This is a genomic window from Pseudomonas sp. FW507-12TSA (genome assembly GCF_058781435.1).
This window is the reverse complement of the sequence record NZ_JBYSWT010000025.1, coordinates 1-57,115: the sequence shown is the minus strand read 5'-3', so window position 1 is coordinate 57,115 and position 57,115 is coordinate 1. Positions and strand designations below refer to the sequence as shown.

The window sequence follows — 57,115 nt, the reverse complement described above, 5'->3', positions numbered from 1 at the left end:
TACTTCATCGAGATGAACACTCGCGTGCAGGTAGAGCACCCGGTATCGGAGATGGTCACCGGTGTCGACATCGTCAAGGAGATGCTCAGCATCGCCGCTGGCAACAAGTTGTCCATCCGCCAGGAAGACGTGGTGATCCGCGGTCACTCCCTGGAGTGCCGGATCAACGCCGAAGACCCGAAAACCTTCATGCCAAGCCCAGGCACGGTCAAGCACTTCCACGCCCCGGGCGGCAACGGCGTGCGCGTCGACTCGCACCTGTACAGCGGCTACGCGGTTCCTCCGAACTACGACTCGTTGATCGGCAAGCTGATCACCTACGGGGCAACCCGTGACGAAGCCATGGCGCGCATGCGCAATGCGCTGGACGAAATCGTCGTCGACGGGATCAAGACCAACATCCCGCTGCACCGCGACCTGACCCGTGACGAAGGCTTCTGCAAAGGGGGAGTGAACATTCACTACCTGGAGCACAAGCTGGCCGAGCAACACTGATCGGCATTCGCCACACCACCAAGGCCGCTTTCGAGCGGCCTTGGTGCTTCTGCAGGAGCAAGGCTCCTGCAAATGCCTGCCGCCTTGCCGCTGTCGTCTTCTGCCTCCTGCTCGCGTAAACTTGCGCGCTTCTCGCGGCCCACTAGGCTGCACATCACATATTTTCAAAGGTGCCCGCCATGCCTTGGCTGCAAGTCCGTCTCGCCATCAGCCCAGAACAAGCCGAAACCTATGAAGACGCTTTTCTTGAAGTCGGCGCCGTTTCGGTGACCTTCATGGATGCCGAGGATCAACCGATCTTCGAACCCGAGCTGAACACCACCCCGCTGTGGTCCCACACCCACTTGCTGGCCCTGTTCGAGGGTGGCACCGAGGCCGCCAGCGTGCTGGCCCACCTCGAGTTGCTGACCGGCAGCCCGCTGCCCGAACATCACATCGAAGTCATCGAGGACCAGGATTGGGAGCGCAGCTGGATGGACAACTTCCAGCCGATGCGTTTCGGCCAGCGCCTGTGGATCGTCCCCAGCTGGCATGCCGCTCCGGAACCGGATGCGGTCAACCTGCTGCTGGACCCGGGCCTGGCTTTCGGCACCGGCACCCACCCGACCACCGCCCTGTGCCTGGAGTGGCTCGACGGCCAGGACCTGAAGGACTGCAACGTCCTGGACTTCGGTTGCGGCTCGGGGATCCTGGCCATCGCCGCCCTGCTGCTGGGAGCCAAGCGCGCCGTGGGCACCGATATCGACGTGCAGGCCCTGGAAGCCTCCCGCGACAACGCCGGGCGCAACAACATCGCCGAGGAACTGTTCCCGTTGTACCTGCCGGAGCAGATGCCCCAGGAACAAGCCGACGTGCTGGTGGCCAACATCCTGGCCGGTCCGCTGGTGTCCCTGGCGCCGCAATTGTCCGGCCTGGTCAAGCCAGGTGGGCGCCTGGCGCTTTCGGGCATCCTTGCCGAGCAGGGTGACGAGGTCGCTGCGGCCTATGCCCAGGACTTCGATCTGGACCCGATCGCCAACCTCGATGGCTGGGTGCGCATCACCGGCCGTCGGCGCTAGAATGGCCGCCTGCATAATCCGGATGGCCGCATGACCGACAGTTTCGTCACCCAGTGCCCGCATTGCCAAACCAGGTTCCGTGTCAGCCACGCCCAATTGAGCGTGGCTCGCGGAGTGGTTCGTTGCGGCTCCTGCCTGCAGGTGTTCAACGCTGCGCGACAACTGCTCGAGCAGCGCGCGGCCAAGGAAGGCGCGGCAGCCAAGCCGCTCGCCAAGCCGACCGCACCCGCACCGGTGACGACACCCACGACCACTCCACCGCCCCCTGCGGCGGCAGAACCGGAACAGCCGACGCCGCAGCCCGCTGCCGAGCCGGAACCGGCTCCAGCCCAGCGCGCCATCAGCCAGAAACAATGGTCAGCGGCGGAAATGGACCTGGACCATCTGGACCTCGACGAGGAACTGGCCAAGCTCGAGCAACGGGAAATCCAGCCGGCCAAGACCTTCGGCCAGGAACGCGCCCCCCGGGAAAACGGCCTCAGCGCCCGGCGTGACCAGCAGGACAACGACGAAGCCAACTGGCCCGACGGCCTGTTCGGCAGCGCCGGCGAGCAGGACGAACCGGCCAGCCTCAAGGCCCCGGCCAAGGACGACGCCGAGCCCGAGCCGGCCAAGGCCGCCCGCACCGAACCCTCGCTGTCCTTCAACCTGGCAGACCTTGACGACGAACCACCGTCCCCCAAGTTGCGCCTGGACGCCGACCTGGAATCCTTCGACGCAAAGCCCCCTGCGCCTGCCCTCGAGGACGAAGACGAAACCCCAGTCCCGGCACCGGGCAAGAAAAGCCGCGAACGCAGCGAACCGGGAGTCCAGGACGAAGTGTTGCTGGACCTGGTCGACGACCCGCTGCACCTGGATTGGCAAAAGCGTCGCTCGCCCTGGGGCCGGCGCCTGCTCTGGCTGTTGCTGATCCTGCTGGCCGCCGGTGGCCTGGCAGGCCAGTACATCGCCTATCACTTCGACGAGCTGGCCCGCCAGGACCAGTACCGCCCCTGGTTCCAGCGACTGTGCCCGGAATTCGGATGTACGGTCCCCTCGCGCGTGGACATCGGCCGGATCAAGAGCAGCAACCTGGTGGTGCGCAGCCACCCGGAATTCAGCGGGGCCCTGGTAGTGGACGCCATCATCTACAACCGTGCGCCCTTCTCCCAACCGTTCCCGTTGCTGGAACTGCGCTTCGCCGACCTCAACGGCCACCTGATCGCCAGCCGTAGCTTCAAGCCCGGTGAATACCTGGGCGGCGACCTGCAGGACGCGGCGGAAATGCCGCCGCAAACCCCGATCCACATCGCCCTCGATATTCTCGACCCCGGACCCAAAGCCGTGAACTACAGTCTGAGTTTCCACTCGCCAGAGTGAAACGGCTGGAAGAGTTAACAGACGACTCTGGATTGACGACAGATTTATGACAGCTCCCCGCGTATCGCTCGCGGGAGCCGGCAGAAGAACTGTTCAGATTTTATCCAATTCAGCCTTTATCCGGTCATCGAGAGCGGGTATCATGCCAACCCTTTTTCGAACTCTCATGATCCGGCCCCACAACAGGGAAGTCCTATGTCGGCGGTACGCATCGGCCCATACACACTGCAAAACGGCTTGGTTCTCGCCCCGATGGCGGGAGTTACCGACCAGCCCTTTCGTCAGCTTTGCAAGCAATTGGGTGCCGGCCTTGTAGTCTCGGAAATGGTCACCAGCGACATGAGCTTGTGGAACAGCCGCAAATCGCGACTGCGCATGATCCACGAAGGCGATCCCGAGCCGCGCTCGGTACAGATTGCCGGTGGCGATGCACAGATGCTGGCGGACGCCGCCCGCGCCAACGTCGAGTTGGGTGCACAGATTATTGATATCAACATGGGTTGCCCGGCGAAGAAGGTTTGCAACAAGGCCGCCGGCTCCGCATTGCTGAAAGACGAAGTCCTGGTCAACGAGATTCTCCAGGCGGTGGTGGCCGCGGTGGACGTACCGGTCACCCTGAAGATCCGCACCGGCTGGGACCGGCAGAACAAGAATGGCCTGACCGTGGCGAGAATCGCCGAACAGGCTGGCATCACGGCGCTGGCGGTCCACGGTCGGACCCGCGCCGACCTGTACACCGGTGAAGCCGAGTACGACACCATCGCTGCGATCAAGCAGGCGGTGTCGATCCCGGTCTTCGCCAACGGCGATATCGACTCGCCCGAGAAAGCCCGGCAGGTATTGAATGCCACCGGCGCCGACGGGCTGTTGATCGGCCGGGCTGCCCAGGGGCGGCCATGGATTTTTCGTGAGATCGAACACTTCCTGCGCACCGGTGAAACCCTCCCGGCACCGCAGCTGTTCGAAGTGGAGCGGATTCTGCTGGAGCACCTGGCCGCGCTGCATGCCTTCTATGGGGATGTCATGGGCGTACGCATTGCGCGCAAGCATGTGGGCTGGTATCTCGCAACCCTGCCAGGCGCCAGGGAGTTTCGCGCCCACTTCAATCGTTTGGAAGATACGGAAGCACAGTGCGCCAACGTCCGTGAGTTCTTCGCCGGACGTTACAAGAGCCTGGAGACAGGGGACGGAGAGGGGGTGGCCGCATGACGATGATGACCGAGACTTTAGTGAGTGGAACAACACCCGTGAGCGACAACGTGAATTTGAAACAGCACCTCAATACCCCGAGCGAAGAAGGCCAGACCCTTCGCGGGAGTGTCGAGAAGGCGCTGCACAATTATTTCGCCCACCTTGAGGGCGCTGCCGTCACGGACGTGTACAACCTGGTGCTCTCCGAAGTCGAGGCCCCGTTGCTCGAAAGCGTGATGAACTACGTCAAGGGCAACCAGACCAAGGCCAGCGAACTCCTGGGTCTGAATCGCGGAACCCTGCGCAAGAAACTCAAGCAGTACGATTTGCTGTAAGCATTCAACCAAACCAGAAAGGCGCCCGCGTAAAAAACGGTCGCCTTTTTTGCTGACCCCCTAGCTTGTTGATGGAAATTGAGATGACCGACCAGACTACCCGCCTGCCGATCCGCCGCGCCTTGATCAGTGTTTCCGACAAGACCGGGATCCTCGAATTCGCCAAGGAGCTGGAAGCCCTCGGTGTCGAGATCCTCTCTACCGGCGGGACCTTCAAGCTGCTGCGGGACAATGGCGTGTCCGCAGTGGAAGTCGCCGATTACACCGGTTTCGCGGAAATGATGGACGGCCGGGTCAAGACCCTGCATCCGAAGATCCACGGCGGCATCCTGGGTCGTCGCGGCATCGACGACGCCATCATGAACGAGCACGGCATCAAGCCGATCGACCTGGTGGCGGTCAACCTCTATCCCTTCGAAGCCACCATCTCCAAGCCCGGCTGCGACCTGCCGACCGCTATCGAGAACATCGACATCGGCGGCCCGACCATGGTTCGCTCGGCAGCCAAGAACCACAAGGACGTGGCCATCGTGGTCAACGCCAGCGACTACGCCAGCGTCCTGGACAACCTCAAGGCCGGCGGCCTGACCTACGCCCAGCGCTTCGACCTGATGCTCAAGGCCTTCGAACACACAGCAGCCTACGACGGCATGATCGCCAACTACATGGGCACCATCGACCAGGCCCGGGACACACTGTCCACCGAAGGCCGCAGCGGATTCCCGCGCACCTTCAACAGCCAGTTCGTCAAGGCCCAGGAAATGCGCTACGGCGAGAACCCGCACCAGAGCGCGGCCTTCTACGTCGAGGCCAAGAAAGGCGAAGCCAGCATCTCCACCGCCCTGCAGTTGCAAGGCAAGGAACTGTCGTTCAACAACGTGGCCGACACCGACGCCGCGCTGGAATGCGTGAAGAGCTTCGTCAAGCCGGCCTGCGTCATCGTCAAGCACGCCAACCCCTGCGGCGTGGCCGTGGTGCCCGAGGACGAGGGCGGCATCCGCAAGGCCTACGACCTGGCCTACGCCACCGACACCGAGTCGGCGTTCGGCGGCATCATCGCCTTCAACCGCGAGCTGGACGGCGAAACCGCCAAGGCCATCGTCGAGCGCCAGTTCGTCGAAGTGATCATCGCCCCGAAAATCTCCCAGGCTGCCCGCGAAGTCGTAGCGGCCAAGCAGAATGTACGCCTGCTCGAATGCGGCGAGTGGCCGGCCGAACGCGCCGCCGGTTGGGACTTCAAGCGGGTCAACGGCGGCCTGCTGGTGCAGAGCCGCGATATTGGCATGATCAGCGCCGATGACCTGAAGATCGTCACCCAGCGCGCGCCGACCGAACAGGAAATCCACGACCTGGTATTCGCCTGGAAAGTGGCCAAGTTCGTCAAGTCCAACGCCATCGTCTACGCCAAGAACCGCCAGACCATCGGTGTCGGCGCCGGCCAGATGAGTCGCGTCAACTCCGCCCGCATCGCCGCCATCAAGGCCGAGCACGCCGGCCTGCAAGTGCAGGGCGCGGTCATGGCTTCCGACGCCTTCTTCCCGTTCCGCGACGGCATCGACAATGCCGCCAAGGTCGGTATCCGCGCCGTGATCCAGCCTGGCGGCTCGATGCGTGACGCCGAGGTGATCGCCGCTGCCGATGAAGCCGGCATCGCGATGGTATTCACCGGCATGCGCCACTTCCGTCACTGATTTACGGCAATCGGCCGCACTGAAGCAGGCATCTGCTGCGTTGAGGCCGGTTCCACTGATGCTCATTGCCAGAAGGCAACTCCGCTCATCGGAACCGGCCCCGCCTTGCATCTACCTGTTTCATTGCGACCTCGTACAACGTGAGGCTTCGCCTCCCGTCCGAAAGAATTCGAGGTTTTGACATGAAAGTTTTGATCATTGGTAGCGGCGGTCGTGAACACGCCCTGGCCTGGAAAGTCGCTCAGGACCCACGGGTCGAGAAAGTATTCGTCGCTCCCGGCAACGCCGGTACCGCCATCGAGGCCAAGTGCGAGAACGTGGCCATCGACGTGCTGGCCCTGGAGCAGCTTGCCGACTTCGCCGAGAAGAACGTTGCCCTGACCATCGTCGGTCCGGAAGTGCCGCTGGTAGCCGGTGTGGTCGACCTGTTCCGTGCCCGCGGCCTGGACTGCTTCGGCCCGACCCAGGGCGCCGCCCAACTGGAAGGCTCGAAGGCCTTCACCAAGGACTTCCTGGCGCGCCACAAGATTCCGACCGCCGACTACCACAACTTCACCGAGATCGAGCCGGCCCTGGCCTACCTGCGGGAAAAAGGCGCGCCGATCGTGATCAAGGCCGACGGCCTGGCCGCCGGCAAGGGCGTGATCGTCGCCATGACCCTGGCCGAGGCCGAGGAAGCCGTGCGCGACATGCTCGCCGGCAACGCTTTCGGTGACGCCGGTTCGCGCGTGGTGATCGAGGAGTTCCTCGATGGCGAGGAAGCCAGCTTCATCGTCATGGTCGACGGCAAGAACGTGCTGCCCATGGCCACCAGCCAGGACCACAAGCGCGTCGGCGATGGTGACACTGGCCCGAATACCGGTGGCATGGGCGCCTACTCGCCTGCCCCGGTGGTCACCGCCGACGTGCACCAGCGCGTGATGGACCAGGTCATCTGGCCGACCGTGCGCGGCATGGCCGAGGAAGGCAACGTCTATACCGGCTTCCTCTACGCGGGCCTGATGATCGACAAGGCCGGCAACCCGAAAGTCATCGAGTTCAACTGCCGTTTCGGCGACCCGGAAACCCAGCCTGTCATGCTGCGCCTGCAATCGAGCCTGGTGCTGCTGGTGGAAGCGGCCCTGGCCCAGGCCCTGGACAAGGTCGAGGCCCAGTGGGATCCGCGTCCGAGCCTGGGCATCGTCCTGGCGGCCGGCGGCTATCCTGGTGACTATGCCAAGGGCGCGGCCATCACCGGCCTGGACGCCGCAGCCGCGCTGGAAGGCAAGGTCTTCCATGCCGGCACCGCGCTCAAGGACGGCCAGATCGTCACCGCCGGTGGCCGGGTGCTGTGCGCCACTGCCATGGGCGCCAGCGTCGACCAGGCGCAGCAGCAAGCCTACCGCCTGGCGGCCGAGATCGACTGGCAGGGCTGCTTCTACCGCAAGGACATCGGCTACCGTGCCATTGCCCGCGAGCGCGGCGAGCAATAAGGCTCGCACGAAACCCCGGCAAGGGCTTCCAGGCCCTTGCCGGGCGCTCATTGCGCCGCGCATAGTTATAATCAGGCATCAACCAACGAAGGGATTTCGCCGTGCGCTGGCTCAGGATTGCCCTAGGCTTCACCGTCACATTGCTGACCCTGCTCTGCATGAATCCGGCCCTGGCCGCTCAAGGCAGTGGCTGGGCGGTGCTGCTCGACGATCAGGGCGACCTGCAACTCAGTGACATCCGCTCCCCGCGCTACACCAACCAGTTCAGCCCCATCGAGCTGGACAAGCTCACCGCCGCCGAGCCCAACGGCGCCCTGTGGCTACGCTTCAAGCTCCAGCCGGGCACCCATGAGCAGATCCTGCGGATCTTCGCTCCCGACCTGTCCCACCTGAATCTCTACGTGCTCGACGGCGACCAGCTGATCGAGCAAGTGAACACCGGCTCCAGCCAGCCCCAGACGGAAAAACCGCTGCCCAGCAGCGACTTCGCACTGCCGCTGCCACAGAGCGACAAGACGCTGGACGTCTACGTACGCCTGGTGTCCGAACACGAACTGCGCCCCTATATCACCCTGCAATCGGCGGTGATGGCCGCCGCCAGCCAGGGCCAGACCCTGGTCTACGGCCTGCTGTTCGGCTGCCTGGCGATGCTGATCCTGCACAACCTCACGCGCTTCGCCTACACCCGCTCGCGCAGCAGCCTGTGGCTGGCGGTCTGCGAGGCCCTGCTGACCCTCAGCCTGATGATGCTGCTGAACCTGTTCGGCCCCTGGCTGCCGGACTGGCAGTCCCTGCAGACTCCCGGCGCCTACCTGGCGCTGCTGCTGACCGCCCCTGCCGGCATGATGTTCGCCTATCGGTTCTTCTCCCCGGTGGGGCCGCATCCGCTGAACCGCCTGCTACTGGGCAACATCCTGCTGATCGCCCTGTCCGGCCTGTTGCTGTTGATCATCAGCAGCCTGCCATTGAACATCGTCACCTATGCCCTGGTAGCCCTGGCCGGTTTGAGCATGCTGTTCATCGGCGGCTACCACTGGCACAAGGGCTACCGCCCGGCCCGTTGTTTCGTCGCCGCCATGGCGATCTTCAACTTCGGCACCCTGGTGATCATGCCCGCCCTGCTCGGCCTGACACTGGTGCCCCCGCAAGGGCTGATCGTGACCTTGATGAGCGTGGTCTGCGTGGCCGGCCTGCTGATGAGCGTCGCCCTGGGCGAGCGCCAGCGCCACATCACCGAGAACCGCTTCAGCGCCAGCCGCGACCTGGCCGCCAGCACCGCCGAGGTCAATGCCAAGGCCGAGTTCCTGGCCAAGATCAGCCACGAGATCCGCACCCCGATGAACGGCGTGCTGGGCATGACCGAGCTGCTGCTGGGCACGCCGCTGTCGGTCAAGCAGCGCGACTACGTGCAGACCATCCACAGCGCCGGCAACGAACTGCTGACCCTGATCAACGAGATCCTCGACATCTCCAAGCTCGAATCCGGGCAGATCGAACTGGACGACGTACAGTTCGATCTCAATGCCCTGATCGAAGACTGCCTGAGCATCTTCCGGGCCAAGGCCGAGCAGCAGAACGTCGAGCTGATCAGCTTCATCCAGCCCCAGGTGCCACGGGTCATCAGCGGCGATCCGACACGGTTGCGCCAGGCCCTGTTGAGCTTGCTGGAAAACGCCCTGAAGAAGACCGACGAAGGCGAAGTGCTGATCGTCGTCGCCCTCGACGAGCGCAGCAGCAAGCCGCGCCTGCGTATTGCCGTGCAAGATAGCGGGCAGCCCATGGAGCCCGAGGAACGCGACGCGCTGCTGCATACCGAGCTGCACAGCAAGAATTTCCTGGCCACCACCCGCCTGGGCGGCAATCTGGGCCTGGTGATCGCTCGCCAGCTGATCCTGCTGATGCATGGCGAATTCGGCATCAAGAGCGGCAACCAGCAAGGCAGCACCCTGTGGCTGACCCTGCCGCTGGATGCCGACCGCCTGGAGCATCCCACCGCCGACCTCGACGGCCCGCTGCAAGGGGCCCGGGTGCTGGTGGTGGACGACAACGACACCTGCCGCAAGGTCCTGGTGCAGCAATGCAGTGCCTGGGGCCTGAACGTCAGCGCCGTGCCTTCGGGCAAGGAAGCCCTGGCCCTGCTGCGAACCAAGGCACACCTGCGCGACTACTTCGACGTGGTCCTGCTGGACCAGAACATGCCCGGCATGACCGGCATGCAGTTGGCGGCGAAGATCAAGGAAGACCCGAGCCTGAACCACGACATCCTGCTGATCATGCTCACCGGCATCAGCAACGCGCCGAGCAAGGTGATCGCACGCAATGCCGGGATCAAGCGCATCCTCGCCAAGCCAGTGGCCGGCTACACCCTCAAGACCACCCTGGCCGACGAGCTCAGCCACCGCGACAAGGCGCCCACCACGCCCTACAACCAGCCCCTGGCCCAGGTCCTGGGTCCGGAGCCGATCACCGTGCCCAGCGACTTCCGCATCCTGGTGGCCGAGGACAACAGCATCTCCACCAAGGTGATCCGCGGCATGCTCGGCAAACTCAACCTGCAGCCCGATACCGCCAGCAACGGCGAGGAAGCCCTGCAGGCGATGAAAGCCAAGCGCTACGACCTGGTGCTGATGGACTGCGAGATGCCGGTGCTCGACGGGTTTTCCGCCACCCAGCAACTGCGGGCCTGGGAAGTGGGCAACCAGCGAGTGCGCACGCCGGTGGTGGCCCTCACCGCCCATATCCTGGCCGAGCACAAGGAGCGCGCGCGCCAGGCCGGCATGGACGGGCACATGGCCAAGCCGGTGGAGCTCTCGCAACTGCGTGAACTGGTGGAGCACTGGGTCACCCAGCGCGACTTGCGCGAACGCAGCGCCGCCCACACCAGCTGAGTTAAACTCTGGCTCGCCCTCCCTAGTCGTGAGCTCCCACCATGCTCCACGTGCTGTTCAGCGTTTACCTGAAGATGCTGGTGCTCTACAGCCCCTTCTTCGTCCTCTCGTGCTTCATCAGCCTGACCCGTGGCTACTCCCTCAAGGAGCGTCGGCGCCTGGCCTGGAAAGTCGCCCTGGCGACCCTGGTCTCCAGCGTGCTGCTGTACCTGTTCGGGCGGGTGATCTTCGGCGTGTTCGGCATCACCGTGGATGCGTTCCGCATCGGCGCGGGCTCGGTGCTGTTCATCTCCGCCCTGGGCATGGCCCAGGGCAAGTCGGCGGTGCAGACCGACAACGTGCAGCAGGACGTGACCATAGTCCCGCTGACCATTCCCCTGACTGTCGGCCCCGGCACCATCGGCGCCCTGCTGGTCATGGGCGTCAGCCAGCCGCACTGGGACGACAAGCTCACCGCCATCCTCAGCATCGCCCTGGCCAGCCTCACGGTGGGCGTGGTGCTGTACCTGTCCAACCGCATCGAGCGCATCCTCGGCGACCAGGGCCTGCAGATCGTCAGCCGGTTGATGGGCCTGTTCGTCTGTGCCCTGGCGGCGCAGATCATCTTCACCGGGGTCAGGGGTTATCTAGTCCCCTAGACCCCTTCGGCAAACAGCCGGGCACCACAAAAATCAAGTAATAGGCAACGGAATGCAGACTCTTCCCCCCACCGGCCCGGGCGCCGCTCCGGCACGCGCCCAACGCCTCGCGCGGATCGGGCGCGGCCTCGGCTGCTTGCTGGCCGCAGTGTTCATGTCTCTCCCGGCGCTGGCTGCCGAATCCCCTCAAGCCAAGCTTGTGGCCTGGCTGGACAAGACCAGTGAATCCAGTGAGCGCTTTGGCGATTTCCAGGTGTATCACCGCCGGGATGGCAGCAACCCCCGGGAAATCACCTATAAGGGCCAGCTCTATCGACCGCTGAACGCCTGGCAGATCACCGAGGTAAAACCCACCGGGGCGATTCAGGGCGGGCAACCCGTGCTGCTGGCTACCACCATCGAATGGATGGGCGTCGGCACCGTGCTGATCGCGGTGCAGAACGACACCCCGCTGGCTCGTATCCTCAGCCCGGTGAAGAGCCGCGAGGAGCCCGACTGGGGCCAGCCACAGCCCGGGCGCAGCGATCTGCTGCTGTTTCCCGAAGGCGCGCGGGCGCTGGTGCCCTCCACCGGGCAAGTCCTGTGGTTCGATGAGCGGCTGTCCGGCTGGGGTTTCTCCCACTACGCCATGCTAGTGTCGGTGTCGCCGGATAACCGCAGCGCCGCCTTCCTGGGCAAGGAAGGGTTGCTGCTCAGCTCGGCGGATCAGGGCGTCTACGCCCAGCTACCGATCAGCAAGGAGATGAACCTGAGCCAGCTGTGGCCATTGTTCAACCAAGCCAGCGACCGCGCGCGAAAGGCCCTGAACGAAGGTCGGCGCATCGACCAGAATCGCCTGCATCATGCCTTGCAAGTGGATTGGGTCGGTCGCCAGTTCAACTGGCAGCAGGTGCAGGGAAGCTGGCAACTCAAGGGCCTGGGACTGACCTCCAGCCCGCTGAAGAAGGAGCACTGAGGGATGAGCGTTCTACGCCCATGGCCCGTTCAATACCTGCTGCAACTGACCTCGGCCATTGTGCTGGCCGGCTGCGCCAGCCACGGCAGCGAGCAGCCCAGCGACATCCGCACCGAAGACGCCAAGGCAGCAGACGCGGTACTGGAGCTTGAGGTCAGCTTCGCCCGGGCACCGGACTACCAGCCCGAAACCAGCGGCCCCTATGCATCCAGCCAGTACGTGAAGATCGAGGGCGCCCCGACCCTGCAGATTCCGTTCTATCAGAAGGGTATCGGCTTCGAACTCGGCGTGATCGGTGACCCGCGGGCGTTGCTCGCCCTGCCTTACCCCTCGCCCAAGGCTGATTCTTCCAGCAAAAACCTGCGGGTCATCGGCCAACGCCTGGACGACACCCACTACCGCTTTGTAGTGCTGCCGCTGTCGGGCTGGAACAGCCTCGACAGCTTCGAAGTGGCCTTCGCCCACAACGGTCGCCGCGAGGCCATGACCTTCACCTACAGCACGCAAGTGGCCTGCAACAGCAGCTTTGCGGTGACGACGCCGACCTACGGTTTCGCGATGTCGGTGGCGGCGCGCTTTCCCAAGGATGCCCAGGGCTGCCTGAAAGCCTGCGATGCGCGCCCGGGGTACGCCGGTCAATGCGCCTACAACTCCGGTTTCCGCCAGGTCTCGAACCTGTAGAAACCCCCTCCCAGCCAGAGCCCACCCAATGCCCTACAGCGCCGATGCTGCTTTCATTCAGGAACAATGGCTGGACGGGTGTTTCCCCCGGGAAAACACCCTGGTCCTCAGCAGCGGTTTCTATTGCCTGTTCGACCTGCCCTACGAACATCCAAGGCTGATCAACAAAGCCTGGATGCCAGCCCTGGATTTCCCAGGCCGGGACGAACCTGATTTCGTCACTGCCCTGGGGTTTGCCGCCGAAGGCCCGCAGTCTTTTCATGCCCAATGCGGGGAAACCGCCGGGCACGGTGGTGACGGCTTCCTGGCCTTGCTGGAAAAGGGCTCGGATGCGCTGATCTGGCTGATTGTCCTCAGCCAGACCAACCCCTTCGACCGGGTACAGATCCTCGGCCAGCAGCTCCACGCCGAGTCGACCTCCGGGGTCAGGGTGCAAGTCCCCCTCCTGCGCCCCGACCAGTTGACCCTGACCTGGCCCTGACTCCTGCCCTCAACAAGCCGAGCCCCATGGAAACACTCACCGCCACCGTCGCCATCGACCTCCTGAGCGCACACAGGCTGCCCGGCCTCGATGCCGCTGCTCGCGCCTCCCACCTCCTGAATTGGTGGGGGATAGACAGCGACGACCTTGAGTTCGCGGCACTGCCACCCTACCTGCAGCAACAGCTCATCTCGCAACCTGAGCCCCCGGCCGATACGCAAGACCCGCGCTACGACGCCCTGCTGCTGATTGCCCTGCGTGCCGAGTATCGCGGCGTGACCCACCTGTACCTGAGGCGCTGCCTGCGTGAAGCCGGGCTGGGCGACTACATCGTCAGCCCAGGCTTCGAACACCGGGAGGCCTGTCCTTGCTGCGGCTACCTGACCCTCGGCGCCCATGGCGAATACGAGATCTGCGGCCTGTGCCACTGGGAAGACGACGGCAGCCAGGCGCTGGACGTGCTGAGCGGGCCCAACCACAAGACCCTGGCCCAGGCCCGGGAACACTTCGCCCGCCACCAGGACCACCTGCCCCTGGACAAATGGCCACACATCAGCAAGGACCACCCATGATTCCCCCGCAGTTGGTCGCCCTGATCGAAGCCCAGCCCAGCTTCCGCCCGCGCCCAGACACCGCCGGGGTCACCCGAGCGCTGGCAACACTGGGCATTGCCCTGGACAGCGAGTTCGCACAGATCTACCTGGCTTACCACCCCGCCGACTTCGCAAGCCGTGCAAGCTACGAAGTGCTGATGGATATCGCCGACCCCAGCGAGGAGATCCTTGTAGGTACCGAGTTCATTCATGAAGTATGGGAGCTGCCGCAGAACTTCATCGCCTTCACCTCATTGCAAGGCGAAGGCGGCTACTTGCTGGACAAGGACAGCGGCGGCGTCTGGGATTTCGACCTGGGCGACTGGGAAGCCTTCACCGCTGGCCGCATTGCCGCCAGATGGACCGGTTTCTTCGAATTCATCACCTGGTACTTGCAGTCCTAAGCGACAAGCCGCAAGTTTTCAGCTTGCCGCTCAAAGCTCGAAGCTTACCGCTGCCCCTCTAGTACCAGCGCGGCGTGTAGACCCACTCGCCGCCATCCGCCTTGGCAAAGGTGCAGGTGGTGGAGGAGCCCACCAGCACCATGGTGCGCATGTCCACCTGCTCCGGGGTCAGCTCGCCCAGGGTGGTGACGCGCAGGGTCTGGCCCGGACGACCGATGTCGCGTCCCAATACCACCGGGGTTTGCGCTGTGCGGTGCTGGCGCACGATCTCCAGGGCCCGGCCCAGTTGCCACGGCCGGGAACGGGAGATGGGGTTGTAGAAGGCCAGCACCAGGTCGGCCTGGGAGGCGAGGTCCAGGCGCTTCTCGATGATGTCCCAGGGCTTGAGGTTGTCCGACAGCGACAACACGCAGAAGTCGTGGCCCAGTGGCGCGCCCGCCTGGGCGGCGGTGGCCAGGGAGGCCGACACCCCGGGCAGGATCTCCAGATCGACGTTATGCCAGGCCGGGTCGCTGGACTCGTGCAAGGCTTCGAGCACCGCCGAGGCCATGGCGAACACGCCCGGATCGCCGGACGACACCACCACCACCGAACGGCCCTGGGCCGCCAGCTCGAAGGCGTGGCGGGCGCGCTGCATTTCCTCGCGGTTGTCGGTGCAGTGCATGATCTGGTCGGCGCGGAACGGGCCCGCCATGCGCACATAGGTTTCGTAGCCGAGGATGTCCTGGGCCCGGGCCAGCTCGGCCTTGACCGCCGGCACCATCAGTTCGGCGGCGCCCGGCCCCAGGCCGATCACGGCCAGGCGACCACGGGGCTGGCCGATCCGCTGCGGGTCCAGGGGTTCGCTGGTCACGGCGATGGCGATGTCCTCGCCCACACTGAGGGGCGGCAGCAATTGCGGCACCGCTTGTTGCGCCAGCTCGGCCACGCTGCTGGCCGCCGGGGCAAAACGCAGCGGCACGCCCAGCTCGGCGGCGGCGTCACGCAAGGCCGGGCTGGCCATTTCACTGTCGGCGGCCAGCAGGCAAGCGACGGACTGGCGAGCGATCCCGGCTTGGTGCAGAGCGGCCCGCAGATGCTCGGCCAATTCGAGCCCGCTATCGCGAGCAAGCTCGTTCCTGCAGGTGAGTGCGATAAGGACACTGCGCGGGTAGATCAGCAGTTCGTTGGGCGCGGGCTCGCGCTCGGCGGAACCGACCCGGATGGTCAACCGGGCTTCGCGATCTTCCGGCAAGCGGGCTTCGGCCAGCCAGGGCGCGGCGCCCTCGATGCGCACGCTCTCGCCACCCAGCAGGTCGGAGACAAAGCGCTTGCCCAGTTCCAGGTCGCCCAGGGCATAACCGCTGGGCGGGTTGAGCAGGCAAGTGCCGAAGCGCAGCTCACCGCTGGTGGTGATGGCCGCCGCCACGCCCAGGCCGGCAGCGATCTTGCGAGCCATGACGTTGACCCCACCCAGGCCGCCCAGCAATGGCACCACCGCGCTGCCGTCCTCGGCCACCGCCAGTACCGGCGGCTCGGCGCCCTTCTCCAGCAGCAGCGGCGCCAGGGTGCGGATCACGATGCCGGCGGCGCACAGGGCAATGATCGGAGTGTCTTGTTGATAGAGCTGGCGCAGGGTCGCGCCGAACTCCTGGTAACTGCGGTCGGCGCCCGTGGTGCGCTCGGCCAGGCCGTAGACCAGCGCGTCGGGGTACAGGCGCTGGATCCGCCGCGCGGTATCGAGGCTGCCTTGGCCAAGGATGACGATGGCCGGAATCGAACGGGCCATCAGCCTTGCCACCTTTGTCCGGGAACGATGATCAACGAGAAGTACGGCGACGACATCGGCTCCACCTCGTCCAGGGGCACGATCTTCTGATTGGCCATGGTCGCGCGCTCGACATACAGCGCCCGCTGCGCCAGCCCCAGCTCATCCAGGACCTGGCGGACCTTGGGAAAATTGCGCCCCAGCTTCATCACCACGGCCGCGTCGGCATCGGCCAGGCGGCGCTTGAGCTCGTCATGGGGCAGCACCCCGGACAGCACCGACAGGCTCTGGTTGCGATACACCAACGGCGCACCCAGCACCGAGGCGCCGCCGAGCATCGAGCAGACCCCCGGCACCACTTCGGCCTGGTAGCGCTCGGCCAGGCGGTCGTGCAGGTACATGTAGGAACCGTAGAAGAACGGGTCGCCCTCGCAGATCACCGCCACATCGCGGCCGGCATCCAGGTGCTCGGCCACTTGCACGCTGGCTTCGTCGTAGAAATCGCTGATCACCTGCTCATAGGACAATGGCGCCGGCAGCGCTTCGGTGGTCACCGGGTAGACCAGCGGCAGCAGGGTCTGCGCCTCCTGCAGGTGCGCCTCGATGATGCCGAAGGCATTGCCCTTTTTCCCCTTGGCGACGAAGTAGGCCACCACCGGCGATTCGCGCAGCAGGCGCAGGGCCTTGAGGGTAATCAGTTCCGGATCACCAGGGCCCACGCCGAGGCCGATCAAACGTCCAGGTTGCTGCATCATTCGATCTCCGTGGCCAGGGCGTTGACGGCGGCGGCGGCCATGGCACTGCCGCCCAGGCGGCCTTGCATGATCACGAACGGCACGCCACGGCTGTCGGCGGCCAGCATCGCCTTGGATTCGGCAGCGCCGACGAAACCCACCGGGAAGCCAAGGATCAGCGCCGGTTTCGGCGCGCCGGCGTCGAGCATTTCCAACAGGTAGAACAGCGCGGTGGGGGCATTGCCGATCACCACCACGCTGCCTTCCAGGTAAGGCCGCCACAGTTCCAGGGCCACCGCCGAACGGGTATTGCCCAGCTCGCGGGCCAGCTGCGGCACGCTCTCGTCACGCAGGGTGCAGATCACCTGGTTGTTGGCCGGCAGCCGTGCCCGGGTGATGCCCTCGGACACCATCCGCGCATCGCAGAGGATCGGCGCCCCTGCAGCCAGGGCCTCGCGCCCGGCCTTGCCGGCGCCCTCGGAAAACTGCAGGCCATCGATGGCCTCGACCATGCCGCAGGCGTGGATCACCCGTACCGCGAGTTTTTCCAGGTCGGCGGGAATGCGTTCTAGCTTGGCTTCTTCGCGGATGATCGCGAAGGAGTTGCGATAGATCTCCTGACCGTCGCGGATGTAATCAATCATCAAGGTGGCTCCGTTGGCGGACATCAAGCAGCGCTTGTGCCGCTTCTATAGAAAGGTTGCGCGCCCGCAGCCTGCCGAACCCCGGCTGCGTGGCGTCGCGCACATACAAGTCGTAGCGTCCCGGGGCCACCGCCAGCAGGGTGGTGGGCGCCACATGGGCAGCAGCGCAAGTGCGCAGGCAGCCAGAAAGGTGTACCGCCGCCTGCTGCCCCCGGGCCTGCAACAGGGCTGCCAGGCGCAGCGCATCGCCCTTGGTATCGGCCTGGGCCTTGGCGCAACCGCTGGAGCCGGTGCAGGCAATCAGGTGGGCCAGGGCCTGCTCGGGACGGCAAAGCAAACCCAGCTCGGCCAGGCCAGCGGTGACCGCCGGGGCATCCGCCACGGCAATGTCGGGCAGCAGCAGGCTCTGCCAGGGCGTCAGGCGCAGGCTGGAATCGCCATAGCGCAGGGCCAGTTGCGCGGCCCCCTTGAGCATGGCCGGGTCGAGCCGCCCCAGGGGCGCGACCGCACCGACATAGACCCGCCCGGCCACGGCCTGTGGATAAGTTCCCAGGTGCAAGCCCTCGGCTACCGCCGGCCGGCGCCAGCCATTGACGCTCAGCAGCGGGCCACCCAGGCGCTGTTGCACCTGGAGCAGAAATTCCGCCACCGGCACCTGGGCCAGCAAGTGCCGCATACGGGTCTGCTCGGGGCTCGCCAGGTCGAGGAACGCCTCCAGCACCGCCACCAGCAGGTCATGGCCCTGCTCCAGCGGCACCGCCGCCAACGGCGCATCCACCGGGCAACCGGCCAGGCCGAAGGCCAGCAACCGCTGGCCCTCGCGCTCGCAAGCCGCCAGCCACAAATCGTGGTGATGCTGGAGCATGGCCAGGGCTTCGCCACCGTCCAGTTGCACGGCGAACTTGGGCGACAACTCGTGGAACCGTGGATGACCTTGCAGGGTGTGCAGGATCTGCGCCGCCAGGGGCCGGGTATCGACCAGGCACTGGCGGTCGATACCGGCGCTGGGGCTGAGCATCAGGTTGCGCACATCGTCACCGGCCGCCGTGGTCGGCCCCAGGCCTGCCTCCAGCAGCTTGGCGATCAGCGCCTGGGGCTCACCGCCGATGCCACGGATCTGCAGGTTGGCGCGATTGGTGGCCTCGATCACCCCGCCGGCGAACACCTGCGCCGCCTCGGCCACGGCCACGGCCTGGGCCGCGCTGATGACCCCGCCGGCCAGCTTGATCCGGCAGATACCGCCGTCCAGGGCCGGGACGATACGCAACAACCCCGGACAGGCCGAGGGGCGGATGGCAGTGGACAGCGGACGTGGGTTCAAAGGAGTGACCGGCAGTGTGGGAAAAACGCTTCGCGGGCGAAGGCGCGGTATTATGCCTGCTTTGTCCGAAGGCATGAAAAGCCTGCCTGTCGGAACCCTGGCTTTTGTGTTCGAGGAATATCCATGTCGCCCTGGCTGACAGTAGTGGGAATCGGTGAAGACGGCTTCAAGGGCCTGGGCCGCAATGCCCGCCATGCCCTGTTGGGCGCTTCGCGGATCGTCGGCGGGCAACGTCAGCTGGAGCTGCTGCCGGCCTGCATCCGTGGCGAACGCCAGCCGTGGCCCAGCCCGTTTTCCCTGGAGCCGGTGCTCGCCCAGCGTGGTACCGCGGTGTGCGTGCTGGCCAGCGGCGACCCGATGTTCTTCGGCGTCGGCGCCAGCCTGGCGCGGCAACTGCCCGCCGAGGAATTGCTGATCTTGCCCGCGCCCTCCTCCTGCGCCCTGGCCGCCGCGCGCCTGGGCTGGCCCCTGCAGGAAGTGGTCAGCCTGTCGCTGGTGGCGCGGCCATTGGCCGCACTCAACGCGCAGTTGGCCAACGGCCTGCGCCTGCTGGTGCTGAGCAATGACCGCCACAGCCCGGCGGCGGTGGCCGGCCTGCTGCGCGAGCGCGGCTTCGGCCCGAGCCGGATCAGCGTCCTGGAACACCTGGGCGGCCCGCTGGAGCGGCGTATCGACGGCACCGCCGACGACTGGCAAGACCCGGCCATCGCCGACCTCAACCTGCTGGCCATCGACTGCCGTGCCAGCCTCGACGCGCCACGCCTGTCGCGCCTGGCCGGCCTGCCGGACTCGGCCTTTGCCCATGACGGCCAGTTGACCAAGCGCGACGTACGCGCCATGACCCTGGCCCGCCTGGCCCCGATGCCCGGCGAGCTGCTGTGGGATGTCGGTGCCGGCAGCGGCTCGATCGGCATCGAGTGGATGCGCGCCCACCCCAGTTGCCGCGCCCTGGCCATCGAGGTCGACGCGGGCCGCCAACAGCTGATCGAACACAACCGCGACACCCTGGGCGTTCCCGGGTTGCAACTGATCCGTGGCAGCGCGCCCCAGGCCCTGGCTGGCCTGGAGCGCCCGGACGCGATCTTCATCGGCGGCGGCGTGACCCGCGACGGGGTGCTCGCCACCTGCTGGGAACGGCTCAAGCCCGGCGGCCGCCTGGTGGCCAATGCGGTGACCCTGCAAAGCGAGATGACCCTGATGGACTGGCGCCAGCGCCATGGCGGCGAGCTGACCCGCATCCATGTGGCCCAGGCCCAGCCGCTGGGCGAGTTCGACACCTGGCGCCAGGCACTGCCCATCACCCTGCTGGAACTGCACAAACCCCAGGACCCAATCTGCACGCCATCCGGGGACGTGCCCCATGCGTGAGGAAACCGCCGAACAGCCCGCTCCACTGCGCAGCGGCCTGACCACCGGCAGTTGCGCCACCGCCACCAGCCTCGCGGCCGCCCGCCTGCTGCTGGGCAACGTCGAGGCCGATGCGGTGGATATCGTCCTGCCCAAGGGCAAGGAGGTGCGGATGCGCCTGGAGTTCTGCCGGCGCACCACCGACGGCGCCGAGGCCGGGACCATCAAGGATGCCGGCGACGACCCGGACGTGACCCATGGCGCCCTGCTCTACTCCCAGGTACGCCTGACCCATGAGCCGGGCATTCGCTTCGTGGCCGGGGCCGGGGTCGGTACCGTGACCCGCCCCGGGCTGGTCCTGGGGGTGGGCGAGCCGGCGATCAACCCGGTGCCGCGGCGGATGATCGGCGAGCACCTGCAACGCCTGGCCGAGGAACAGGCCTACAACGGCGGCTTCGAAGTCACGGTGAACGTCGAGGGCGGCGAGGCCCTGGCGCAGAAGACCATGAACCCGCGCCTGGGGATTCTCGGCGGATTGTCGATCCTGGGCACCAGTGGCATCGTCCGGCCGTTTTCCTGCGCGGCCTACATCGCCTCGATCCACCAGGGCATCGATGTCGCCAGGAGCAACGGCTACCAGCACGTCGCCGCCTGCACCGGTAACGCCAGCGAAGACACCATGCGCCGGGTCTACGACCTGCCGGAAATCGCCCTGATCGAAATGGGCGACTTCGTCGGCGCGGTCCTCAAGCACCTGCGCAAGGCCCCTGTGGATAAACTCAGCCTGTGCGGCGGCTTCGGCAAGATCAGCAAGCTGGCCGCCGGGCACATGGACCTGCACAGCCGCCACTCCAGCATCGACCTGCCGCAGCTGGCGCAATGGGCCGCCGAAATCGGTGCCGGCCAACCGCTGCAAGAGGCCATCCGCCAGGCCAATACCAGCCAGCAGGCACTGGCCATGGCCCGCGCCGCCGGAGTCGCCCTGGGCGATGCGGTGTGCCGCCATGCCCTGGACTTCGCCCGCAGCGTGGTACCGGCCCAGGTCCAGGTGGAAGTCTTCGCCATCGACCGCCAGGGCGGCATCGTCGGCCATGCCGGAGCCCAGTCATGAGCCGCATCCTGCTGCTGGGTGGGGTCACCGAGGCCCTGGCCATCGCCCGCACCCTGGGACCTGAACATGTCTACAGCCTGGCCGGCATCGGCCGGGTGCCCGCGGACCTGGCCTGCCAGGTGCGGGTCGGTGGGTATGGCGGAGCCGAGGGCCTGGCGCAGTTCATTCACGCCGAGAACATCGGCCTGCTACTGGATGCTACCCATCCTTATGCCGCGCAGATCAGCGCCAATGCCCAGGCCGCCGCCCGGCTCGCCGGCATTCCCTGCTGGGCCCTGCGCCGCCCGGCCTGGCAAGCGCAGCCCGGGGACGACTGGCGCGAGGTGGCCGACTGGCCGCAACTGATGCAAGCCCTCGAACCTTTCCAGCGACCACTGTTCACCCTGGGTCGTGAACCCTTGCAGCATCTGGAGGAAATTCCCCCCGGCCAGTTCTGGACCCTGCGCGCCCTGCAAGCCTGCCCGGGCAACGAGCGCTGCGAAGTGATCGGCGCCCGCGGCCCGTTCCAGATCGACGACGAGCGCGAACTGTTCGCGCGCCGGCGCATCGATGTGCTGATCTGCAAGAACAGCGGCAGCAGCGCCACCGAACCCAAGCTGGAAGTGGCCCGCGAACGGGGAGTACCGGTGTTGATACTCAAGCGCCCCGACCTGCCCGAAGTCGATCGCCATTTTACCGAAGTGCCCCAGCTCCTGGCCGCCCTCGAGCGGCTGTCCAGCGCCTGACAGCAAAAAGCGCCGCGCCTCACCTCAACCTGGGAACGCCCTGGCTGTGCCCGCCAGTCTCCTGCCTTAACTTCCTTGGGAGCTCGGCAACGACCGGCTGCACGCCCGGTCGTCGCAGCGTTGCCTTTCATCTGGCAAATGAGTTGCCAGGGGCGTATCCCAAGGAATACAGCCGCCATGTTCGGCTTCGAGCAAACCCAGGAGTTCAGCCACTGGCTCACTCGCCTCAAGGACCCTCAGGGGAAGACCCGCGTACTGGCCCGGATCAGGGCAGCGCAACTAGCAGACCATTGAAAAATGTAGGCGAGGCAGCCAGCGCAAGGCAAAAACAGGCGAAAAAGCGCAGTTTACGAGTGGTAAATGAGCATTTTACCGGGCTGGCGCACCAGCCTGTTTTTAACGCCGCGATGGCAACGCAGGTAGTTTTTCAACGGCCTGCTAGGGCGGTTCGGCGACTGTGTATCAATAGGAGGTGGAGTCCATGAGATGCGTATCCACCGTGGGCCCGGCTACCGGGTGTACTTTTCACGGCGAGGCGAACGGATCTACCTGTTGTTGATCGGTGGCGACAAGAGCACCCAGAGTCGCGACATCCAACGAGCCCGGCAACTGGCTCACGACCTCAAGAGCGAGGACTGAAACATGCGCACCCCCGTGACCCGCTTCGATGCGGCCGACTACCTCAAGACCCCGCAAGACATGGTGGCCTACCTCGATGCCTGCTTCGAGGAAGATGCCGGTGATGGCGTGCTGATCCGCGCCGCCCTCAACGACATCGCCCGCGCCCGGGGCATGACCCAGGTAGCCCGGGACACCGGCCTGGGCCGCGAAAGCCTGTACAAGGCGCTGGGCAGCCAGGGCAATCCCGAGTTCGCGACTATCATCAAGGTGATGAAGGCGCTGGGACTCAAGCTCCAGGTCAGCCCGGCCTGAGCCAGCACTGCGACACCACACCGCACACGGTGTTTTTTTACTTATCCACAGCGATCAGGCTAAATACCCGCCTGATCGCTCAACCGACGGATCGTCACCATGTCCCGACAACGGCTCGCATTTGCCTGGATCGCCTGCTTCGCAGTGCTGTTCAACATGCTTGCCATGCCGCTTTCCGGGGCCATGCAGAGCAGCGACCAAGGGCTGGATGAACAACTGCTATGGGGCAGTTTCTGTTCCTCCAGCGGCACCAAGATGATCGCCATCTCCCTGGGCCAGCTCGAGCAAAAAGCCCCGCAAAACGACGATCACTCGAACATGCAGCATTGCTGGTGCTGCTCCGGCTCGGCGCCCCTGGTGGCCCTGCCTGGCCATGCGCCGCAGCTGTACTTCACCCGCTTCATCGCCCAGCCGGGCGCCCCGCAACCGCCGCTCGAGCAACTCACCCCGCGCCAGCAATGGCCCAGCCTGAATCCCGGTGCACCGCCTCTGGCATGATTCCCTTTCGCAAGTGACCTGCGTTTTTGAATCGTTCTGGAGAACCACCATGCTCAAGTCTTCCCTGGTCAAGCACGCCCTGCTGCTGGCCGCCCTGCTGTTGCCTGCCAGCTTCGCCAGCGCCCATGAATACAAGGCCGGCCAATTGCAGATCGACCATCCCTGGTCCCAGGAACTGCCGCCGAACGCGCCGACCGTCGCCGCCTACTTCGTGCTGCACAACCCGGGCAAGAACGCCGACACCCTGCTCAGCGTCGAGACGCCGATCGCCGGTCGCGCCGAACTGCATGAGCATGTGATGCAGGGCGACATGATGAAGATGCAGCAAGTGGCCAAGGTGGTCGTGCCCGCCGGTGGCGAAGTGCGATTCGCGCCCATGAGCTATCACGTGATGCTCATGGAGCTCAAGGACCGCAGCCTGCTCAGCGATGGCAAGCGCTTCCCGCTGACCCTGCACTTCGAGAAGGCCGGCGACGTCACCGTCGAGGTCGCCGTGCAGAAGCAGGCACCCGGCGCAGCGCAAGAGCATCAGCACGCTCACTAAGCACTGACCGCCGGTCCCATCCGTGAACGCCCCGCTCGCGCCTGGCCGCAGGCGGTCCGCAGCACGCCGTACCTCCATAGGGGTGCGGCGCGGCAGCTGGATCAGCCTGTTCGCCATGCTGATGATCTTCATCGGTCCGCTGATTTCCCAGTCGATGCCGATGAACATGTCCGTATCCATGGACATGGGCAGCGGCGTGTCCGGCTGCCACGGCGATAACCCACACGCTTCGCACCCTGCAAAATCCCAAGGCGAGCAACATGTGCTCTGGGAGAAATGCGGTTATTGCAGCCTGCTGTTCAACTGCCCGGCACTGCCATCGGGGCTGTCATTCGCCCAGCTCGATGCACCGCTGGCCCAGCATTTCCTGATCCCCGCCACGCGCCTGGGCCACGCCCGGCAGACCGTGTTCCCCGGCGCGCTGACCCGCGCTCCGCCGATCGACGCCTGAGTCACCTGCTCACTCCACACGGCCGGCTGTCAGCACGACAGGCGTGCGCTCGCGGCCGTGTCATTCAAGACCGATCGATGGAACCATTATGTTTTCTGCTGACTCTCGCCTGGGCGTTGCCCAGCCAACCAAGCCCTTTGCCCTGAACCCGTCGCGCCAGCACTTCAACCGTGCCCTGGCCGTGCTGTGTGGTGCCCTGCTGACGCCCCTGGCCATGGCCGACGAGGCTTCGGCCGAGCACGCCCATCACAGTACCGAGCTGAGCCCGACGGTGATCACCGCCATCGCCCCCAGCTCGCCCCTGACCGTGGTGACCAACCCCAAGGACCCGCGCCAGCCGGTGCCGGCCAGCGATGGCGGCGACTACCTCAAGACCATTCCCGGCTTTGCCCTGGTGCGCAACGGCGGCACCAACGGCGACCCGGTGCTGCGTGGCATGTTCGGCTCGCGCCTGAACATCCTCACCAACGGCAGCATGATGCTCGGCGCCTGCCCTGGCCGCATGGACGCCCCGACCTCCTACATCTCCCCGGAAACCTACGACCGGCTGACGGTGATCAAGGGTCCGCAAACCGTACTCTGGGGCCCCGGCGCCTCCGCTGGCACCGTGCTCTTCGACCGTGAGCCCGAGCACTTCGGCGAACTCGGCACCCGGGTCGACGCCAGCCTGCTGGCCGGCTCCAACGGCCGCTTCGACAAGACCCTGGACGCAGCCGCTGGCGGCCCCCTGGGTTATGTGCGGGTGATCGGCAACACCGCCCACTCCGACGACTACAAGGACGGCAACAACGACACCGTCGCCTCGCGCTACGACAAATGGAACGGCGATGTCGCCCTGGGCTGGACCCCGGACGCCGACACCCTGCTGGAGCTGACTGCTGGCAAGGGCGACGGCGAGGCCCGCTACGCCGGTCGTGGCATGGATGGCTCGCAGTTCAAGCGCGAGAGCCTGGGCCTGCGATTCGAGAAATCCAACATCGGCGAGGTCCTGGACAAGGTCGAGGCCCAGGTCTACTACAACTACGCCGACCACGTGATGGACAACTACAGCCTGCGCACCCCGTCGGGCAGCGGCATGATGGGCATGCCCATGGTCAGCAACGTCGACCGCCGCACCCTGGGGGCACGGATCAAGGCCACCTGGCGCTGGGCCGATGTGCAGTTGATCGGCGGCATCGATGCCCAGACCAACGAACATCGCCAGCGCGGCGGCATGGGCGTGGATGCGCACAAGGGCCAGCCCTGGACCAAGGACGCCGACTTCCACAACTACGGCGCCTTCGGCGAGCTGACCTGGTACGCCGCCGAGCGCGACCGGTTGATCACCGGCGCCCGCCTCGATCGAGCCTCGGCCAAGGACTACCGGCAGAGCATCAAGTCGGGAATGATGAGCCGCCCCAACCCCACCGCCGGCGACACCCGTGCCGACACCCTGCCCAGCGGCTTCGTGCGTTACGAGCATGACCTGGCCGACAGCCCGACCACCCTGTACGCCGGTCTCGGCCACGCCCAGCGCTTTCCCGACTACTGGGAGCTGTTCTCGCCGAAGATGGGCCCGGCCGGCTCGTTGAACGCCTTCGACTCGATCAAGCCGGAAAAGACCACCCAACTCGACTTCGGCCTGCAATACCAGGGCGCCGACATAGAGGCCTGGGCCTCGGGCTACATCGGCCAGGTACGGGACTACATCCTCTTCGACTACAACTCGAAAATGATGGGCATGAGCACGTCCCGGGCCGAGAACATCGACGCCCGGATCATGGGCGGCGAACTGGGCGCGGCCTACAAGCTGACCTCCAACTGGAAGGCCGATGCCACCCTGGCCTACGCCTGGGGCAAGAACAGCAGCGATGGCAAGGCCCTGCCACAGATGCCACCGCTGGATGCGCGCTTCGGCCTGACCTACAGCGAGGACGACTGGAGTGCCGGCGCGTTGTGGCGGGTGGTGGCAGCGCAGAACCGCGTCGACCTGAACAAGGGCAACGTGGTCGGCAAGGACTTCGGCAAGAGCGGCGGCTTCGGCGTGTTCTCCCTCAACGGCGCCTACCGCATCAACAAGAACCTCAAGCTCAGCACCGGGGTCGACAACCTGTTCGGCAAGGCCTACGCCGAGCACCTGAACCTGGCGGGCAACGCCGGCTTCGGCTACCCGGCCACTGATCCACAAGCCATCAAGGAACCCGGCCGCACCCTCTGGACCAAGGTCGACCTGAGCTTCTGACGAACCGTTGCGGCCGCTGCACGACCGTGCGCAGCCTGCGGCAGCGGCTACCCCAGGCACCTGTGGCCGCTGCCGAGCGGTCGAGGCTGCGACAAGGCCCGCTGGGCCTTCAGCAGTGGTTGCAGGTGCCACCCATAACGAAAGATCCACAGCCTTGCGGAGCGCTTCCCGATGAACCGACCCAAAGTGTCTTTCTACAACCTGGCCTGGCGCTGGCATTTCTACGCCGGGCTGTTCGTCGCCCCTTTCATGGTGATGCTGGCCCTGACCGGCATCGTCTACCTGTTCAAACCGCAACTCGATCCACTGATGTACCCCAGCTTGCTCAAGGTCCCCGCCGGGCAGCACAGCCTGGCGGCCGACGAGCTGCTGCAACGGGTCCAGGCGGCCTATCCCCAGGGCCATATCAAGCAGTACCTGCCACCTGTGGATGCCGGGCGCAGTGCCCAGTTCGTGGTGCAGCACAAAGGCCAGGAACTCAATGTCTTCATCGATCCCTACCATGGCGACGTGCTCGGCGAGCAGGATGCCAAGCGCAACCTGCAGGCGGTGGCCCGGGCCATTCACGGCGAGCTGATGCTCGGCACCGTCGGCGACCGGCTGGTGGAGCTGGCGGCCAGCTGGAGCATCGTCCTGGTGATCTCGGGCCTGTACCTGTGGTGGCCACGGGGCAAGTCTTCGGCAGGCGTGCTATGGCCACGCCTGAATGCCCGGGGCCGGCTGTTCTGGCGCGACCTGCATGGCGTGCTGGGGTTCTGGGGCGCGGCCTTCCTGCTGTTGATGCTGCTCAGCGGCATGACCTGGACCGGCTTCTGGGGCAAGCAGTACGCCGACCTGTGGAACCGCTTCCCGGTGGCCATGTGGAACGACGTACCGACCTCCGACCAGCAGGCCGGCGAGCTCAACAGCGCCACCCGCCAGACCGTGCCCTGGGCCCTGGAGAACACGCCGATGCCGATGTCCGGCGACCATGCCGAGCACAGGGGCCACGCCATGGCCGCAGAGGCCCCGGCAGCGCCGGCCATCAGCCTGCAACAGGTCCAGGACATCGCTCGCCAGCGCCAGGTCGAGCCCGGCTACAGCATCACCCTGCCCAGCAGTGCCACCGGGGTGTTCACCATCGCCCTGTTCGCCGACGACCCGCGCAACGACGCCACCCTGCATGTCGACCAGTACACCGGCAAGGTCCTGGCCGATGTGCGCTGGCAGCACTACAGCAATGTGGCCCGGGCCACCGAGCTGGGCGTGATGTTGCATGAGGGCAAGATGTTCGGCCGCTTCAACCAGCTGGTAGTACTGGTGGTGTGCCTGATGATCCTTCTGGGTGCGGTGAGCGGCATCGTCATGTGGTGGCAGCGTCGCCCTGCCGGCCGTCTCGGGGTGCCGCCGCTGCGCCACGATCTGCCACGCTGGAAAACCGCGATGCTGGTCATCGCCCTGTTGGCCGTGACCTTTCCCCTGGTAGGCGCCTCGCTGGTGGTGGTGTGGCTGCTGGATCGCCTGGTGCTCTCGCGCTGGAACCGCGATCGTGAATCTGCCTCATCTTCCACATGAATCAGCCGAGATGCGCATTGCAGAGGGCTCTGTACAATCCCCGCGCTTTAGCCGCGCACAGATATAGTGTTACTTTATAACACTTGATGTAAGCTCCTTGCCCGCAGCCCCCCCACTGCGGGCAACCCTCTCGAAGAAGCGATTCACCGCCCCGATGAACAAGTACCTGCTGTCCAGTCTCTGCCTGCTCGCCCTGCCGTCCCTGTCCCAGGCCGACGATGCCACCCTGACCCTGCCCACCGGCACCATCTCTGCCGCAGCCAACGACAGCAACGACAGCGTCAGCCTGAGGACCCCGACCACCGCTGGTTCACGCCTGGGCCTGAGCGCCCTGGAAACCCCGGCCAGCACCGACAGCCTGAGTGGCGAGCGCATTCGCGCCCGGGGCGATCGCAGCATCCAGGACGCGGTATCGCGCAGCGCCGGCATCAGCCGCACCGGCACGCCCGGGGACGGCGGCACCTCGTTGTCGGCCCGGGGCTTCACCGGGCAGAGTTCGGTGATGCAACTCTACGATGGCAACCGCATGTACACCGGCATGGGCACCGTGACCTTTCCGGTGAACAGCTGGGCCGTGGAACGGGTCGACGTACTGCGCGGCCCGGCCTCGGTGCTGTACGGCGAAGGCGCCACTGGCGCGGTGATCAACACCATCCCCAAGAAGCCCTTCAATGGCGAGATCGAGAACCACCTGCGCCTGGGCTACGGCTCCTTCGATCGCCAGCAACAGGCCCTGGACAGTGGCGGTTCGCTAAGCGACAGCCTGAGCTACCGGCTCAACCTCAATCGCGAACGCAGCAACGGCTGGGTCGACCGTGGCGATTCCTCGGGGGATTTCGTCAGCGCCGCCCTGCGCTGGCAGGCCCGCGATGACCTGGCCTTCACCCTGGCCCACGACTACGGCGACCAGAACCCGATGAACGACTTCGGCACGCCGCTGATCGACGGGCGCTTGCACAAGCGCCTGCGGGACAAGAACTACAACGTCAGCAACGACAAGCAGCACTACAACGACCAGTGGACTCGCCTGACCAGCGAGTGGCAGATTTCCGATAACCTCAGCGCCAGCAACGAGCTGTACTACCTCAAGGCCCAGCGCCGCTGGCAGAACGCCGAGAACTACAACTGGAGCACGGCGGACCGGCAACTGAGCCGCAGCGGCTACTTCGGTATCGGCCACCAGCAGGAACAGGTGGGCGATCGCCAGACCTTCACCCTCAAGCACTCGCTGTTCGGCCTCGACAGCCAGACCCTGGTCGGGATGGACTACAACCGCATCCGCTTCCATATGAAGAGCAACTCGCCCTTCGATGACATCACCCCCCATGGTGACCCCATCGACCTGTACCACCCAGCCAAGGGCGAGTTCATCAGCAACAGCCCCTACCGCGATCAGTTCAAGACCACCACCAGGCAGATGTCGGTCTTCGCCGAAAACCGCCTGCAGCTCAGCGAGCGCTGGTCCCTGGTGACCGGTATGCGCCGTGACTATGCGCATATCGATCGCGATGACTTGAAGGACGGCAGCCAGAGCGACAAGACCCTGACCGGCAACAACTGGAAGGCCGGCCTGGTGTTCGCCGTCACCCCGGACACCTCCCTCTATGGCCAGTACTCCACCAGCACCGATGGTGTCGGCGGATTGATTTCCCTGAGTCCGGATCAGCAGCAATTCGACCTGTCCACCGCCAAGCAGACCGAGGTTGGTCTGAAGCAGGCATTCTGGGACCAGCGCGGCGAATGGACCCTGGCGGCCTACCACATCGTCAAGAAGAAGCTGCTGATAGATGTGCCTCAAGTTCCCGGGGTTGCGCCCCGCAAGGATCAAGTAGGCCAGCAATCCTCCAATGGCCTGGAGGCCAGCCTGGACCTGCAACTGCCCCATGCCTGGCAACTGCAGGCCAACGCCGCCATCGTTCGTGCCCAGTACGATGACTTCACTCAGATTGTGGATAACCAGACAGTCTCCCGCGATGGCAAGCGCCCGGTGGACGTGCCACGGCGCACCGCCAACCTGTGGCTGAGCAAGGCCATCAACGACGACCTGCAGGCCGGCGCCGGGGTGCGCTACGTGGATGCGCGCTACGCCGACATGGCCAACCGCAACCAGCTGCCCAGCTACACCGTGGTGGACGCCAACATCTCGTGGCAAGCCTTGCGCAATACCACCCTGGGCCTGCAATTGAACAATCTGTTCGACCGCCAGTACGCCCAAAGCCAATACAATGACGGCCAGCAATGGATACTCGGCGAGCCGCGCTCGTTCTTCGTCACCGCCGACTATCGCTTCTGAACCCTTGCCGGACCACCGGCAACCACACGGACAAGGCATGACCTCGCTGAACCTCCTCGACCTGGCCTGGAGCCCCCTGGGCCAGGGCCACTGCCACCACCAGTTCCAACTGCGTGAGGCCAACCTGCACGTGCAGGCCGGGGAGTTCGTCGGCCTGATCGGGCCCAATGGCAGCGGCAAGACCAGCCTGCTGCGCTGTGCCTATCGCTTCAGCAAGCCGCAGCAGGGCGAGGTGCAACTGGCCCACCAGAGTGTCTGGAAGCAGTCGCCACGCTGGTGCGCACAACGCATCGCCGTGGTGCTCCAGGAGTTTCCCGATGCCTTCGGCCTCACCGTGCAGGAAGTGGTCGCCATGGGCCGCACCCCGCACAAGGGCCTGTTCGACGGCGACACCCGGCACGACCATGCCATCGCCCGCGAGGCCCTGGAATCCGTAGGCCTGCTGGGCTTCGAGGAGCATGCCTTCGCGACCCTGTCGGGCGGGGAAAAACAACGGGTGATCCTGGCCCGGGCCCTGGCCCAGCAACCGCAGTTGCTGATTCTCGACGAGCCGACCAACCACCTCGACCCGCGCTACCAGCTGGAACTGCTGCAACGGGTCAAGCGCCTGGGCATCGGCACCCTGGCCAGCATCCACGACCTGAACCTGGCCGCGGCCTTCTGCGACCGGTTGTACGTCCTCGACCATGGACGCATCGTCGCCAGCGGCACTCCCGGCGAAGTGCTCACCGTCGAGTTGCTGCGCAACGTCTTCGGCGTCGAGGCGCTGATCGATGCCCACCCCCTGTCCGGCTACCCACGAATCACCTGGATCACCCAACCATGACCTTGCGCTCCCTGCTTCGCTCCGGCCTGCTCCTGGCCCTGTCACTGGGGGCCGCCCAGGCCTTCGCCGAGGCCACCCGCTACTCATTGACCATCACCAGCTGCAACCGCGAAGTGACCTTCAAGCAAGCGCCCAGGCATGCCCTGAGCCACGACATCAACATGACCCAGATGATGCTCGCCCTGGGGCTCAAATCGCGCATGGTGGGCTACAGCGGAGTCAGTGGCTGGAAGGCCGTGACCCCACAGATGAGTGTCCTGCTGGACGGCCTGCCGGAGCTGGCGGCCAAGTACCCGTCGGTGGAGACCCTGCTCAATGCCAACGTCGACTTCCTGTTCGCCGGCTGGGACTACGGCATGCGCGTGGGCGGCGACCTGACCCCGCAGACCCTGGCGCCCCTGGGCATCAATGTCTATGAGTTGACCGAGTCCTGCGCGTTCGTGATGAAGCGTCCGGCCGCCAGCCTCGACGACACCTACAACGACCTGCGCAACCTCGGCCGGATCTTCGACGTGCAGGATCGCGCCAATGCGCTGATCGCCCAGATGCAGGAGCAGGTGGCCCAGGTGCAACAGGACCTGCCCGCGGAAAAACCCCGGGTACTCCTCTACGACAGCGGCGAAGACCGGGCCATGACCTCCGGCCGCCTGGGCATGCCCCAGGCGCTGATCGACGCCGCCGGCGGGCGCAACATCCTCGACGACGTCGAGGCCAGCTGGACCCGGGTCAACTGGGAGACCGTGGTGGAGCGCAATCCGCAAGTGATCGTCATCGTCGACTACAGCGAAGTCACCGCCGAGCAGAAGCAGCGGTTCCTGCTGGACAACCCGGCGCTGCAAGGCGTCGACGCCATCAAGAACCAGCGCTTCATCGTCATCCCCTATGTGCAGGCCACCCCGGGCATCGACAACGTGCTGGCGGTGGAAACCCTGGCCAAGGGTTTCCACGGCGAATGACTACACGTCGCTACAGCTGGCTGCTCTTGACCCTCGCCGGCCTGCTCCTGGTCTCTTGCGTGCTGTCCCTGGGCTTCGGCCCGGCGCGGGTGCCAGTGGACGTGGTGGGCCGCATCCTGCTGCACAAGACCCTGGGCCTGGGCGAGGTGGACTGGAGTCCCGGCCAGGAACATATCGTCTGGCTGATCCGCGTACCGCGCATGCTCCTGGGAGCGCTGGTGGGCGCCGGGCTGGCGTTGATCGGCGCGGTGCTGCAAGCGGTGACCCGCAACCCGCTGGCCGACCCGCACCTGCTGGGCGTCACCTCCGGCGCCACCCTGGGCGCGGTGATCGTGGTCCTGCACGTGGGGCAGGTCATCGGCCTGCTGACCCTGCCCCTGGCCGCCTTCATCGGCGCCGTGGCGAGCATGATCCTGGTGCTGGGCATCGCCGCCCGCAGCGGTCGCCTGGACAGCGACCGCCTGCTGCTATGCGGGGTGGCGGTGTCGTTCGTGATGATGGCGGTGGCCAACCTGCTGCTGTTCATGGGCGACCACCGGGCCAGCTCGGCGGTGATGTTCTGGATGCTCGGCGGCCTGGGCCTGGCGCGCTGGGAGCTGCTGGCGATTCCCGCGATCAGCGTGCTCCTCGGGTTGCTGTTGCTGCTGGGCATGGCCCGGCCATTGAACGCCCTGATGGCCGGCGAGCAGACCGCCGTGACCCTGGGCCTGAACGCGCGCAACGTGCGCCTGAAGGTATTCCTGATCGCCTCGCTGATGACCGGCGTGCTGGTGTCCATCAGCGGCTCCATCGGCTTCGTCGGGCTGATGGTGCCGCACATCGCCCGGCGCCTGGTGGGTGCCGAACACCGTCGATTGCTGCCGGCCTGCGTGCTGCTGGGCAGCCTGTTCCTGGTGTGGGTGGACGTTGCCGCGCGAACCCTGATCGCCCCCGAGGACCTGCCCATCGGCGTGGCCACCGCGGCCATCGGCGGCTTGTTCTTCATCGGCCTGATGCGCCGGCGCTGAGCCCAATATCTGGAGGCAGGAACCGGCTTGCCGGTGCCTGCACAAACCAGCCGCATCACTGGCAGCGATGCATTAAGATCTCGCCCTTCGGTCTCTCAGGATGAGTCTCATGCTTAAAACTGCGCTCCTGGCCTTGCTGCTTGGCACCTCCCTTGGCGCCGTGGCCGGCACCTCCGTCGATGTCTCGAAAATCTACGGCAACATCCAGTTCGTCAACAGCTTCCCCGACTACAAGGTCAAGGTGGTGAACTCCTTTCCCGATTTGAACGTGAAGCAGGTCAACGCCTTTGCCGACGCGCCGGGCAAGTGGAAGGTCGTCGACAGTTTTCCCGATTACAAGATCCAGATCGTCGACTCCTTTCCTGATTTCACCATCAAATATGTCGACTCCTTCCCCGGCGTAAATTAAGGCTCTGCGCCGCTCGCCGCTGCCGCCCAGCGGCAGCACCACAATGAAGCACCCGCGCGCACCAGCCCTTGCCCAAGCCTCGTCTTGGGGCATCACCGCCCCTACTCTTGCTGTTAAAGCAACGTTTCCATGCCTTGGCCAACCCGGCACACCCCTTGCAAAACACCCTTCACTCGTTCGCATCTACCTCTTAAAAATCCAAGAGTTCACGGAGATCGCACAATGAAGCGTCGTAGCTTGCTTAAGGCTTTCACCCTCTCGACCGCTCTTGCCACCCTGGGCCTGACCTGGACCGCCCAGGCCGCCGAGACCATCAAGGTGGGCATCCTGCATTCGCTGTCGGGCACCATGGCGATCTCCGAGACCTCGCTCAAGGACATGGCCCTGATGACCATCGACGAGATCAACGCCAAGGGCGGAGTCAACGGCAAGCAACTGGAGGCGGTGGTGGTGGACCCGGCCTCCAATTGGCCGCTGTTCGCCGAGAAGGGCCGGCAGTTGCTGAGCCAGGACAAGGTCGCGGTGGTGTTCGGCTGCTGGACCTCGGTCTCGCGCAAATCGGTGCTGCCGGTGTTCGAGGAGCTCAACGGCCTGTTGTTCTACCCGGTGCAATACGAGGGCGAGGAAATGTCGCCCAACGTGTTCTACACCGGCGCGGCGCCGAACCAGCAGGCGATCCCGGCGGTGGAATACCTGATGAGCGAAGACGGCGGCAGCGCCAAGCGCTTCTTCCTGCTGGGCACCGACTACGTCTACCCACGCACCACCAACAAGATCCTGCGTTCGTTCCTGCACGCCAAGGGCGTGGCCGACAAGGACATCGAGGAGGTCTACACCCCGTTCGGCCACAGCGACTACCAGACCATCGTCGCCAGCATCAAGAAGTTCGCCGCCGGCGGCAAGACTGCGGTGATCTCCACGGTCAACGGCGACTCCAACGTGCCCTTCTACAAGGAGTTGGCCAACCAGGGCCTGAAGGCCACCGAGGTGCCGGTGGTGGCCTTCTCCGTGGGCGAGGAAGAACTGCGCGGCATCGACACCAGGCCACTGGTGGGCAACCTCGCCGCCTGGAACTACTTCGAGTCGGTGGATAAGCCGGTGAACCAGAAATTCGTCGCCGCCTGGAAGGCCTACGCCAAGGCCAAGAACCTGCCGGGGGCCGACAAGGCGGTGACCAACGACCCGATGGAAGCCACCTACGTGGGCATCCACATGTGGGCCCAGGCCGTGGAGAAGGCCAAGTCCACCGATGTCGACAAGGTCCGCGAGGCCCTGGCCGGTCAGACCTTCGCCGCGCCTTCGGGCTACACCCTGACCATGGACCCGAGCAACCACCACCTGCACAAGCCGGTGATGATCGGCGAGATCCAGCCCGACGGTCAGTTCAACGTGGTCTGGCAGACCGCAGGCCCGGTCCGCGCCCAGCCCTGGAGCCCCTACATCCCGGGCAACGACAAGAAGCCGGACTACGCGGTGAAGAGCAACTGAGCAGCGTATCCATTCCTCTGTAGGAGCGAGCGGGCGGCGATCCGACTTGCCCGCGATAGCGGTGTACCAGACCCAGCGCTATCGCGGGCAAGGACTAGGCGCCCCTGCCCCTACAAGGTTCCCTGTTGTATCCAAGGACGTGACCATGTCGCTTTATCGCCTGCTTATGGCCTGCCTCCTGCTGTTGCCGATCGCCGCCCATGCCGGTGACGCCGAAGACTTTGTCGCGGCCAATTCCAACCAGCAAGCGCAACTGCTGGAAGCCTGGGCCGCCCAGCCCGATCCGGCGCGCCTCGCCTTGCTCGCCAGCCTGCAGCAAGGCCAACTGACGCTGGATGGCCAGGCCAAGCCCCTGCGCTTGAACAACCGCTTGCGCGGCTTGATCGACACCGCCCTGGCCAGCCACCAACTGCTGGCCCCTGACCCCGGCGCCCGCCTGGACGGCGCCCGGCAACTGCAAAAGAGCGCCAAACCGGCGCAGTTGAAGTTCCTCGACACACGGCTGGCCGCCGAGCAGGACCCAGGCGTGCACGACGCCCTGAGCCTGGCCCTGGCCAACCTGCAACTGGTGGACAGCGACCCGTCCGTACGCCTGGCCGCGGTACGCCTGCTGGGCGAGAGCGGCGAGCCACTGGCCCGTACCCGTCTCGAAGGCCTGCTGGAAGCGGGGGCGGAGAGCGACGCCGGCGTGCGCACCGCCGCGCAAACCAGCCTGGCCCAGGTCAAGCGCAAGCTGCTGGTGGGCGAGGTGCTCGGCCAGGCCTTCAGCGGCCTGTCCCTGGGTTCGATCCTGCTGCTGGCGGCCCTGGGCCTGGCGATCACCTTCGGCCTCCTGGGGGTGATCAACATGGCCCACGGCGAGATGCTGATGCTCGGCGCCTACGCCACCTACGTGGTGCAATCGCTGTTGCAGCGCTACCTGCCCCAGGCCATGGAGTACTACCCATTGCTGGCCCTGCCGGTGGCATTCCTGGTCACCGCCAGCATCGGCATGGCCCTGGAGCGCACCGTGATCCGCCATCTCTATGGCCGCCCGCTGGAGACCCTGCTGGCGACCTGGGGCATCAGCCTGATCCTGATCCAGTTGGTGCGCCTGCTGTTTGGCGCGCAGAACGTCGAAGTCGCGAACCCGGCCTGGCTCTCCGGCGGTATCCAGGTACTGCCCAACCTGGTGCTGCCCTACAACCGCCTGGCAATCATCGGTTTCGCCCTGGCCGTGGTGCTGCTGACCTGGCTGCTGCTGAACCGGACCCGGCTGGGGCTGAACGTGCGCGCGGTGACCCAGAACCGCAACATGGCCGCCTGCTGCGGGGTGCCCACCGGCCGGGTGGACATGCTCGCCTTCGGCCTGGGCTCGGGCATCGCCGGCCTGGGTGGCGTGGCCCTGAGCCAGATCGGCAACGTCGGCCCGGAGTTGGGCCAGGGCTACATCATCGACTCGTTCCTGGTGGTGGTGGCAGGCGGCGTCGGGCAGCTGGCCGGCAGCATCCTGGCGGCCTTCGGCCTGGGGATCGCCAACAAGATCCTCGAGCCGGCGATCGGCGCCGTGCTGGGCAAGATCCTGATCCTGGGGTTGATCATCCTGTTCATCCAGAAACGCCCACAAGGACTCTTCGCCCTGAAAGGCCGGGTGGTCGACTAGCCGGCAGATGCTCACGCCCATTGACGAACGAGCCGTCGCCTCGCTGGCGGCGGCCCCGAGAAGGAACACCAATATGTTTGCCCGCAGCCCGCTCGAAACCGCCCGTACCGCCATCGCGGCAGCCGCCCGGTGCACTGCACCCTTCGTCGCGAGCACACTGCGATGAACCAGCCACTGCTCATCACCGCCAGCCAGAAGGCCGGGCCCAGGGTCATCATCAGCGTCGGCGCCCTGCTGCTCCTGGTGCTGCTGGCCCTGCCACTGCTGGCGCTGTTGCCGGCGGACAATCCACTGCACGTCTCGGCCTATACCCTGACCCTGGTGGGCAAGATCCTCTGCTACGCCGTGGTCGCCCTGGCCCTGGACCTGGTCTGGGGTTATGCCGGCCTGCTGTCGCTGGGGCATGGCTTGTTCTTCGCCCTGGGGGGCTACGCCATGGGCATGTACCTGATGCGCCAGGCCGCGGGCGACGGCCTGCCAGCGTTCATGACGTTCTTGTCGTGGAGCGAGTTGCCCTGGTACTGGGCCGGCACCGAGCACTTCCTCTGGGCCTTGTGCCTGGTGGTGCTGGCGCCGGGGCTCTTGGCCCTGGCGTTCGGTTTCTTCGCCTTTCGCTCGCGAATCAAGGGCGTGTATTTCTCGATCATGACCCAGGCCCTGACCTTCGCCGCGATGCTGCTGTTCTTTCGCAACGAGACCGGTTTTGGTGGCAACAACGGCTTTACCAATTTCCGCAGCATCCTGGGCTTCGGCATCACCGAGCCCGGCACCCGGGCGGCGTTGTTCCTGGCCACGCTGGCGTTGCTGGTGGCCAGCCTGTACCTGGGCTGGCGCCTGTCGCGAAGCAAGTTCGGCCGAGTATTGACTGCGCTGCGCGATGCCGAGAACCGCCTGATGTTCTGCGGCTACGACCCTCGCGGCTTCAAGCTCTTCGTCTGGGTCCTGAGCGCGGTGCTGTGCGGCCTGGCCGGGGCCCTGTACGTGCCCCAGGTGGGCATCATCAACCCCGGCGAAATGTCCCCGACCAACTCCATCGAGGCCGCTGTCTGGGTCGCCCTGGGCGGACGCGGCACGCTGGTCGGTCCGCTGCTCGGCGCCGGCCTGGTCAATGGCATGAAGAGCTGGTTCACCGTGGCCTTCCCGGAATACTGGCTGTTCTTCCTGGGCGCGCTGTTCATCGTGGTGACCCTGTACCTGCCCAAGGGTGTGATCGGCCTGTTCAAGCACAGGGGTGAATCATGAGAATCACGGCAACGGTGGACTACATGCTCGAACCCATTCTCGACAGCGCCCAGGATGCCGGCAGCGGCCGCGATGCCATCGGCCTCGGCCAAGCCGCGGGCAAGGGCCTGGACACCCGCCATGGCACCATCCTGACCCTGGAGGACATCAGCGTCAGCTTCGATGGCTTCAAGGCCCTCAACGACCTGAACCTGTATATCGGCGTCGGCGAGCTGCGCTGCATCATCGGCCCCAACGGCGCCGGCAAGACCACCCTGATGGACGTGATCACCGGCAAGACCCGCCCCACCCGGGGCAAGGCCTGGTTCGGCGAGACCCTGGACCTGACCCGCTTGAGCGAGGTGCAGATCGCCCAGGCCGGAATCGGCCGCAAATTCCAGAAGCCCACGGTGTTCGAGGCCCTGAGCGTGTTCGAGAACCTGGAACTGGCCTACCGCACCGACAAGTCGGTATGGGCCTGCCTCGGCGCGCGCCTGGGCAGCGAACAGCAGGATCGCATCGCCCAGGTGCTGGACACCATTCGCCTGGCCAGCTCGGCTCGGCGCCCGGCCGGCTTGCTGTCCCACGGCCAGAAGCAGTTCCTGGAGATCGGCATGTTGCTGGTGCAGGAGCCTCGACTGCTGTTGCTCGACGAACCGGTGGCGGGCATGACCGACGCCGAGACCGAGTTCACCGCCGAGCTGTTCAAGGGCCTGGCCGGCCAGCACTCGCTGATGGTGGTGGAGCACGACATGGGCTTCGTCGGCGCGATCGCCGACCACGTCACCGTGCTGCACCAAGGCAGCGTGCTGGCCGAGGGCTCCCTGGAGCAGGTGCAGGAAAACGAGCGGGTGATCGAGGTCTACCTCGGGAGATAGGCGCAAAAGCAAGCTTCAAGCAAGAAGCCAAAGCCAAAGCCAAAGCCAAAGCCAAAGCCAAAGCCAAAGCCAAAGCCAAAGCCAAAGCCAAAACGTACACCGTCCCGCTCTTACTTGCAGCTTGCAGCTAACCGCTTGCATCTGCCGTTTTGCTACTGCCCGGAGGGCTTCCATGCTGCAAGTCGACAAGCTTCACCAGTACTACGGCGGTAGCCACATCCTGCGCGGGCTGAGCTTCGAGGCCAGGGTCGGCGAAGTCACTTGCCTGCTCGGGCGCAACGGGGTGGGCAAGACCACCTTGCTCAAATGCCTGATGGGCCTGCTGCCGGCCAGGGACGGTGCGGTTACCTGGGAAGGCCGGACCATCACCGGCGACAAGCCGCACCAGCGGGTCCATGCCGGCATCGCCTACGTGCCCCAGGGGCGGGAGATCTTCGCCCGCCTGAGTGTGGAGGAGAACCTGCTGATGGGGCTTTCACGCTTCGCGGCGCATGAAGCCCGGGAGGTGCCGGCCTTCATCTACGAACTGTTCCCGGTGCTGCAGCAGATGAAGCAACGCCGGGGCGGCGATCTTTCCGGCGGCCAGCAGCAACAACTGGCCATCGGCCGGGCGCTGGCCAGTCGCCCGCGCTTGCTGATCCTCGATGAACCCACCGAAGGCATCCAGCCCTCGGTGATCAAGGAGATCGGCGCGGTGATCCGCCAACTGGCGGCCCGGGGCGACATGGCGATCCTGCTGGTGGAGCAGTTCTATGATTTTGCCGCCGAACTGGCGGACCACTACCTGGTGATGTCCCGCGGGGAAATCATCCAGCAGGGCCGGGGTGAAAATATGCAGGCCGACGGTGTACGCGGCCTGGTTACGATCTAATCTGTAGCCTCCTAACAATATCGATTGCCCATGAACTCACCTGCCGCCCACGCCCTGTTCACCCCCAGCTGGCACGCCGAGCTGGAGCTGGCCTATGCCTGTACCGGCAACGCCACGCGCCCGGTGCTGCGCCGCCACCAGGGCCCGCTGCGGGTGCAGAAGCACCTGTATGCCGAAGGCCCGCAGGTCTGCCAGCACATCATCGTCCACCCTCCGGGAGGCATTGCCGGTGGCGACCGCCTGGCCATCCGCGCCCGGGTCGATAGCGGCGCCTGGGCCCAGTTGACCAGCCCCGGGGCGGCCAAGTGGTACCGCGCCGCCAGCCCCGCCAGCCAGCTCCTGGAACTTGCGGTGGCGCCAGGAGCGACCCTGGAATGGCTGCCCCAGGAAACCATAGTCTTCAGCGCCGCCCAGGCCGAACTGACGACCCGCATCGAACTGCATGGCGATGCCCGGTTGTGCTACTGGGACATCGTCGCCCTCGGACGCCCGGCCAGTGGCGAGCGCTTCGCCCAAGGGCACTTCCAGGCCCACCTGGATATTCGTCGCGATGGCCGGCCGCTGTGGCATGAGCGCCAGCGCATCAGCGGCGGCGACGGCTTGCTCGACTCCCCGGTCGGCCTCGACGGCCAGCCGGTGTTCGCTACCTTGCTGGTCACCGGCGAGATCGATGCCCAACTGCTGGAACGTTGCCGCGCGCTGGAGCACCCGGTACGCGGCGACCTGAGCCAGTTGCCGGGCCTGTTGCTGGCGCGCTGCCTGGCCAGCGAAGCCTTGCAGGCCCGGGCCTGGCTGATGGACCTGTGGTGCTTGTTGCGCCCGGCACTGCTGGGACGCGCTGCCGTACCACCAAGGATCTGGAACACATGAACCGCCCCTTTTCCTTCAACTGCCCGACCACGGACCGACCACGATGGACCTGACCCCACGCGAAAAAGACAAGCTGCTGATCTTCACCGCCGGCCTGGTAGCCGAACGACGCCTGGCCCGTGGCCTCAAGCTGAACTACCCGGAGGCCATGGCCTACCTCTGCGCGGCTCTGCTCGAAGGCGCCCGTGATGGCCAGAGCGTGGCCGAGCTGATGCACTACGGCACCACCCTGCTCAGCCGCGAGCAGGTGATGGAGGGTATTGCGGAAATGATTCCGGAGGTCCAGGTAGAAGCCACCTTCGTCGATGGGACCAAGCTGGTCACCGTCCACCAGCCCATCGCCTGAGGAGCGCCCATGACGTATCAGATCCGTGACGCGGTGCACGCCGACTTGCCGGCGATCCGCGATATCTACAACGACGCCGTGCTCAATACCACCGCGATCTGGAACGAGACCCCGGTGGACCTGGATAACCGCCTGGCCTGGTTCAGCGCCCGCCAGGCCCAGGGTTATCCGGTGCTGGTGGTGGTCGACAGCGCAGGGCAGGTACTGGGCTACGCTTCGTTCGGTGACTGGCGGCCCTTCGATGGGTTTCGCCACAGCGTCGAGCATTCGGTCTACGTGCGCAGCGACCAGCGCGGCAACGGCCTGGGCCCAAAGTTGATGGAGGTGCTGCTCGAACGCGCCCGCGCCTGCCACAAGCACGTGGTGGTGGCCGCCATCGAAAGCGGCAATGGCGCCTCGATCCGCCTGCATGAACGCCTGGGCTTCATCACCACCGGACAGATGCCCCAGGTGGGCACCAAGTTCGGACGCTGGCTGGACCTGACCTTCATGCAACTGATCCTCAACCCCGGGGCACAACCACCCGCCCCTCACAAGGAGTGACACTTCGATGAACGCCGGCCAACTGCGACGGGTCCATGGAGAAAGCTTTGCCCACTACCGCCAGGGCTTGATCGAACTGCTGTTCGACTCGGTCCACCATGGCGCGTCCATCGGCTTCATGGCCGACCTCGACGACAGCCAGGCCCAGGCCTATGTCGCCGACGTGCAGGCTGGTGTCGAGAACGGCAGCCTGCTGCTATGGGTGGTGGTCGATGAGGAAAAGGTCCTGGCCAGCGTGCAACTGGCGCTGTGCATGAAGGCCAACGGGCGCAACCGGGCCGAAGTGCAGAAGCTCCAGGTCCTGCATGGCGCCCGGCGCCGGGGCCTGGGCCAGCAGTTGATGAACGTCCTGGAACAGGCCGCGCGCCATCTCAAGCGTGGCCTGCTGTACCTGGACACCGAGGCCGGTTCGCCCGCCGAGGAGTTCTACCGGGCCCAGGGTTATACCCGGGTGGGCGAGCTGCCCAATTACTGCCAGGGCCCGGACGGCCGCCACAGCCCGACCGCCATCTACTTCAAGACCCTGGAGCAACCCCTGTGATCCCTGGCCAGTACCAGATCCTGCCCGGCGACATCGAACTCAACGCCGGGCGCCGCATCCTGGCGCTGAATGTGGCCAACAGCGGCGACCGGCCGATCCAGGTCGGCTCCCACTATCACTTCTTCGAAACCAACGACGCTCTGGTCTTCGACCGTGCCGCCAGCCGCGGCATGCGCCTGAACATCGCCGCCGGCACCGCGGTGCGCTTCGAACCGGGGCAGACCCGGGAAGTCGAGCTTGTCGATCTGGCTGGGTTGCGGCGAATTTACGGGTTCGCGGGACGAATCATGGGCGATCTTTAAAGATCAGCTTCAAGCTGCGAGCCACAAGCTGCAAGAAAGAGCAGTGCGGTGGCTCTGGGCGGCTTTCTTTTACTTGTAGCTTGCAGCTTATGGCTTGCAGCTCTGTTCCGAGGAACGAGGAATGCGCATTTCCCGCGAGGCTTATGCCGACATGTTCGGTCCCACGGTGGGCGACAAGGTCCGACTGGCCGATACCGAGCTGTGGATCGAGGTAGAGAAGGACTTCACCACCTACGGTGAAGAGGTGAAGTTCGGCGGTGGCAAGGTGATCCGCGACGGCATGGGCCAGGGCCAGCTGCTGGCGGCCGAGGTGGTGGACACCCTGATCACCAATGCCCTGATCATCGATCACTGGGGCATCGTCAAGGCCGACGTCGGCTTGAAGGACGGGCGTATCGCCGCCATCGGCAAGGCCGGCAACCCGGATATCCAGCCCGACGTGACCATCGCCATCGGCGCCAGCACCGAGGTGATCGCCGGCGAAGGCATGTTGCTCACCGCTGGCGGTGTCGACACCCATATCCACTTCATCTGCCCACAGCAGATCGAAGAGGCGCTGATGAGCGGCGTCACCACCATGATCGGCGGCGGCACCGGGCCGGCCACCGGGACCAACGCCACCACTTGCACCCCGGGGCCCTGGCACATGGCGCGCATGCTCCAGGCCGCCGACGCCTTCCCCATGAACATCGGCTTCACCGGCAAGGGCAACGCCAGCCTGCCGGGGCCGCTGGTGGAGCAGGTACGGGCCGGGGCCATCGGCCTCAAGTTGCACGAAGACTGGGGCAGCACCCCGGCCAGCATCGACAACTGCCTGAGCGTGGCCGACGAATACGACGTGCAGGTGGCGATCCACACCGACACCCTGAACGAGTCGGGCTTCGTCGAGACCACCCTCGGTGCCTTCAAGGGCCGCACCATCCACACCTACCACACCGAAGGCGCCGGTGGCGGCCATGCGCCGGATATCATCAAGGCCTGCGGTTTTTCCAACGTGCTGCCCAGCTCCACCAACCCGACGCGGCCCTTCACCCGCAACACCATCGACGAACACCTGGACATGCTCATGGTCTGCCATCACCTGGACCCGAGCATCGCCGAGGACGTGGCCTTCGCCGAAAGCCGCATCCGCCGGGAAACCATCGCCGCCGAGGACATCCTCCATGACCTGGGGGCATTCTCGATGATCAGCTCCGACAGCCAGGCCATGGGCCGGGTCGGCGAGGTGGTGACCCGCACCTGGCAGACCGCCGACAAGATGCTGCGCCAGCGCGGGCCATTGCCGGGCGACGGGCCGGGCAACAGCAATTTCCGGGTCAAGCGCTACATCGCCAAGTACACCATCAACCCGGCCATCACCCACGGCATCAGCCATGAGGTAGGTTCCATCGAAGTGGGCAAGTGGGCCGACCTGGTGCTCTGGCGCCCGGCGTTCTTCGGGGTCAAGCCGAGCCTGATCCTCAAGGGCGGGGCCATCGCCGCGAGCCTGATGGGCGATGCCAACGCGTCGATCCCGACTCCCCAGCCGGTGCACTACCGACCGATGTTCGCCAGCTTCGCCGGCAGCCGCCATGCCACCAGCCTGACCTTCATCAGCCAGGCGGCGCTGGATGCCGGGGTGCCGGAGCAATTGGGCTTGAAGAAGCGCATCGCCGTGGCCAAGGGCTGTCGCAGCGTGCGCAAGGGCGACCTGATCCACAACGACTACCTGCCGCAGATCGAGGTCGACCCACAGACCTACCAGGTCAAGGCCGATGGCGTGCTGCTGTGGTGCGAACCGGCGGATGTACTGCCCATGGCCCAGCGCTACTTCCTGTTCTAGCCGCTGTCGAGCGCAGCGAGGCTGCGCACGGGCGCGCAGCGGTCGCAAAGGAGGATTCACGAGGATCGGAACTGTACGCAGCGCCCGCAATTGCGCCGAATCGACGAGGACTGCGTCCTGGGTCGCAGCTTCGCTGGCGCTCGGCAGCGGCTACAACATTCGGCAGATACAGCCGTGGGGCCGGTCAATCCACCAGCAGGCGACCCAGGCGTTGCCTGAGCATGCGGTTTTCGGCGCGCAGTTGCTGCACCTCTTCGAGCAGGTCCAGCGCCAGGGCGACGCCTTCCCATTCCAGGTCCAGTTCGCGGTGCAACTTCGCCGCGCGCTTGGCCAGGGACAATTCATGATCGTTGAATCGCCACTCCTTGGGCGCGCGGCCCTGAGGTTCGAGGATGCCGTGCTCGACGATTTCGATCACGTAGGCCGCCGACAGGTCGGCCACTTCACAGAATTCTTCCATGTCCAGCTGAACGATCAGGGTGCTCATGATCAGCGCCTCCTAGTGTCGAATCAGAATTGTTCCCGTGGGTCGAACGCCGCCTTCTTCGCCAGCTCCTGCCACAAGGCCCTGGCCTCGTCGCTGGTGTGCTTGGGCATCACCGCCTTGAGCTGCACGAACAGGTAGCCGCGTTGGCCGGCCTTGTTCAGCAGGCCGTGGCCCTTGGCACGCATGCGCTGGCCGTTCTGGCTGCCGGCAGGCACCTTGAGGTTGATCTTGCCGGTCAGGGTCGGCACCGCGACCTCGGTACCCAGCGCCAGCTCCCAGGGTGCCAGCGGCAGGGTGATGATCAGGTTCTCGCCCTCGACATCGAACTTCGGATGGGGCGCGAAACGAATGGTCAGGTACAGGTCGCCATTGGCCCCGCCACCGACGCCCGGAGCACCCTGGCCCTTGAGGCGGATACGCTCGCCATCGGTGACCCCGGCCGGGATCTTCACGTTCAGGCTCTTGCTGGTGTTGCTCACATGCTGGCCGGACGCATTGTATTGCGGCACCTGGAAACTGATCTTCTTGGACTCGGTCGACAGGGTTTCTTCGAGAAAGATCGGCAGTTCCATTTCCACATCCTGTCCGCGACGGCCGCTGCTGCGACGCTGTTCCGGGCCGCCGAATCCTGGCCCCCGGTTACCAAAGATCGAACTGAAGAAGTCCGAGAAATCCCCACCGCCACCGCCGCCGAAGCCACCACGGCTCTGCCAGCCCGGTGGCCCCTGGAACGGCTGGCCATGCTGGCCGTACTTGCGCAGGTCGTCGTACTCGGCGCGCTTGTCGGCGCTCTTGAGCGCCTCGTAGGCTTCCGAGGCGTCCTTGAACTTGGCCTCGGCATCCTTTTCCTTACTGACGTCGGGGTGGTACTTGCGCGCCAGCTTGCGATAGGCGGCCTTGATCGCCTTGTCGTCCGCTGTCGGCTCCACGCCGAGAATCTTGTAATAGTCTTTGAAGTCCATCGAGGGAATCACCATCCGTTATCGAAGTCGCGCGGCGTGCAGCACAGCTGGACCGGTCTGGCAGCATGAGAATCGACCCGTCTCGATTCTCTGACTGAACGGCGCATCAGAAGTTTATCGGCAGCCGCCGGCGGATCTTGCGATCTCTTGTGGCTACCAGGCTCATGCCTGCAAGTTTGGGGGTCAAGGATAGTCTTTCAAGACGAAGCCAGTGACGAATTAGCAGATATCCGGCCTTTGCAACGGCGGGCGACTGGCGTACGCTGCGCGGCCGTTTTTTTGACCGGAACTGGAAAGACATGAACAACGCCTCCCCGGCCCGCGGCTGCGGCATCGACTTCGGCACCTCCAACTCCACCGTCGGCTGGTTGCGCCCCGGGCAAGAGACGCTGATCGCCCTGGAGGACGACAAGATCACCCTGCCGTCGGTGGTGTTCTTCAATATCGAGGAGCGTCGTCCGGTCTATGGCCGCCTGGCCCTGCACGAGTACCTGGAAGGCTACGAAGGCCGCCTGATGCGCTCGCTGAAAAGCCTGCTGGGCTCCAAGCTGATCAAGCACGACACCAGCGTGCTGGGCACGGCCATGCCGTTCAAGGATCTCCTGGGACTGTTCATCGGCCAGCTCAAGAGCCGCGCCGAAGCCACCGCCGGTCGGGAATTCACCGAAGTGGTGCTTGGTCGCCCGGTGTTCTTCGTCGATGACGATGCCGCCGCCGACCAGGAAGCCGAAGACACCCTGGTGGAAGTGGCGCGCAAGGTCGGCTTCAAGGACGTGTCCTTCCAGTACGAACCCATTGCCGCGGCCTTCGACTACGAGTCCAGCATCGAGCGCGAGGAGCTGGTGCTGATCGTCGACATCGGCGGTGGTACCTCGGACTTCTCCCTGGTGCGCCTGTCCCCCGAGCGCCGTGGCGTCGACAACCGCCACGACGACATCCTCGCCACCGGCGGCGTGCATGTGGGTGGTACCGACTTCGACAAGCAACTGTCCCTGGCCGGGGTGATGCCGTTGTTCGGTTATGGCAGCCGGATGAAAAGCGGCGCCTACATGCCCACCAGCCACCACATGAACCTGGCGACCTGGCACACCATCAACTCGGTGTATTCGCAGAAGTCCCAGCTGGCCCTGGGCAGCATGCGCTACGACATCGAGGACACTGGCGGCATCGACCGGCTGTTCAAGCTGATCGAGCAACGTGCCGGCCACTGGCTGGCCATGGAAGTGGAAGAAACCAAGATCCAGCTGACCCACGCCGACCAACGCCTGGTGCCCCTGGACCGCATCGAGCGCGACCTGAGCGTCGACCTCACCCGGGCCCTGTTCGAGTCGTCCATCGACAACCTGCTGGAGCGCATCCGTGCCAGCGTCACCCAACTGCTCGGCGATGCCAATGTCAGCGTGGACCAGGTCGACACGGTGTTCTTCACCGGTGGTTCCAGCGGCATTCCAGCCCTGCGCCAGAGCGTGGCGGCCATGCTGCCCAATGCCCGGCACGTGGAAGGCAACATCTTCGGCAGCATCGGCAGCGGCCTGGCCATCGAGGCCAAGAAGCGCTACGGATAAAAACAGCGGCAAGCTTCAAGCGGCAAGCCACAAGTAAGAGCAAGAGCAAGAGCGCAGTCGGCTTTAGCTTGCAACTTGCGGCTGCCGTCCTAAACCAGGCCCGCCTGCTTCAATTCGCTTTTCAGGTAGGCGTAGTAGATCGGTCCTGCCACCACCCCCGGCAGGCCGAACGCCGCTTCGAACACCAGCATCGCCAGCAGCAGCTCCCAGGACTTGGCGCTGATCTGCCCACCGACGATCCGTGCATTGAGGAAGTATTCCAGCTTGTGGATCACGATCAGGTAGCCCAGGGCCGCCACCGCCACCCAGATCGACAGTGACAGGCCGACGATGGTGATCAGGGTGTTGGAGATCAGGTTACCGATCACCGGCAGCAGCCCCAGCAGGAAGGTCAGCACGATCAGGGTCTTGGTCAGCGGCAGCTTGACCCCGAACATCGGCAGCACCAGGGCCAGGAAGATCCCGGTGAAGAAGGTGTTGAGCAGGGAAATCTTGATCTGCGCGAAGACGATGTTGCGAAACGCCTGGACCAGCAGGTGCAGGCGGTCGAACAGGGCCGCCGCCAGGGGCTTGCGCTTGGTCAGGTCGGGAATGCGCTGCAAGGCGATGATCGCCCCCAGCACCATGCCGATCAGTAGCGTCACGAACATGTGCGCCGCGTCCTTGCCCACCAGTTGCAGCTCGCTCAGGTGCTTGCTGGCCCAGGCGCCGATGGCCGCCTGGAACTCGGCAGCGCTGGCCGGCAGGTAGGAGTCGAGGAACGGCGGCAGCTGGCCCCGGGCCTTGTCCACCACCAGCATGAACTTGCCCAGCGAGGCGCCGGGGTTCTCCGCTTCATGCAACAGGAAACTGATGGCCCCGGCGAACAGCAGGGTCAGCAGGCTGACCACCAGGGTGCCGAGCAGGGCCACCGCCAGCCAGCGCGCGCGCCGGCCCTCGATCAGGCGCTGCAGTTGCGGGGTGAGCATGTTCACCAGTTCGAACACCAACAAGCCCGCCAGCAGGCTGGGCAGCAAGCGCAGCGGCAGGGCCAGCAGCAGGCCGCCAAAGATGATGATCCAACTGATGAACAACAGGTGACGCTGTGAAAACGTTGGCATACAGCCTCAAGACAGACAGCGGGAAAAGACCCGCAGTCTGCCAGCCTTCACCCCGCAGGAATAGTGCCGGACGCCCTGCGGGAGCCTGCTCGCAGCCTACCTGCGGACTGTGACAGCCGAGGTTCAGCCAGCCGTTGAAGACGCCCGGAGGGTCATTGGTAGCGGCTGATGAACGAGTACCTGAGGCCCGCCGCTTCGGCGCTGGCCTGCATCTGCCGGGACTGCTCTGGCTCACCGACGAAGAGCAGCCAGACGCCGGGAAAACGCTGCTCGCTCAGCGCCCCACCGACGATAGCCTGGTCCAGGGCCGGGCTGGCCCCGAAGATCACCACCCGGGCGCCGCCGCTGGCAGCAGCCTGGGCGAACAGCTCACGCACATTCATACGATCCTGCCCGCCTCCCGCCGCGATCGTCACACGATCGGCCAGCAGGCCGTGGCTGTTGATCCGGGTAACCAGTAACGAAGGCGGCTGGTCGGTGGCCTGGCCCTGCCGCGACATCAGGCCCGCTACTTCGGCCAGCACCGCTTCCTGGCTCTTTGGCGCCGGTTGCGAAGCACAACCACCCATTACCAGGAGCAACCCGGTGATCATCAAGTACTTATGCATGTTCATTTCCTTATGTCGTCAGATGGCGTCGGTGCCTTGAGATCAGGCAAGGGCACGTCGTAGCCGCAGTAGTGCAACTCGGTGAGGGTCAGGCGTTTATCCGGATAATCGCTGCCCCAGGGCAGTCCTTGGTCGTAGCGAGACTTCGCATGAGCGCAGATCTCCTGCAACTTGCGTTGCGATGCTGCCAGCACCGACTCCGGCAAGGGATTGATCTTCAAGCTGTGGAAAAATGGCAGGATAAAGGTCTGGTCCAGATCGTAACCCTTGGCGCCCAGAGGCATGCGCTGCCCGGCATGCACATAGAACGGTTGCTTGAGACCACTCTCGCCCTCCCAGCACCAGTACTTGACCTCATCCTCCTGCAGCCCTACCGCCTGGCCCTTCCACGAATCGTAGAATCGCAGGCACTGATATCCCCCGCGGGTGACCCAGTCCACCTGGTTGGGCTTGAACCCGCTCCCCGGTAATGCCAGCGCGGCCAGCTTGGCCTTGGCGAACACATCCTTGGGATACAGCAGGCCATCACCCTTGCCACTTAGGAAGCTGTCGACTCCCATGTAAAGCGACCCCGCCGTGACCTGGACATTCCCATAGACGAATGTGCCCGAGGTCCCGACGGACAGCGCATCATCGCCTTTGCGGTAAGTAAAACCGCTACTGAGCGTTCCACACTCCGCATGCCGCAAAGGCTCCGGCAGATCGAAGGAGTAACGCTGGGTCAGGGTGACGCGCTTCGCCCCTTCGGTACACAACATCCGCGAATCGAGGCGCTGGTTCTCGTAGACCAGGGACGGCTTGCCGCAACCACTCAACAGCAGCATCGACAAGCAGGCCCCCAGTATTTTGTTCAAACTCATAGGTTGTTGGTCTTGTTCGCAGGATCCGGGATGCGCCCATGGTTGCCGTTGGCGTCGATCAACGTCGGCGTAATGTAGCGCGAGTTGCCCTTGAACTGGTCCTGCAAGGCATTGGGCTTGTCGCCACACAAGGCCTTGGACACGCACAGGTAGTTCGAGTGGGGACTGGAGGCCTGGAACAACTGGGTACTGGTGGCCAAGGAGCCGAAGAACCGGGCCACAGGCTCGGAGGAGTGCGCAGCGTTGAAACCCAGGAAGTCCGAAACCGTATCGGTAACCGGCAACATCCCGAAGAAGGTCTTCGAATTAGGGCGGTTCACCTGGAAGAAAGCTCCATCCTCGATGTTGAAACCGGCATCCTTGGCTGCCTGGAAGAAGTCCGCCGAGGCGACCGGAGCTCCGGAAAGCTGGATGCTGCCGACCTTGCCATTGAGATTGAAGTCCACTCCCGAAATGGCCCGGTAGGTCAACAGCCCCCCTTGGCTGTGGCCGGTAATGTCGAGCTTGAACTTGTCATCGACACCGGCCTGGAAGAAGTCGTGCAACTGCTGGGCAGTGCCGGAGCGCACCGTGCCTCCCAGAGCTACGTCCCACAACGACTCGACCAAGTCCCCGAGCAAGCCGTGCTCCGGGTTGTAGGCCTGGGTGAAGGTGTCCGATCCGGTCTGCATCGAGCCGTTGACCAGCGCCGCCAGCAATGAGTTCTGGATGCCGTTGGTGAAGATCGCGCCATCGCCGGCAGGTCGCTCGATCTCCATCAGGTTCGGAACCTGGGTGATCATCGGTTTGCCATCGGCATCGATCTTGATGGTCTTGCCATCGGCCTCGTACTGGTACTGGCTCTGGACCTGGTAGAAACGCATGTCACCGGTGATCAGGGTCGGGACCTGGGTGATCAGGCCGCCGTGGTTCTCCACGCCAGGCATGACACCACCGGTATATTTACCGGCCTTGTCGAGCACGGTCTCCAACAACCCTGGCACCCAGGCCAGCGGCAGCAACGACGGGTTATCGGCCACGGCCTTGTCCGCCGCGGCGGTCAGGTTGCCGTACTGGGTGAAGGCATCGGAGGCATTCTTGCCATAGTTCTTCATCCCCTCCTTCCATTGATTCAGGGTCTGCAACGGATGGCTCACCGAGTCCAGGGATGATTGCGAGACATACAGGTCGGTACGCTTCTCCTTGTCACGGGTGATTTCGTAGGCCCGGGACAGGTCGCGATTCAGGCCACTGGTGGAGTCCAAGCCGGTCTTGGCATCGTTGCGCACCACGATGCTGCCGGCGCCCACGGTGGCGCGTACCTCCTGCTCGCGGTCCTTGCGGTAGTCGTAGCCGCTGACGCTCCAGCCGGAACTGCCGGTCTTGCCCCGGCCTTCCTGGCTCTTGTCGGTGGTGAAGGCCACGTCCTTGCCGCCGGTGGCCTTGGCCCCGTCGCCAGCGCCCCAGCCGAAGGTGCCACCGGCATTCAGGTAGTAGCTGTGCTCCTTGTCTTGCCCTGCGATATCGCGAAAGCCCAGGGTGCCGGTGTCCAGCTTGAGCTTGCCGTTGTCGGCGGAAACCACCGAGCCGTCGAGCTGGGTGTGGTTCTCGGTACGGATATCCACGCCGTTCTTGCCGGTGATGCTGGTCTGCTCCTGCACCCAGTTGGTCTTGCCGGTGGTCTTGCCCAGGCCCAGGGAGCCGCTGACGCTGCCACCGCCGCCCAGGCCGATGCTCACGGTGACGCTGGCATCCATTTCCTTGCCGCTGACCTTGCCGGTGTCCGGCACCGAGGAGACCGTCAGGTCGCCACCGACCCGGCCAATGACTTCGCCACCACGCAGGGTGGCACCGGCGATAGTGGTGTCCTTGCCGCTACTAAAGCGCAGTTGGTCGCCGGCCACCAGGTTGGCGTTCTGCTGGGCCTGGCCCTCGCGCTCCAGCTTGCCCTTGCCCATGTCGACGCTGGCATAGACCGAGATGAAGTCCTTGCCGCCCAGGGCCAGGCCCACCTCGCCACCACCGCTGCGCCGCTTGGACTCGGCGCTGGAGTCGTTCTGCGCCGCGCGAATGGTCAGGTCCTTGCCGGCACTGAGGTCGATGTCGCGTCCCGACTGCACCTGGGTGCCCACCAGGGTCAGGTTGTCCTTGGCCTCGAGGCTGACGTCGCGCCCAGCCAGGAGCACCGATGGCGTGCTAGTGCCCTGGCTCATTTGCTCGCTCGCCGTGCCATGGCTGCCACCGATCCCGGCGCGAGCGCTACCGCCGCCACTCTGACCGTTGATACCGGTCTGGCTTCGGCTGTTCTTGCGCTCTTCAGCCACCGAACCACGGGCCACATCGACGGTGATATCACGTCCGGCCAGGGTGATGTCGCGCCCGGCATCGAAGTGCCCGCCGCGGATGCTGATGTCGTTGCCGGCCACCGCACTGATATCGCGCCCGGCACCCAGGCTGCTCGGGCTATTGCCGTGGGTCTCCTGCCGCGAGCTGCTGGACTGGCTGGACGAGCCAAAGTGGGTAGCCGTGGTGGGACCCGAGGTGAACTGGTTGATCGCGTCCACGGTGCTCAGCACGCTGGACGCCTTGCTCACGTTGTCCTGGCCTTTACCGGTGCCCTTGAGGGCGTCCATGGTATTGCCGAAGTTATGGCTGACATTGACCGTCAGGCCATTGCGCTCACGGCTTTTGCTGTGTTCCTCGATGAAGGTTTCCTTGCCGGCGTCGATGTTGATGTCATGCCCGGCTTGCAGGTTGAGATCACGCTTGGCATCCACCCGCGAACCTTCCATGGTCAAGTCGCGACCAGCCTTGATGGTCGCATCCTGTCCGGCCAGCAACTGGCTCGGCGCCACGGTTTCCTGGGCATCACGGGATTTTTTCTTGAGGGCCTCATTGCCCAGGAATGCAGTGACGCCATTGCGATCGCTCTGCAGGCTCACGCCCGTGTGTTTCTCGGACTTCCAGTGGCTCTGGTCCTGACTGTTGCTGCCGGCCAGGACATTGATGTCGCGCCCCGCGCCGACGTTGAGGTTACGTTCGGCGGCCGCGCTGCTGCCGATCATGTTCACGTCCCGGGCCGCCTGCAGGGTAGTGTCGCGCCCGGCACTGACCAGGCTGCCGACACTCTGGCTCTGCTGCTGTTCCTGCCCCGACTTCTTCGACGAGGCAATGGAGACCAAGCCTCCAGAGGTGGAAAGGCCCACCTTGCTCTTGTACTTCTCGCTCTGGCTGCTGGAGGTGTTGGCCGCGTCCATCAGGTTGATGTCGCCGTTCTTGTCCACCAGCCCGGCCCGCACCTCGGCATCGCGCTTGGCCTCCACGGAGCTGGCCGAGAGGTTGACGTTGGTCCCGGCGATGATCACCGCATCGTTGCCGGCGCTGAGCTCGCTGCCCACCTGGGTGGTGCTGCTGGAGTTGCGGCTATTGCCGCTCTTGCTCAAACCGAAGCTGCCTTTCTTCTTCTGGCTGTAGGAGCTTTCCTGGTGCTCCTGGGCCGAAACCAGGCTGACATCGTGGGTGGCGCCAACCAACAGGTCGTTGCCGGCCTTGAGCTGGCTGCCGACCACTGTGACGTCATGCCCGCCGTTGAGGCTGATGCGTCCGTCCTTATCCTGGCTGACGTTGACCATCAGGTCGTGCCCGGCACTGATTTGCGAGGCCACATTGGTAGTCGAGGAGTCGGCACTGCGCGTGGTCTTGCTCTTGCCCCAGGAGCCCTTTTTCTTCTGCTGGAACGTCGAGGACTGCTCGTCCTGGGCCGAAGCTATGACCATGTCGCGCTTGGCATTGAGCGACAGGTCATGACCGGCATCGACCTTGCTCGCCACCACTGCCAGATCGCGTCCGGCATCGAGTTGCAGATTGCCGCCAGCACTCACGCTGGAGCCCAGGGTCTGCACCGTGTCCTTGGTCACCAGGCCACGGCGGATGGCGCTCTGGGTGAAGGTATGGTCCTGCACCGCCAGCAGGTCGATGTCGCGCCCGGCACTGAGCTTGGCATCGCCGGCGCTGGCGATCTGGCCCTTGTTGGTGAGGTCGCGGCCGGCGCTGAGGTCGAGCTTCTGCCGGGCGCTGATCTGGCTGCCCTGGTCGAGGATGGTCCGGCTGCCGGAGCCATAGCCCACCGCTACCGCCGTACGGTCGTTGAGGATGTCGCCCTTGATGGCGCTGACGCTGACCTGGTTGCCGCGGATCTCTCCGGCCAGGGCGTTGCGCACGCTGTCCTGGGTCATCAGGCTGACGCGCTCGTTGGCTTCGATCAGGCCGCCCTGGTAGAGGCTGCCCCCGGCGTTCACGTTCAGGTCGTTGCTGGCGCGCAAGGTACCGACGTTGCTCAGGTCGCCCCCGGCGATCAGGTGCATGTCGCGCCCCTGTACCAGGCTGGCGCCGCGCAGGTTGCGACTTTCCGCCTGGGCCAGGTACAGCACCGGCACCAGCACGTTCTCGCCCTGCACTTCGCGGGTTTCCATCCACACGATGTCGTGGGTCAGCGAAGCCACCTGCGCCGGAGTCAGGGACACACCGACACTGAGCTTGAGCTGGTCCCTGGAAGCGATGGCGTTGTCCATCAGGTAGCGATACTGGTCGTAGTCGCTGGTCAATCCGGCGGCCAGGAAGCGTTGCCCGGTCTGGGCCAGCACCGCATCACGGATCATCCGGGTCTCATAGAGCCCGTCGCCCAGGCGGCGCCAGGTCTTGTCGTCGTTGTAGCTCAAGTGGCCGAGCATGTAGTCCGAGCTCATGAAGCGCGAGAGGTCGGTAAAGGTCGGGTTGGTCTCGATCAAGTAGCGGCCTTGCGGGTTCTGGCTCTTGACGAACAGGCCGTATTCACCCTGGGGCACGCGGAAGCTGGAAAGCGATGTCGGGTCCACGGCGGCAAAAGGTACGCCGGCGAAGTCCACCGGAACGAAAGTGACCTGGGTCGTGCCATCGGCGGCGACCCGCTCGACTCGCTGCACGTCCTTGGCCACCTGGTTGGCGGCGGCGGAGCTCTGCGCGTTGACCGTGATCACCTGGCCGCCTACCTGGGACAGGCTGTTCTGCAGTGTCTGGCCGGTGAGTTGAGCCCGGGACTGCTGGCTCAATACACCATTTTCCAGGTTGCCGCTGACGTTCAGGTCCAGGCGTTGTCCGGCCTGCAGGGTAGCGGCGTACGCAGTCTGGGTACCCGGGCGAACCACGGTATGGGGCGCAAGCTGCGGGTAGCGGGTCAACTGGCTCGGCAGCGGATCCTGCTGGTCCGGAGCACGGTTCCGGTTGCTGGCATTCCACGCATCGACAGCTCGCAAGGTGGCGCGAAACACACCTTTCTTCACGCCCAGCAAGTAGTAGGTGTTGCTTTCGATCCGCTCGTCCAGGGTCAGGCCACGGTTATAGAAGTTGTTGGCCGTGAGCGAGACATTGCGGTTGGCGGCGATCAGGCTCTGCTGGTTCTGCACGGTGTCGGCGGTGATGGTCAGGTCACGGTTGGACACCAGGCGCGCGGCCGCCGCATGGTCGCCCATGACGTCCTGGTAGGTGGTGTTGACGATGAACGTACCGGTGTGGTGACCGCCGGAACAGTCGGTGCAATTCACCTCGATGGAGCGCTTGGCCATGCTCTGGCGGGTCTTGTACCAGTCCATGGCGTTCTCCAGGGTCACCATGTTGAGGTGCATGTCACCTTCGCTCTCGATGGTCCCGGAACGGTTGCTCAACAAGCTGGCGCGGCCACCGTCGAGGGCAGCGAAACCGAGGTTGCCGACACTGTAGATGTCGCCGTAGCTGTTGTTCAGGCTGTTGCCCCGCAGAAGCATGTCGGCACCGCTGTAGATCAGGCTATCGGCGCTGTTGCCGATGCCATTGCCGGAGCGCAGTTGCACCTGGCCCAGGGCGCCGAGGGTGCCACGGTTGTTGATCTGCGCCGCCGAGGTGTAGAGGTTCTGGCTGGCGATCAGCCGGCCGAGGTTGTCCAGGGTGCCACGCAGGTTCAGCTCGGTATCGCCGCCACTGGCGATGCGCCCGCCATTCTGGTTCAGGTCGCCAGCCCCTACGGTCAGCTTGCCCCGGGCCGACAACAGGCCGCTGTTGTTCAGGTTGCCGCCCAGGTCCAGGGTCAGGTAGCCATCGCTGGCCAGTTCGCCAGCGTTGTTCAGAGTCGCGGCGCCCAGGCGCAGGCCGCTGGCGCTGGCGATGCGGTCGCCGGCGTTGAGCGTGAGGTCGCCGCCGGTGCTCAGGTCCAGCGCACCGTTGAGCTGCATCAGCCCACTACGATCCAAGGCACCGATATCCCAGTCTCCATGGCCCAGGCCGGTGATGCGCCCCTGGGCGCCGGATAGCGCACCCAGGTCGAGCTTGAACAGGCCGGTACCGGCATGTTCGACACCACCACCGATGTTGCTCAATTGCCCGGCACTCAGTGCCAGGGCGCTGGAACCCAGGGCGAGGCTGCCGCCCTGGTTGTTCAGGACGCCGCCCAGGGTGATCCGGCTCTGCTCGCCAGCCAGGGCCCGGACGCGACCGCCGGCGCTGTTGTCGAGGTTGCCGCCCAGCAGTAGCAGGGAACCGGCCGACTCCATCAGGCCACCCTGGTTGTAGAGGTTGGCCGCAGCATTCAGGTCCAGCTGCTGGGCACTGATCTGGCCGCCCAGGCGGTTGTCGATAACCTGCCCGGTGCTTTTGAGCAGGCCATTGGCGTAGAGCTTGCCCGCCTGGTTGGTCAGGCGGTCCACCACCAGCTTGAGGGTGCCGGCCTGGCTGCTGACCAGACCGCCCTTGCCGTCCAGGGCGCTGTTGTCCAAGACTCCGGCAGTCACGCCCAGGGATGCGCCCTGTACGGTGCCACCCTGGTTGTCGAGGGTGCCCTGGCCCAGGGCGATCTCGCCATGGCCGTCCTTGGCCAGGACCAGGCCCTGGCTGTTCTTCAGGCTGTCACCCACCAGGCTCAAGCCATCGGCGCCGGCCTGCAGTTGCCCCTGGCGGTTGTCCAGGGTCGTGCCCTGGACCTCGAGGCGCTTGCCCTTGAGCGTACCGCCCTGGTTGTCCAGCAGCGCCAACTGGCTGGCGCGCAGCTTCTGCTCGGCGGCATCGATGGTGCCGCCGCGGTTGTCCAGTACGCCATTGTTCAGGTCCAGCTCCACGGCACCGGCCTTGGCCACCACCGCGCCCTCGGCGCTGTTGTCCAGGCCTGCGGCGTCAATCCCGACGCTGTTACCCAACAGCACCCCGCCGGCGTTGTTCAACTGGCCACCGCTCAGTTGCAGATGGCCGTCGCTTTGCAGGCGGCCCTGGCTGTTGAACAGTTGGCCTGGGGTCGCGCCGTCGGCCTCCAGGGTCAGTTTCAGGCCATCGCTGCCCGCCGCCAGCAGGCCGGCTTCGCGGTTGTCCAGGCGCTGGGCGCCAATGGCCAGGCGATCCCCCACCAACTGCCCGCCACGGTTATCCAGCACGCCATGGCTGCTGACTTGCACCTGGTTGCCCACCACCT

General features: G+C 65.2%; 49 protein-coding genes and 2 pseudogenes (1 of these 51 cut by a window edge). 41 read left to right on the top strand and 10 right to left on the bottom strand.

Translation table 11 applies throughout. The annotated features are described in order from the left end of the window. The 14 genes from accC to AC3WK8_RS22095 form a co-directional block, all read left to right on the top strand. Positions 1–495, top strand: the 3' end of a protein-coding gene (gene accC / locus AC3WK8_RS22160; RefSeq protein WP_022642061.1) for an acetyl-CoA carboxylase biotin carboxylase subunit. Its footprint begins 864 nt before the window's first position; 495 of the gene's 1,359 nt are visible here — the last part of the coding sequence; the start codon falls outside the window, past its left edge; it ends in the stop codon at positions 493–495. Between the two features lie 179 nt (positions 496–674). After that, positions 675–1,553: a 50S ribosomal protein L11 methyltransferase gene (prmA, locus tag AC3WK8_RS22155; protein ID WP_103325864.1), complete on the top strand. Its 879-nt coding sequence runs from the start codon at positions 675–677 to the stop codon at positions 1,551–1,553. A 30-nt stretch (positions 1,554–1,583) separates the two neighbouring features. Continuing rightward, positions 1,584–2,912, top strand: coding sequence for a DUF3426 domain-containing protein (locus AC3WK8_RS22150; RefSeq protein WP_103325865.1), 1,329 nt, complete (start codon positions 1,584–1,586; stop codon positions 2,910–2,912). A gap of 195 nt (positions 2,913–3,107) precedes the next feature. Further along, positions 3,108–4,121, top strand: coding sequence for a tRNA dihydrouridine synthase DusB (gene dusB / locus AC3WK8_RS22145; RefSeq protein ID WP_085595376.1), 1,014 nt, complete (start codon positions 3,108–3,110; stop codon positions 4,119–4,121). Beyond that, complete coding sequence (gene fis, locus AC3WK8_RS22140; RefSeq protein WP_003186237.1) at positions 4,118–4,438, top strand: DNA-binding transcriptional regulator Fis; 321 nt, start codon at positions 4,118–4,120, stop codon at positions 4,436–4,438. The genes dusB and fis overlap by 4 nt, the downstream gene beginning before the upstream one ends. An 83-nt stretch (positions 4,439–4,521) precedes the next feature. Beyond that, positions 4,522–6,129: a bifunctional phosphoribosylaminoimidazolecarboxamide formyltransferase/IMP cyclohydrolase gene (gene purH / locus AC3WK8_RS22135; RefSeq protein WP_053132248.1), complete on the top strand. Its 1,608-nt coding sequence runs from the start codon at positions 4,522–4,524 to the stop codon at positions 6,127–6,129. Positions 6,130–6,311: 182 nt separating this feature from the next. After that, entirely contained in the window at positions 6,312–7,601 is a 1,290-nt protein-coding gene (purD, locus tag AC3WK8_RS22130) for a phosphoribosylamine--glycine ligase (RefSeq protein WP_085595378.1), read from the top strand. A gap of 101 nt (positions 7,602–7,702) precedes the next feature. Further along, on the top strand, positions 7,703–10,489 hold the full coding sequence (locus AC3WK8_RS22125) for a hybrid sensor histidine kinase/response regulator (RefSeq protein WP_103325866.1): 2,787 nt from the start codon (positions 7,703–7,705) through the stop codon (positions 10,487–10,489). A 41-nt stretch (positions 10,490–10,530) separates the two neighbouring features. Next, positions 10,531–11,127, top strand: coding sequence for a MarC family protein (locus AC3WK8_RS22120; RefSeq protein WP_022642054.1), 597 nt, complete (start codon positions 10,531–10,533; stop codon positions 11,125–11,127). A 52-nt stretch (positions 11,128–11,179) separates the two neighbouring features. Continuing rightward, the gene (locus tag AC3WK8_RS22115; protein WP_103325867.1) at positions 11,180–12,082 is read left to right on the top strand and encodes a hypothetical protein; all 903 of its coding nucleotides are present in this window, start codon (positions 11,180–11,182) and stop codon (positions 12,080–12,082) included. Between the two features lie 3 nt (positions 12,083–12,085). After that, positions 12,086–12,763, top strand: a complete 678-nt coding sequence (locus tag AC3WK8_RS22110; protein ID WP_103325868.1) for a hypothetical protein — start codon at positions 12,086–12,088, stop codon at positions 12,761–12,763. A 28-nt stretch (positions 12,764–12,791) separates the two neighbouring features. Then, on the top strand, positions 12,792–13,244 hold the full coding sequence (locus AC3WK8_RS22105) for a hypothetical protein (protein WP_085595386.1): 453 nt from the start codon (positions 12,792–12,794) through the stop codon (positions 13,242–13,244). A 26-nt stretch (positions 13,245–13,270) separates the two neighbouring features. Continuing rightward, the gene (locus tag AC3WK8_RS22100; RefSeq protein WP_103325869.1) at positions 13,271–13,816 is read left to right on the top strand and encodes a CPCC family cysteine-rich protein; all 546 of its coding nucleotides are present in this window, start codon (positions 13,271–13,273) and stop codon (positions 13,814–13,816) included. Continuing rightward, the gene (locus tag AC3WK8_RS22095) at positions 13,813–14,241 is read left to right on the top strand and encodes an SMI1/KNR4 family protein (protein WP_103325870.1); all 429 of its coding nucleotides are present in this window, start codon (positions 13,813–13,815) and stop codon (positions 14,239–14,241) included. The genes AC3WK8_RS22100 and AC3WK8_RS22095 overlap by 4 nt, the downstream gene beginning before the upstream one ends. A gap of 58 nt (positions 14,242–14,299) precedes the next feature. Here the strand turns inward: AC3WK8_RS22095 and cobJ are convergent, their stop codons facing one another. The 4 genes from cobJ to cobG are packed head-to-tail and all read right to left on the bottom strand — an operon-like array spanning position 14,300 to position 18,762. Further along, positions 14,300–16,009 carry a precorrin-3B C(17)-methyltransferase gene (gene cobJ / locus AC3WK8_RS22090; protein ID WP_103325871.1) on the bottom strand — a complete coding sequence of 570 codons (1,710 nt, stop codon included), beginning with the start codon at positions 16,007–16,009 and terminating at the stop codon, positions 14,300–14,302. Beyond that, positions 16,009–16,743, bottom strand: a complete 735-nt coding sequence (locus AC3WK8_RS22085; protein ID WP_178083948.1) for a precorrin-2 C(20)-methyltransferase — start codon at positions 16,741–16,743, stop codon at positions 16,009–16,011. Before AC3WK8_RS22085 ends, cobJ begins: the two co-directional genes overlap by 1 nt. Then, the gene (locus AC3WK8_RS22080) at positions 16,740–17,366 is read right to left on the bottom strand and encodes a precorrin-8X methylmutase (RefSeq protein ID WP_022642048.1); all 627 of its coding nucleotides are present in this window, start codon (positions 17,364–17,366) and stop codon (positions 16,740–16,742) included. The genes AC3WK8_RS22085 and AC3WK8_RS22080 overlap by 4 nt, the downstream gene beginning before the upstream one ends. Continuing rightward, on the bottom strand, positions 17,359–18,762 hold the full coding sequence (gene cobG / locus AC3WK8_RS22075; RefSeq protein WP_103325873.1) for a precorrin-3B synthase: 1,404 nt from the start codon (positions 18,760–18,762) through the stop codon (positions 17,359–17,361). Before cobG ends, AC3WK8_RS22080 begins: the two co-directional genes overlap by 8 nt. A gap of 48 nt (positions 18,763–18,810) precedes the next feature. Between cobG and cbiE the strand changes: the two genes are divergently transcribed. The 26 genes and pseudogenes from cbiE (at position 18,811) to ureC (ending at position 44,086) form a co-directional block, all read left to right on the top strand. After that, positions 18,811–20,055 (top strand): precorrin-6y C5,15-methyltransferase (decarboxylating) subunit CbiE, encoded by a 1,245-nt coding sequence (cbiE, locus tag AC3WK8_RS22070; protein ID WP_103325874.1) that lies wholly within the window; start codon positions 18,811–18,813, stop codon positions 20,053–20,055. Beyond that, positions 20,048–21,145, top strand: a complete 1,098-nt coding sequence (locus AC3WK8_RS22065) for a cobalt-precorrin-5B (C(1))-methyltransferase (RefSeq protein ID WP_103325875.1) — start codon at positions 20,048–20,050, stop codon at positions 21,143–21,145. The genes cbiE and AC3WK8_RS22065 overlap by 8 nt, the downstream gene beginning before the upstream one ends. After that, a complete protein-coding gene (locus tag AC3WK8_RS22060) occupies positions 21,142–21,870 on the top strand; it encodes a cobalt-precorrin-6A reductase (protein WP_103325876.1) in 729 nt (242 codons plus the stop codon). Before AC3WK8_RS22065 ends, AC3WK8_RS22060 begins: the two co-directional genes overlap by 4 nt. Positions 21,871–22,308: 438 nt before the next feature. Continuing rightward, positions 22,309–22,509 (top strand): annotated as a pseudogene (locus tag AC3WK8_RS22055) (type II toxin-antitoxin system RelE/ParE family toxin); the annotation flags it as partial. Between the two features lie 3 nt (positions 22,510–22,512). Beyond that, the gene (locus AC3WK8_RS22050) at positions 22,513–22,803 is read left to right on the top strand and encodes an addiction module antidote protein (RefSeq protein WP_022642042.1); all 291 of its coding nucleotides are present in this window, start codon (positions 22,513–22,515) and stop codon (positions 22,801–22,803) included. 99 nt (positions 22,804–22,902) lie between these two features. Continuing rightward, complete coding sequence (locus AC3WK8_RS22045; RefSeq protein ID WP_068577095.1) at positions 22,903–23,301, top strand: DUF2946 domain-containing protein; 399 nt, start codon at positions 22,903–22,905, stop codon at positions 23,299–23,301. 49 nt (positions 23,302–23,350) lie between these two features. Further along, a complete protein-coding gene (locus tag AC3WK8_RS22040; protein ID WP_022642040.1) occupies positions 23,351–23,845 on the top strand; it encodes a copper chaperone PCu(A)C in 495 nt (164 codons plus the stop codon). 22 nt (positions 23,846–23,867) lie between these two features. Continuing rightward, entirely contained in the window at positions 23,868–24,296 is a 429-nt protein-coding gene (locus AC3WK8_RS22035) for a DUF2946 domain-containing protein (RefSeq protein ID WP_256592336.1), read from the top strand. An 88-nt stretch (positions 24,297–24,384) separates the two neighbouring features. Beyond that, the gene (locus AC3WK8_RS22030; protein WP_103325877.1) at positions 24,385–26,517 is read left to right on the top strand and encodes a TonB-dependent copper receptor; all 2,133 of its coding nucleotides are present in this window, start codon (positions 24,385–24,387) and stop codon (positions 26,515–26,517) included. A gap of 171 nt (positions 26,518–26,688) precedes the next feature. Continuing rightward, on the top strand, positions 26,689–28,071 hold the full coding sequence (locus tag AC3WK8_RS22025) for a PepSY-associated TM helix domain-containing protein (RefSeq protein ID WP_103325878.1): 1,383 nt from the start codon (positions 26,689–26,691) through the stop codon (positions 28,069–28,071). 154 nt (positions 28,072–28,225) lie between these two features. Continuing rightward, a complete protein-coding gene (locus tag AC3WK8_RS22020) occupies positions 28,226–30,364 on the top strand; it encodes a TonB-dependent receptor (protein WP_103325879.1) in 2,139 nt (712 codons plus the stop codon). A 37-nt stretch (positions 30,365–30,401) separates the two neighbouring features. Then, entirely contained in the window at positions 30,402–31,190 is a 789-nt protein-coding gene (locus AC3WK8_RS22015) for an ABC transporter ATP-binding protein (protein ID WP_103325880.1), read from the top strand. Next, entirely contained in the window at positions 31,187–32,146 is a 960-nt protein-coding gene (locus AC3WK8_RS22010; RefSeq protein ID WP_103325881.1) for an ABC transporter substrate-binding protein, read from the top strand. Before AC3WK8_RS22015 ends, AC3WK8_RS22010 begins: the two co-directional genes overlap by 4 nt. Continuing rightward, positions 32,143–33,153 (top strand): FecCD family ABC transporter permease, encoded by a 1,011-nt coding sequence (locus AC3WK8_RS22005; RefSeq protein WP_085595418.1) that lies wholly within the window; start codon positions 32,143–32,145, stop codon positions 33,151–33,153. Before AC3WK8_RS22010 ends, AC3WK8_RS22005 begins: the two co-directional genes overlap by 4 nt. A 109-nt stretch (positions 33,154–33,262) precedes the next feature. Beyond that, a complete protein-coding gene (locus AC3WK8_RS22000; RefSeq protein WP_085595420.1) occupies positions 33,263–33,562 on the top strand; it encodes a 7(1) septoil knot domain-containing protein in 300 nt (99 codons plus the stop codon). A 222-nt stretch (positions 33,563–33,784) separates the two neighbouring features. Next, complete coding sequence (gene urtA, locus AC3WK8_RS21995) at positions 33,785–35,050, top strand: urea ABC transporter substrate-binding protein (protein ID WP_103325882.1); 1,266 nt, start codon at positions 33,785–33,787, stop codon at positions 35,048–35,050. Between the two features lie 145 nt (positions 35,051–35,195). Beyond that, positions 35,196–36,692 (top strand): urea ABC transporter permease subunit UrtB, encoded by a 1,497-nt coding sequence (gene urtB / locus AC3WK8_RS21990; protein WP_219738421.1) that lies wholly within the window; start codon positions 35,196–35,198, stop codon positions 36,690–36,692. Between the two features lie 162 nt (positions 36,693–36,854). Then, positions 36,855–37,934: an urea ABC transporter permease subunit UrtC gene (gene urtC, locus AC3WK8_RS21985; protein ID WP_085595426.1), complete on the top strand. Its 1,080-nt coding sequence runs from the start codon at positions 36,855–36,857 to the stop codon at positions 37,932–37,934. Next, positions 37,931–38,791 (top strand): urea ABC transporter ATP-binding protein UrtD, encoded by an 861-nt coding sequence (gene urtD, locus AC3WK8_RS21980; RefSeq protein ID WP_053132290.1) that lies wholly within the window; start codon positions 37,931–37,933, stop codon positions 38,789–38,791. The genes urtC and urtD overlap by 4 nt, the downstream gene beginning before the upstream one ends. Positions 38,792–38,963: 172 nt before the next feature. Beyond that, complete coding sequence (gene urtE / locus AC3WK8_RS21975) at positions 38,964–39,662, top strand: urea ABC transporter ATP-binding subunit UrtE (RefSeq protein ID WP_022642028.1); 699 nt, start codon at positions 38,964–38,966, stop codon at positions 39,660–39,662. 30 nt (positions 39,663–39,692) lie between these two features. Further along, on the top strand, positions 39,693–40,532 hold the full coding sequence (locus AC3WK8_RS21970) for an urease accessory protein UreD (RefSeq protein ID WP_103325884.1): 840 nt from the start codon (positions 39,693–39,695) through the stop codon (positions 40,530–40,532). A gap of 43 nt (positions 40,533–40,575) precedes the next feature. Then, positions 40,576–40,878 (top strand): urease subunit gamma, encoded by a 303-nt coding sequence (locus AC3WK8_RS21965; protein ID WP_022642026.1) that lies wholly within the window; start codon positions 40,576–40,578, stop codon positions 40,876–40,878. Between the two features lie 9 nt (positions 40,879–40,887). Then, positions 40,888–41,421, top strand: a complete 534-nt coding sequence (locus AC3WK8_RS21960) for a GNAT family N-acetyltransferase (RefSeq protein ID WP_103325885.1) — start codon at positions 40,888–40,890, stop codon at positions 41,419–41,421. Between the two features lie 7 nt (positions 41,422–41,428). After that, the gene (locus AC3WK8_RS21955; protein ID WP_103325886.1) at positions 41,429–41,962 is read left to right on the top strand and encodes a GNAT family N-acetyltransferase; all 534 of its coding nucleotides are present in this window, start codon (positions 41,429–41,431) and stop codon (positions 41,960–41,962) included. Beyond that, positions 41,959–42,264, top strand: coding sequence for an urease subunit beta (locus AC3WK8_RS21950; protein WP_103325887.1), 306 nt, complete (start codon positions 41,959–41,961; stop codon positions 42,262–42,264). Before AC3WK8_RS21955 ends, AC3WK8_RS21950 begins: the two co-directional genes overlap by 4 nt. Before the next feature lie 121 nt (positions 42,265–42,385). Next, positions 42,386–44,086, top strand: a complete 1,701-nt coding sequence (ureC, locus tag AC3WK8_RS21945) for an urease subunit alpha (protein ID WP_085595438.1) — start codon at positions 42,386–42,388, stop codon at positions 44,084–44,086. Positions 44,087–44,270: 184 nt separating this feature from the next. Here the strand turns inward: ureC and AC3WK8_RS21940 are convergent, their stop codons facing one another. Next, entirely contained in the window at positions 44,271–44,576 is a 306-nt protein-coding gene (locus AC3WK8_RS21940) for a chaperone modulator CbpM (RefSeq protein WP_031320783.1), read from the bottom strand. 20 nt (positions 44,577–44,596) lie between these two features. Then, a complete protein-coding gene (locus AC3WK8_RS21935; protein ID WP_022642020.1) occupies positions 44,597–45,535 on the bottom strand; it encodes a DnaJ C-terminal domain-containing protein in 939 nt (312 codons plus the stop codon). Positions 45,536–45,834: 299 nt separating this feature from the next. On the opposite strand from AC3WK8_RS21935, the gene AC3WK8_RS21930 reads away from it, so the two are divergent. Further along, positions 45,835–47,100 carry an Hsp70 family protein gene (locus AC3WK8_RS21930; protein ID WP_103325888.1) on the top strand — a complete coding sequence of 422 codons (1,266 nt, stop codon included), beginning with the start codon at positions 45,835–45,837 and terminating at the stop codon, positions 47,098–47,100. Between the two features lie 89 nt (positions 47,101–47,189). Here the strand turns inward: AC3WK8_RS21930 and AC3WK8_RS21925 are convergent, their stop codons facing one another. The 4 genes and pseudogenes from AC3WK8_RS21925 to AC3WK8_RS21910 all read right to left on the bottom strand — a co-directional run. Further along, positions 47,190–48,200 (bottom strand): AI-2E family transporter, encoded by a 1,011-nt coding sequence (locus tag AC3WK8_RS21925; RefSeq protein WP_031320782.1) that lies wholly within the window; start codon positions 48,198–48,200, stop codon positions 47,190–47,192. A 152-nt stretch (positions 48,201–48,352) separates the two neighbouring features. Next, positions 48,353–48,808 (bottom strand): hypothetical protein, encoded by a 456-nt coding sequence (locus tag AC3WK8_RS21920; RefSeq protein ID WP_085595442.1) that lies wholly within the window; start codon positions 48,806–48,808, stop codon positions 48,353–48,355. Positions 48,809–48,810: 2 nt separating this feature from the next. Further along, complete coding sequence (locus tag AC3WK8_RS21915) at positions 48,811–49,668, bottom strand: hypothetical protein (protein WP_256592338.1); 858 nt, start codon at positions 49,666–49,668, stop codon at positions 48,811–48,813. Further along, positions 49,665–57,098, bottom strand: a pseudogene (locus tag AC3WK8_RS21910) (hemagglutinin repeat-containing protein); the annotation flags it as partial. The gene AC3WK8_RS21915 and the pseudogene AC3WK8_RS21910, both read right to left, overlap by 4 nt. Positions 57,099–57,115: the final 17 nt, after the last annotated feature.

What these genes read in the sequence shown, in the direction of transcription:
- AC3WK8_RS22050 (WP_022642042.1), top strand. Translation starts at nt 22,513, where the DNA reads ATGCGCACCCCCGTGACCCGCTTCGATGCGGCCGACTACCTCAAGACC.
- AC3WK8_RS22100 (WP_103325869.1), top strand. Translation starts at nt 13,271, where the DNA reads ATGGAAACACTCACCGCCACCGTCGCCATCGACCTCCTGAGCGCACAC.
- AC3WK8_RS22030 (WP_103325877.1), top strand. Translation starts at nt 24,385, where the DNA reads ATGTTTTCTGCTGACTCTCGCCTGGGCGTTGCCCAGCCAACCAAGCCC.
- AC3WK8_RS22040 (WP_022642040.1), top strand. Translation starts at nt 23,351, where the DNA reads ATGCTCAAGTCTTCCCTGGTCAAGCACGCCCTGCTGCTGGCCGCCCTG.
- AC3WK8_RS21970 (WP_103325884.1), top strand. Translation starts at nt 39,693, where the DNA reads ATGAACTCACCTGCCGCCCACGCCCTGTTCACCCCCAGCTGGCACGCC.
- urtC (WP_085595426.1), top strand. Translation starts at nt 36,855, where the DNA reads ATGAACCAGCCACTGCTCATCACCGCCAGCCAGAAGGCCGGGCCCAGG.
- fis (WP_003186237.1), top strand. Translation starts at nt 4,118, where the DNA reads ATGACGATGATGACCGAGACTTTAGTGAGTGGAACAACACCCGTGAGC.
- AC3WK8_RS22085 (WP_178083948.1), bottom strand. Translation starts at nt 16,743, where the DNA reads ATGATGCAGCAACCTGGACGTTTGATCGGCCTCGGCGTGGGCCCTGGT.
- AC3WK8_RS22000 (WP_085595420.1), top strand. Translation starts at nt 33,263, where the DNA reads ATGCTTAAAACTGCGCTCCTGGCCTTGCTGCTTGGCACCTCCCTTGGC.
- AC3WK8_RS21955 (WP_103325886.1), top strand. Translation starts at nt 41,429, where the DNA reads ATGAACGCCGGCCAACTGCGACGGGTCCATGGAGAAAGCTTTGCCCAC.
- AC3WK8_RS22080 (WP_022642048.1), bottom strand. Translation starts at nt 17,366, where the DNA reads ATGATTGATTACATCCGCGACGGTCAGGAGATCTATCGCAACTCCTTC.
- AC3WK8_RS21965 (WP_022642026.1), top strand. Translation starts at nt 40,576, where the DNA reads ATGGACCTGACCCCACGCGAAAAAGACAAGCTGCTGATCTTCACCGCC.
- AC3WK8_RS21920 (WP_085595442.1), bottom strand. Translation starts at nt 48,808, where the DNA reads ATGCATAAGTACTTGATGATCACCGGGTTGCTCCTGGTAATGGGTGGT.
- cobG (WP_103325873.1), bottom strand. Translation starts at nt 18,762, where the DNA reads ATGCCTTCGGACAAAGCAGGCATAATACCGCGCCTTCGCCCGCGAAGC.
- AC3WK8_RS21915 (WP_256592338.1), bottom strand. Translation starts at nt 49,668, where the DNA reads ATGAGTTTGAACAAAATACTGGGGGCCTGCTTGTCGATGCTGCTGTTG.
- purD (WP_085595378.1), top strand. Translation starts at nt 6,312, where the DNA reads ATGAAAGTTTTGATCATTGGTAGCGGCGGTCGTGAACACGCCCTGGCC.
- AC3WK8_RS22110 (WP_103325868.1), top strand. Translation starts at nt 12,086, where the DNA reads ATGAGCGTTCTACGCCCATGGCCCGTTCAATACCTGCTGCAACTGACC.
- AC3WK8_RS22005 (WP_085595418.1), top strand. Translation starts at nt 32,143, where the DNA reads ATGACTACACGTCGCTACAGCTGGCTGCTCTTGACCCTCGCCGGCCTG.
- AC3WK8_RS22020 (WP_103325879.1), top strand. Translation starts at nt 28,226, where the DNA reads ATGAACAAGTACCTGCTGTCCAGTCTCTGCCTGCTCGCCCTGCCGTCC.
- AC3WK8_RS21960 (WP_103325885.1), top strand. Translation starts at nt 40,888, where the DNA reads ATGACGTATCAGATCCGTGACGCGGTGCACGCCGACTTGCCGGCGATC.
- AC3WK8_RS22025 (WP_103325878.1), top strand. Translation starts at nt 26,689, where the DNA reads ATGAACCGACCCAAAGTGTCTTTCTACAACCTGGCCTGGCGCTGGCAT.
- AC3WK8_RS21925 (WP_031320782.1), bottom strand. Translation starts at nt 48,200, where the DNA reads ATGCCAACGTTTTCACAGCGTCACCTGTTGTTCATCAGTTGGATCATC.
- purH (WP_053132248.1), top strand. Translation starts at nt 4,522, where the DNA reads ATGACCGACCAGACTACCCGCCTGCCGATCCGCCGCGCCTTGATCAGT.
- AC3WK8_RS22065 (WP_103325875.1), top strand. Translation starts at nt 20,048, where the DNA reads ATGCGTGAGGAAACCGCCGAACAGCCCGCTCCACTGCGCAGCGGCCTG.
- urtD (WP_053132290.1), top strand. Translation starts at nt 37,931, where the DNA reads ATGAGAATCACGGCAACGGTGGACTACATGCTCGAACCCATTCTCGAC.
- AC3WK8_RS22120 (WP_022642054.1), top strand. Translation starts at nt 10,531, where the DNA reads ATGCTCCACGTGCTGTTCAGCGTTTACCTGAAGATGCTGGTGCTCTAC.
- AC3WK8_RS22060 (WP_103325876.1), top strand. Translation starts at nt 21,142, where the DNA reads ATGAGCCGCATCCTGCTGCTGGGTGGGGTCACCGAGGCCCTGGCCATC.
- AC3WK8_RS21935 (WP_022642020.1), bottom strand. Translation starts at nt 45,535, where the DNA reads ATGGACTTCAAAGACTATTACAAGATTCTCGGCGTGGAGCCGACAGCG.
- AC3WK8_RS22105 (WP_085595386.1), top strand. Translation starts at nt 12,792, where the DNA reads ATGCCCTACAGCGCCGATGCTGCTTTCATTCAGGAACAATGGCTGGAC.
- AC3WK8_RS22095 (WP_103325870.1), top strand. Translation starts at nt 13,813, where the DNA reads ATGATTCCCCCGCAGTTGGTCGCCCTGATCGAAGCCCAGCCCAGCTTC.
- urtA (WP_103325882.1), top strand. Translation starts at nt 33,785, where the DNA reads ATGAAGCGTCGTAGCTTGCTTAAGGCTTTCACCCTCTCGACCGCTCTT.
- AC3WK8_RS22015 (WP_103325880.1), top strand. Translation starts at nt 30,402, where the DNA reads ATGACCTCGCTGAACCTCCTCGACCTGGCCTGGAGCCCCCTGGGCCAG.
- ureC (WP_085595438.1), top strand. Translation starts at nt 42,386, where the DNA reads ATGCGCATTTCCCGCGAGGCTTATGCCGACATGTTCGGTCCCACGGTG.
- urtB (WP_219738421.1), top strand. Translation starts at nt 35,196, where the DNA reads ATGTCGCTTTATCGCCTGCTTATGGCCTGCCTCCTGCTGTTGCCGATC.
- AC3WK8_RS21930 (WP_103325888.1), top strand. Translation starts at nt 45,835, where the DNA reads ATGAACAACGCCTCCCCGGCCCGCGGCTGCGGCATCGACTTCGGCACC.
- AC3WK8_RS22150 (WP_103325865.1), top strand. Translation starts at nt 1,584, where the DNA reads ATGACCGACAGTTTCGTCACCCAGTGCCCGCATTGCCAAACCAGGTTC.
- AC3WK8_RS22010 (WP_103325881.1), top strand. Translation starts at nt 31,187, where the DNA reads ATGACCTTGCGCTCCCTGCTTCGCTCCGGCCTGCTCCTGGCCCTGTCA.
- AC3WK8_RS22115 (WP_103325867.1), top strand. Translation starts at nt 11,180, where the DNA reads ATGCAGACTCTTCCCCCCACCGGCCCGGGCGCCGCTCCGGCACGCGCC.
- cobJ (WP_103325871.1), bottom strand. Translation starts at nt 16,009, where the DNA reads ATGGCCCGTTCGATTCCGGCCATCGTCATCCTTGGCCAAGGCAGCCTC.
- prmA (WP_103325864.1), top strand. Translation starts at nt 675, where the DNA reads ATGCCTTGGCTGCAAGTCCGTCTCGCCATCAGCCCAGAACAAGCCGAA.
- cbiE (WP_103325874.1), top strand. Translation starts at nt 18,811, where the DNA reads ATGTCGCCCTGGCTGACAGTAGTGGGAATCGGTGAAGACGGCTTCAAG.
- urtE (WP_022642028.1), top strand. Translation starts at nt 38,964, where the DNA reads ATGCTGCAAGTCGACAAGCTTCACCAGTACTACGGCGGTAGCCACATC.
- AC3WK8_RS22045 (WP_068577095.1), top strand. Translation starts at nt 22,903, where the DNA reads ATGTCCCGACAACGGCTCGCATTTGCCTGGATCGCCTGCTTCGCAGTG.
- dusB (WP_085595376.1), top strand. Translation starts at nt 3,108, where the DNA reads ATGTCGGCGGTACGCATCGGCCCATACACACTGCAAAACGGCTTGGTT.